At 68.4% G+C, this 47,194-nt stretch carries 46 protein-coding genes and 3 pseudogenes (1 of these 49 only partly in view); 27 read left to right on the forward strand and 22 right to left on the reverse strand.

All coding sequences use genetic code 11. From position 1 onward, the window contains the following. Positions 1–209, reverse strand: the 5' end (the start) of a protein-coding gene (locus PGN37_RS14645) for an enoyl-CoA hydratase (protein WP_335331749.1). Its footprint begins 568 nt before the window's first position; the window shows 209 of its 777 coding nt (coding positions 1–209); it begins with the start codon at positions 207–209; the stop codon falls past the left edge of the window. A gap of 26 nt (positions 210–235) precedes the next feature. Next, positions 236–1,270: an enoyl-CoA hydratase/isomerase family protein gene (locus PGN37_RS14650; RefSeq protein WP_335331750.1), complete on the reverse strand. Its 1,035-nt coding sequence runs from the start codon at positions 1,268–1,270 to the stop codon at positions 236–238. Positions 1,271–1,431: 161 nt separating this feature from the next. Here PGN37_RS14650 and PGN37_RS14655 point away from each other — a divergent pair, with 161 nt between their 5' ends. Beyond that, positions 1,432–2,286 carry a Bax inhibitor-1/YccA family protein gene (locus PGN37_RS14655; RefSeq protein ID WP_335331751.1) on the forward strand — a complete coding sequence of 285 codons (855 nt, stop codon included), beginning with the start codon at positions 1,432–1,434 and terminating at the stop codon, positions 2,284–2,286. Positions 2,287–2,460: 174 nt separating this feature from the next. Continuing rightward, the gene (locus tag PGN37_RS14660) at positions 2,461–3,327 is read left to right on the forward strand and encodes an endonuclease domain-containing protein (protein ID WP_335331752.1); all 867 of its coding nucleotides are present in this window, start codon (positions 2,461–2,463) and stop codon (positions 3,325–3,327) included. Positions 3,328–3,365: 38 nt separating this feature from the next. On the opposite strand, the gene PGN37_RS14665 is transcribed toward PGN37_RS14660, so the two are convergent. Continuing rightward, positions 3,366–4,583: an acetyl-CoA C-acetyltransferase gene (locus PGN37_RS14665; RefSeq protein ID WP_335331753.1), complete on the reverse strand. Its 1,218-nt coding sequence runs from the start codon at positions 4,581–4,583 to the stop codon at positions 3,366–3,368. A 39-nt stretch (positions 4,584–4,622) separates the two neighbouring features. Then, the gene (locus tag PGN37_RS14670) at positions 4,623–5,597 is read right to left on the reverse strand and encodes an SGNH/GDSL hydrolase family protein (RefSeq protein WP_335331754.1); all 975 of its coding nucleotides are present in this window, start codon (positions 5,595–5,597) and stop codon (positions 4,623–4,625) included. A 193-nt stretch (positions 5,598–5,790) separates the two neighbouring features. Between PGN37_RS14670 and PGN37_RS14675 the strand changes: the two genes are divergently transcribed. The 4 genes and pseudogenes from PGN37_RS14675 (at position 5,791) to PGN37_RS14690 (ending at position 10,488) form a co-directional block, all read left to right on the forward strand. After that, complete coding sequence (locus tag PGN37_RS14675; protein ID WP_335331755.1) at positions 5,791–6,861, forward strand: alpha/beta hydrolase; 1,071 nt, start codon at positions 5,791–5,793, stop codon at positions 6,859–6,861. A gap of 29 nt (positions 6,862–6,890) precedes the next feature. Further along, positions 6,891–8,285 carry a cystathionine beta-synthase gene (locus tag PGN37_RS14680; protein WP_335331756.1) on the forward strand — a complete coding sequence of 465 codons (1,395 nt, stop codon included), beginning with the start codon at positions 6,891–6,893 and terminating at the stop codon, positions 8,283–8,285. A 239-nt stretch (positions 8,286–8,524) separates the two neighbouring features. After that, complete coding sequence (locus PGN37_RS14685) at positions 8,525–9,217, forward strand: RDD family protein (RefSeq protein ID WP_335331757.1); 693 nt, start codon at positions 8,525–8,527, stop codon at positions 9,215–9,217. A 97-nt stretch (positions 9,218–9,314) separates the two neighbouring features. Then, a pseudogene (locus tag PGN37_RS14690) lies at positions 9,315–10,488 on the forward strand (cystathionine gamma-synthase). On the opposite strand, the gene PGN37_RS14695 reads toward PGN37_RS14690, so the two are convergent. The 3 genes from PGN37_RS14695 to PGN37_RS14705 form a co-directional block, all read right to left on the reverse strand. Next, positions 10,485–11,156: a GOLPH3/VPS74 family protein gene (locus PGN37_RS14695; RefSeq protein WP_335331758.1), complete on the reverse strand. Its 672-nt coding sequence runs from the start codon at positions 11,154–11,156 to the stop codon at positions 10,485–10,487. The pseudogene PGN37_RS14690 and the gene PGN37_RS14695 overlap by 4 nt on opposite strands. 6 nt (positions 11,157–11,162) lie before the next feature. Beyond that, positions 11,163–11,657, reverse strand: coding sequence for a transcription elongation factor GreA (greA, locus tag PGN37_RS14700; protein WP_335331759.1), 495 nt, complete (start codon positions 11,655–11,657; stop codon positions 11,163–11,165). 260 nt (positions 11,658–11,917) lie between these two features. Next, positions 11,918–12,364, reverse strand: coding sequence for a DUF4307 domain-containing protein (locus PGN37_RS14705; protein ID WP_335331760.1), 447 nt, complete (start codon positions 12,362–12,364; stop codon positions 11,918–11,920). 106 nt (positions 12,365–12,470) lie between these two features. Here PGN37_RS14705 and mca point away from each other — a divergent pair, with 106 nt between their 5' ends. The 4 genes and pseudogenes from mca to PGN37_RS14725 all read left to right on the forward strand — a co-directional run bounded on the left by mca (position 12,471) and on the right by PGN37_RS14725 (position 16,007). Next, entirely contained in the window at positions 12,471–13,343 is an 873-nt protein-coding gene (mca, locus tag PGN37_RS14710) for a mycothiol conjugate amidase Mca (protein ID WP_335331761.1), read from the forward strand. A 4-nt stretch (positions 13,344–13,347) separates the two neighbouring features. Beyond that, on the forward strand, positions 13,348–13,638 hold the full coding sequence (locus PGN37_RS14715; protein ID WP_335331762.1) for a hypothetical protein: 291 nt from the start codon (positions 13,348–13,350) through the stop codon (positions 13,636–13,638). Then, a pseudogene (locus tag PGN37_RS14720) lies at positions 13,616–15,624 on the forward strand (thioredoxin domain-containing protein). The gene PGN37_RS14715 and the pseudogene PGN37_RS14720 overlap by 23 nt, the downstream one beginning before the upstream one ends. A gap of 11 nt (positions 15,625–15,635) precedes the next feature. After that, on the forward strand, positions 15,636–16,007 hold the full coding sequence (locus PGN37_RS14725; RefSeq protein WP_335331763.1) for a nuclear transport factor 2 family protein: 372 nt from the start codon (positions 15,636–15,638) through the stop codon (positions 16,005–16,007). 220 nt (positions 16,008–16,227) lie between these two features. On the opposite strand, the gene trhA is transcribed toward PGN37_RS14725, so the two are convergent. Continuing rightward, the gene (gene trhA, locus PGN37_RS14730) at positions 16,228–16,965 is read right to left on the reverse strand and encodes a PAQR family membrane homeostasis protein TrhA (RefSeq protein ID WP_335331764.1); all 738 of its coding nucleotides are present in this window, start codon (positions 16,963–16,965) and stop codon (positions 16,228–16,230) included. Between the two features lie 55 nt (positions 16,966–17,020). On the opposite strand from trhA, the gene PGN37_RS14735 reads away from it, so the two are divergent. The 4 genes from PGN37_RS14735 to PGN37_RS14750 all read left to right on the forward strand — a co-directional run bounded on the left by PGN37_RS14735 (position 17,021) and on the right by PGN37_RS14750 (position 20,188). Further along, positions 17,021–17,812: a (2Z,6E)-farnesyl diphosphate synthase gene (locus PGN37_RS14735; RefSeq protein ID WP_335331765.1), complete on the forward strand. Its 792-nt coding sequence runs from the start codon at positions 17,021–17,023 to the stop codon at positions 17,810–17,812. 21 nt (positions 17,813–17,833) lie between these two features. Continuing rightward, on the forward strand, positions 17,834–19,183 hold the full coding sequence (locus PGN37_RS14740; protein ID WP_335331797.1) for a hypothetical protein: 1,350 nt from the start codon (positions 17,834–17,836) through the stop codon (positions 19,181–19,183). Between the two features lie 69 nt (positions 19,184–19,252). After that, entirely contained in the window at positions 19,253–19,666 is a 414-nt protein-coding gene (locus PGN37_RS14745) for a hypothetical protein (protein WP_335331766.1), read from the forward strand. An 84-nt stretch (positions 19,667–19,750) separates the two neighbouring features. Next, positions 19,751–20,188 carry a hypothetical protein gene (locus PGN37_RS14750; RefSeq protein WP_335331767.1) on the forward strand — a complete coding sequence of 146 codons (438 nt, stop codon included), beginning with the start codon at positions 19,751–19,753 and terminating at the stop codon, positions 20,186–20,188. Here the strand turns inward: PGN37_RS14750 and coaA are convergent. After that, positions 20,185–21,123, reverse strand: coding sequence for a type I pantothenate kinase (coaA, locus tag PGN37_RS14755; protein WP_335331768.1), 939 nt, complete (start codon positions 21,121–21,123; stop codon positions 20,185–20,187). The genes PGN37_RS14750 and coaA overlap by 4 nt on opposite strands. 30 nt (positions 21,124–21,153) lie before the next feature. Between coaA and PGN37_RS14760 the strand changes: the two genes are divergently transcribed. From PGN37_RS14760 to PGN37_RS14780, 5 genes are all read left to right on the forward strand, one after another. Then, on the forward strand, positions 21,154–22,362 hold the full coding sequence (locus PGN37_RS14760) for a DUF885 domain-containing protein (protein WP_335331769.1): 1,209 nt from the start codon (positions 21,154–21,156) through the stop codon (positions 22,360–22,362). Positions 22,363–22,412: 50 nt separating this feature from the next. Then, entirely contained in the window at positions 22,413–23,876 is a 1,464-nt protein-coding gene (locus PGN37_RS14765; protein WP_335331770.1) for a glycine hydroxymethyltransferase, read from the forward strand. 64 nt (positions 23,877–23,940) lie between these two features. Continuing rightward, positions 23,941–24,768 (forward strand): acyl-ACP desaturase, encoded by an 828-nt coding sequence (locus PGN37_RS14770; RefSeq protein ID WP_335331771.1) that lies wholly within the window; start codon positions 23,941–23,943, stop codon positions 24,766–24,768. A 212-nt stretch (positions 24,769–24,980) separates the two neighbouring features. Further along, positions 24,981–26,294: a PhoH family protein gene (locus PGN37_RS14775; RefSeq protein WP_335331772.1), complete on the forward strand. Its 1,314-nt coding sequence runs from the start codon at positions 24,981–24,983 to the stop codon at positions 26,292–26,294. Positions 26,295–26,355: 61 nt separating this feature from the next. Continuing rightward, a complete protein-coding gene (locus PGN37_RS14780; RefSeq protein ID WP_335331773.1) occupies positions 26,356–27,237 on the forward strand; it encodes a polysaccharide deacetylase family protein in 882 nt (293 codons plus the stop codon). Between the two features lie 23 nt (positions 27,238–27,260). Here PGN37_RS14780 and PGN37_RS14785 read toward each other — a convergent pair whose 3' ends face one another. Both PGN37_RS14785 and glpX read right to left on the reverse strand, forming a co-directional pair. After that, on the reverse strand, positions 27,261–28,667 hold the full coding sequence (locus PGN37_RS14785; RefSeq protein WP_335331774.1) for a class II fumarate hydratase: 1,407 nt from the start codon (positions 28,665–28,667) through the stop codon (positions 27,261–27,263). Positions 28,668–28,712: 45 nt separating this feature from the next. Continuing rightward, positions 28,713–29,741, reverse strand: coding sequence for a class II fructose-bisphosphatase (glpX, locus tag PGN37_RS14790; RefSeq protein WP_335331776.1), 1,029 nt, complete (start codon positions 29,739–29,741; stop codon positions 28,713–28,715). Between the two features lie 55 nt (positions 29,742–29,796). On the opposite strand from glpX, the gene PGN37_RS14795 reads away from it, so the two are divergent. Next, complete coding sequence (locus PGN37_RS14795; protein ID WP_335331777.1) at positions 29,797–30,501, forward strand: DUF4245 domain-containing protein; 705 nt, start codon at positions 29,797–29,799, stop codon at positions 30,499–30,501. A 31-nt stretch (positions 30,502–30,532) separates the two neighbouring features. Beyond that, positions 30,533–31,330, forward strand: coding sequence for a dienelactone hydrolase family protein (locus PGN37_RS14800; protein ID WP_335331778.1), 798 nt, complete (start codon positions 30,533–30,535; stop codon positions 31,328–31,330). Here PGN37_RS14800 and PGN37_RS14805 read toward each other — a convergent pair. Then, positions 31,311–32,450, reverse strand: a complete 1,140-nt coding sequence (locus PGN37_RS14805; RefSeq protein WP_335331779.1) for an AI-2E family transporter — start codon at positions 32,448–32,450, stop codon at positions 31,311–31,313. The genes PGN37_RS14800 and PGN37_RS14805 overlap by 20 nt on opposite strands. A 35-nt stretch (positions 32,451–32,485) precedes the next feature. Further along, entirely contained in the window at positions 32,486–33,247 is a 762-nt protein-coding gene (locus PGN37_RS14810) for an SDR family NAD(P)-dependent oxidoreductase (protein ID WP_335331780.1), read from the reverse strand. Positions 33,248–33,319: 72 nt separating this feature from the next. Between PGN37_RS14810 and PGN37_RS14815 the strand changes: the two genes are divergently transcribed. After that, entirely contained in the window at positions 33,320–33,784 is a 465-nt protein-coding gene (locus PGN37_RS14815) for an SRPBCC family protein (RefSeq protein WP_335331781.1), read from the forward strand. On the opposite strand, the gene PGN37_RS14820 is transcribed toward PGN37_RS14815, so the two are convergent. The 7 genes from PGN37_RS14820 to PGN37_RS14850 all read right to left on the reverse strand — a co-directional run bounded on the left by PGN37_RS14820 (position 33,759) and on the right by PGN37_RS14850 (position 40,374). Then, positions 33,759–34,652: a formylglycine-generating enzyme family protein gene (locus PGN37_RS14820; protein ID WP_335331782.1), complete on the reverse strand. Its 894-nt coding sequence runs from the start codon at positions 34,650–34,652 to the stop codon at positions 33,759–33,761. The genes PGN37_RS14815 and PGN37_RS14820 overlap by 26 nt on opposite strands. Next, positions 34,645–35,541 carry an HAD family hydrolase gene (locus PGN37_RS14825; RefSeq protein WP_335331783.1) on the reverse strand — a complete coding sequence of 299 codons (897 nt, stop codon included), beginning with the start codon at positions 35,539–35,541 and terminating at the stop codon, positions 34,645–34,647. Before PGN37_RS14825 ends, PGN37_RS14820 begins: the two co-directional genes overlap by 8 nt. Next, a complete protein-coding gene (locus tag PGN37_RS14830) occupies positions 35,542–37,083 on the reverse strand; it encodes an arylsulfatase (protein ID WP_335331784.1) in 1,542 nt (513 codons plus the stop codon). 89 nt (positions 37,084–37,172) lie between these two features. Beyond that, positions 37,173–38,297, reverse strand: coding sequence for a 3-beta-hydroxysteroid dehydrogenase (locus PGN37_RS14835; RefSeq protein ID WP_335331798.1), 1,125 nt, complete (start codon positions 38,295–38,297; stop codon positions 37,173–37,175). A 51-nt stretch (positions 38,298–38,348) separates the two neighbouring features. Then, entirely contained in the window at positions 38,349–38,561 is a 213-nt protein-coding gene (locus tag PGN37_RS14840) for an exodeoxyribonuclease VII small subunit (RefSeq protein ID WP_335331785.1), read from the reverse strand. Continuing rightward, positions 38,558–39,799, reverse strand: coding sequence for an exodeoxyribonuclease VII large subunit (xseA, locus tag PGN37_RS14845; RefSeq protein WP_335331786.1), 1,242 nt, complete (start codon positions 39,797–39,799; stop codon positions 38,558–38,560). The genes PGN37_RS14840 and xseA overlap by 4 nt, the downstream gene beginning before the upstream one ends. Beyond that, on the reverse strand, positions 39,796–40,374 hold the full coding sequence (locus PGN37_RS14850; RefSeq protein ID WP_335331787.1) for a lipid droplet-associated protein: 579 nt from the start codon (positions 40,372–40,374) through the stop codon (positions 39,796–39,798). Before PGN37_RS14850 ends, xseA begins: the two co-directional genes overlap by 4 nt. 52 nt (positions 40,375–40,426) lie before the next feature. Between PGN37_RS14850 and PGN37_RS14855 the strand changes: the two genes are divergently transcribed. Together PGN37_RS14855 and PGN37_RS14860 are read left to right on the forward strand one after the other, a co-directional pair. Beyond that, the gene (locus tag PGN37_RS14855) at positions 40,427–41,440 is read left to right on the forward strand and encodes a 4-hydroxy-3-methylbut-2-enyl diphosphate reductase (RefSeq protein ID WP_335331788.1); all 1,014 of its coding nucleotides are present in this window, start codon (positions 40,427–40,429) and stop codon (positions 41,438–41,440) included. An 18-nt stretch (positions 41,441–41,458) separates the two neighbouring features. Continuing rightward, positions 41,459–43,222: a penicillin-binding transpeptidase domain-containing protein gene (locus tag PGN37_RS14860; protein WP_335331789.1), complete on the forward strand. Its 1,764-nt coding sequence runs from the start codon at positions 41,459–41,461 to the stop codon at positions 43,220–43,222. On the opposite strand, the gene PGN37_RS14865 is transcribed toward PGN37_RS14860, so the two are convergent. Further along, positions 43,219–44,241, reverse strand: coding sequence for a DUF6542 domain-containing protein (locus PGN37_RS14865; RefSeq protein ID WP_335331790.1), 1,023 nt, complete (start codon positions 44,239–44,241; stop codon positions 43,219–43,221). The two genes, PGN37_RS14860 and PGN37_RS14865, sit on opposite strands and share 4 nt — an antisense overlap. Positions 44,242–44,334: 93 nt before the next feature. Between PGN37_RS14865 and ychF the strand changes: the two genes are divergently transcribed. The 3 genes and pseudogenes from ychF to PGN37_RS14880 form a co-directional block, all read left to right on the forward strand. Next, positions 44,335–45,408 carry a redox-regulated ATPase YchF gene (ychF, locus tag PGN37_RS14870; protein WP_335331791.1) on the forward strand — a complete coding sequence of 358 codons (1,074 nt, stop codon included), beginning with the start codon at positions 44,335–44,337 and terminating at the stop codon, positions 45,406–45,408. 67 nt (positions 45,409–45,475) lie between these two features. Further along, positions 45,476–46,447, forward strand: a complete 972-nt coding sequence (locus tag PGN37_RS14875; protein ID WP_335331792.1) for a DUF1254 domain-containing protein — start codon at positions 45,476–45,478, stop codon at positions 46,445–46,447. 247 nt (positions 46,448–46,694) lie between these two features. Next, a pseudogene (locus tag PGN37_RS14880) lies at positions 46,695–46,892 on the forward strand (hypothetical protein); the annotation flags it as partial. A gap of 97 nt (positions 46,893–46,989) precedes the next feature. Here PGN37_RS14880 and PGN37_RS14885 read toward each other — a convergent pair. Continuing rightward, positions 46,990–47,194, reverse strand: a 205-nt coding sequence (locus PGN37_RS14885) for a hypothetical protein (protein WP_335331799.1), incomplete at its 5' end; no start/stop codon positions are given.

Genomic DNA, 47,194 nt, shown 5'->3' on the forward strand with positions numbered 1-47,194 from the left:
TCCTTGATGTCCGCGCCGGCGGCGAATGCCTTCTCGTTACCGGTGAGCACGATCGCGCCGATACCAGGATCGGCGTCCAATTCGGCTGCAGCGGAGGTGACGTCGCTCATCACCTGGCTGTTGAGGGCGTTGAGCGCCTTCGGCCGGTTCAGCGTGATGGTGGCGACGCGGCCCTCGCGGGTGACGAGGATGGTCTCGTAGTCGGTCATGATCGCTCCTGGTGCGTGTCGGTGGTCTAGAACGACAGGTCGGGCTCGGCGGGGGCGAAGTAGGCGGCCACGTCGGCCTCGGTGACCGCGTCCAGCGTCGCAGGGGACCACTGGGGGTTGCGGTCCTTGTCGATGACCTGCGCCCGGATGCCCTCGACCAGATCATGGGAGCGCAGCGCCGCGCAGGACACCCGGAACTCTTGGCGCAGAACGTCTTCCAGCGTCGTCAGCGATCGGGCACGCCGCACGGCTTCCAGTGTCACGGACAGCGCGATGGGGGAACGCGAGCTGATCAGCTCGGCGGCCTCCGTGGCGGCGGGGTCCCCCTCGTTTCGCAGGGCATCGAGGATCTCGGCAACAGACTCACCCGCGTAGCAGCGATCGATCCACTCACCATGGGTCGCCACTTCGCTGGGCGGCGGTTCCTGGGCATGGGCGCTGACTGCGTGGTGCACGCCGTCGGTCTCGATCGCCGCGACGAACTGTGCGAGATCGGCGTGAGGCACGTAGTGATCGGCGAAACCCATGGCGATCGCGTCGGCCCCGCGGAACGGCGCTCCTGTCAACGCCGCGTGGACGCCGAGCAGGCCGGGCGCGCCGGCCAGGATGCGGGTGCCGCCGACGTCGGGCACGAAGCCGATGCCCACCTCCGGCATGGCCATCTTGGTGGTGTCGGTGACCACGCGGACGTCGCCGTGCGCGCTGATGCCCACGCCGCCGCCCATCGTAATGCCGTCCATCAGTGCGACATACGGCTTGGGGTAGCGGCCGATGTAGGCATTGAGGAGGTATTCGTCGAACCAGAACCGACGGGCCTCGGCGCCGCCGGCCTTGGCGCTGTGGAAGATCGCGACGATGTCACCGCCGGCGCACAGACCGCGCTCGCCGGCCCCGGACACGACGACCGCGCGGACGTCGTCGTCGTGCTCCCACGCCGTCAGGGCCGCCGAGATCTCGGTGACCATCGGGTGGGTCAGCGAGTTGATCGCCTTGGGCCGGTTGAGGGTCAGGTGCCCGACTCCGTCGCGCACCGTTACTAGGAGATCCTCGCTTCCGTCCACGCCAGCAATCTAGATCGTCGCCCCTGATCGGAGGGCGCCGGGTAAGGTTCCTGTGAGAAGGCTGGGAACAGATTCGATTTCTCGGGAACTGTCCCGACACCTCGATCGTTCAACCGTTGTTCGGCACAGGCCGCAACACGACATCAGGAAAGGAACCGACGGTGCGCGAGAGCAGCAACCCGGTATTCCGCTCATTGCCCAAGGGGCAGCAGCAGGGCGGATACGCGCAGTTCGGTACCGCAGCCGCCGGCTACGGCGCTCAGGCGGTACAGGCCGACCCCTACACGACGCAGTACCCGGATCAGCAGCAGCGCGGTGTCGCGCGTCCGCTGACCATCGACGACGTCGTCACCCGCACCGGCATCACGCTGGCCGTGGTCACGGCGGTCGGTGTCGTGTCGTACTTCCTGGTGGCACAGAACATCGGCCTGATGATGCCGTTCACGCTCGTCGGCGGCCTCGGCGGTTTCGCCCTGGTGATGATCGCGACGTTCGGGCGCAAGCAGGACAACCCGGCCATCGTGCTGTCGTACGCGGCGCTCGAGGGGCTGTTCCTGGGCGCGGCGTCATTCCTGTTCGCGAACCTGGTTTCCAGCGGTGGCCCCGGCATGATCGCCCAGGCGGTCTTCGGCACGGTCGGCGTGTTCGCCGGCATGCTGGTCGTCTACAGGACGGGTGCCATCCGCGTCACCCCGAAGTTCACCCGCATGATGGTCGCCGCACTGTTCGGCGTGATGGCCATCGCACTGCTCAACCTGGTGCTTGCGCTGTTCGGCGTCGGTGGCGGCGAGGGCTTCGGCCTGCGCAGCGGCGGCCCGCTGGCGATCATCTTCTCGCTGGTCTGCATCGGCCTGGCGGCGTTCATGTTCCTGATCGACTTCGACTCGGCCGACCAGATGATTCGCGCTGGTGCGCCGGAGAAGGCGGCGTGGGGCATCGCGCTGGGCCTGACCGTCACCCTGGTGTGGCTGTACCTCGAGATCCTGCGGCTGTTGAGTTACTTCAACAACGATTAGTCATCGTATCGAGAAGGGCGCTCACCGAGAGGGTGGGCGCCCTTTTTCGTGTGGTGTGCTCACAGATCGCGCGCCGGCCGCAGATCGCGATCTGAACGCACACCAGCGCGAGAGTCATCCCCAGGCGGTACCGCGTGTCTGGTGTGGCGGCGTGGTGGCTGGGACTGTCGATCAATGTCGGGACTCGCGTGGCCATTTCTGGGGACGGAAGCACTGGCGGCCGGGCGCGTGAAGAAACATCACCTGCGGAGCCGCTATCGGCCGCTGCTCCCGAACGTCTACGTGCCTACCGGTGTGACGCCCACGCTCGCTCAGCGCACCACCGCTGCGTGGCTGTGGACCGGCCGCCGGGGTGTGGTGGCCGGCGCGGCTGCTGCCGCACTGCACGGTGCTCGCTGGATACCCGATGACGAAGCAGTCGAATTGATGTGGCGAAACGCTCGGCCACCCGGAGGGATAGTCACCCGTCGGGACCGGCTCGGCGACGACGAGGTGGTTCGCGTCGGGGGACTGCCGGTGACCTCGGTGACTCGCACGGCGTTCGATCTCGGTCGGCTGACGCGCGGGGACAACGGCGTCGTCCGGCTGGATGCGCTGGGCAACGCGTCGGCGTTTGATCCGAACGCCGTGCTGGCGCTGGCCGAGACGCACGCAGGATCGCCGGGCATACCCCGTCTTCGCGATGCCTTGGCTCGGCATGACCCGGGCGCCGAGTCGCCGCGCGAGACGTGGGTGCGCCTGCTGCTGATACGCGCGGGATTTCCCCGACCCCGAACTCAGATCCCCGTCCGCGACGACTTCGGCAGGGCGCGCTACTACCTCGACATGGGATGGGAAGACGCCGGTGTCGCCGTCGAGTACGACGGCGACCACCACCGCGAGCGAGCTGTGTTCGCCGACGACATCATTCGGGCGGAGTTCATCGCCGGACGTGGATGGTCACGGGTGCGCGTCGTCGCCGGACAACGAGAAGCCGACATCGTCGACCGTGTCGCGCGGGCACGGGCCGCTGGTGTGCGCTCAGAGCGTTGCGCAGGCTGAGATCGCGATCTGAGTGCACACCAGGGCGCGCCGGGGAACTAGGAGAGGCGCTCCACGACCATCGCCATGCCCTGCCCGCCGCCCACACACATCGTCTCGATGCCGAAGGTCTTGTCGTGCGTGGCGAGGTTGTTCAGCAGCGTGGCGGTGATCCGGGCGCCGGTCATGCCGAACGGATGCCCGAGCGCGATCGCGCCACCGGAGACGTTGAGCTTCTCCTCGTCCATACCGAGCTCGCGCGCCGAGCCCAACACCTGCACCGCGAACGCCTCGTTGATCTCATAGAGGTCGATATCCGAGATCGACATCTTTGCGCTGGCCAGCGCCTTGCGCACGGCCTCGATCGGACCGAGACCCATGATCTCCGGCGACAGGCCCGACACTCCGGTCGACACGATGCGCGCCAGCGGGGTCAGCCCCAGCTCCTTGGCCTTGGTGTCGCTCATGATCACGACCGCGGCCGCACCATCGTTGAGCGGACACGCGTTGCCCGCGGTGATCGTGCCGTTGGGCCGGAACACCGGCTTCAGCTGGCTGACGGCCTCGTAGGTGGTGCCGGCGCGCGGGCCGTCGTCGGTGGTGACGACGGTCCCGTCGGGCAGCGTGACGGGCGTGATCTCGCGCTCGAAGAAGCCGCTCTTGATGGCTTCCTCGGCACGGTTCTGCGACCGCACGCCCCAGTGGTCCTGATCCTCACGGCTGATCCCGGTGAACAGTGCGACGTTCTCCGCCGTCTGACCCATGGCGATGTAGACGTCGGGAAGCAGGCCGTCCTCGCGGGGGTCGTGCCACTCGGTCGCGCCTGCGGCGGCCTGCTCGGTGCGTGACATCGCGTCGGCGTAGCGCTCGTTCTTCGAATCCGGCCAGCCGTCGGAGGTGCCCTTCAGGAAGCGCGACACCGTCTCCACGCCGGCAGAGATGAACGCGTCACCCTCGCCGGCCTTGATCGCGTGGAACGCCATGCGCGTGGTCTGCAGCGACGACGAGCAGTACCGGTTGACCGTGGTGCCGGGCAGGAAGTCGTAGCCCAGCTGCACCGCCACGGTGCGGCCGATGTTGAATCCCGCCTCACCGCCGGGCTGACCGCAGCCCAGCATCAGGTCGTCGATCTCGCGGGGATCCAGCGCCGGCACCTTGTCGAGCACGGCCTTGACCATCTGTGCGGCCAGGTCGTCGGGACGCATGGACACCAGGGAGCCCTTGTTGGCCCGACCGATAGGGGAGCGGGCGGTGGCGACGATGACTGCTTCGGGCATGAGAACTCCTCGGTAGACAGCGAGAACGTGTCTGTGAACCTAGCTCGCAGCCATGACGATCGGCGCGGGCACCCCGGTGGAGCGGCGCCACAGCCGGCCGATGTTGCCGATCCGCGACAGCAGTGAGCCCTCACCCGAGCGGGACTCCAATGCCGCTTCGGTCGGTTCGCTTCCGACGAATTCTCCGAGCGCGGCGCACAGCGCGGGCAGCAGTTGCTGGGCAGCCAGGGAGTAGCCCGCCGCCGACGGATGGAACATGTCCTGTGAGAACAGCTCATCCGGCGCCTTGTAGAAGTGCGGTGCCAGCAGATCGGAGAACGGCACCGGCACGCCGCCTGCGGCCCGCACCTCGCCGGCCTGAGCGCGCGCCAACCGCAGGCCGCGGCTGCGCGCCACCCAGCGAAGGGGCTGCGGAATCGCCTTGATGACACCGAAATCGGGGCAGGTGCCGACGACGACGACCGCGCCGCTGCTCCGAAGCCGCTGCACGGCACGGCCGAGTCGCCGTGCCGACGGCCCGACGCCGTTGGGGGCGGTGATGTCGTTGGCGCCGATCATGATCACCGCCGCATCCGGTGGCGGACCTGCGACGAACATCGCGTCGATCTGACCGGACAACCCCTTGGAGGTCGCGCCGACGATCGCCTTGGTGCTGAGCCGGATGCGCTTGCCCGACTCCTTCGCCAGGCCGCTGGCCAGCAGCACGCCGGGTACCTCGTCGGCGGTCCGACACCCGTAGCCGGTGGCGGTGGAGTCGCCGAAGATCATCAAGTGCAGGTCGAAAGGGACGCCGCGGTACCAGCGTGTCACCGGCCCGCCATCGGGCAGGTAGACGCCGTCGGCGCGGGGCGGGACGTCCCAGGATTTCGGGATGACGCGGCGGGCCTGATCGGCCTGTCCGGTCAGCAGGTTGCGCGCACCGACGTAGGCCGACCCGGTGGAGGCCAGCGTTGCGACGGCCGCCAGCGCGACGGTCGACCGGCGGACGTGAGGAGCACGGCGGCTGAAGCCCACGGCTGCGAGTTTAGGTGGCCGTTGGACGGGCACGCGGTAGGGCAACGGAATCCGCGGTCACAGTGCGGTATCAACTCCGGTATCAATCGCGTTTAAACGATTGTGATAATGGTTACAGATGCCAAGCTAAGTAACGAGCTTGTCTGAGTATCTTGGCTGATCCCGTACTACAACGGCGTAGGGAGTGGTGGCGATGACGGCACCGAGCAAGGTCCCCAGTACTGCACATCTGGGTGTCCGGCCAGGTCGAGGACACAAACCGCGTCGTTTCCCGGTCAGTGACGGGGCGCCCGTCGAGGTCGTCGAGGACGGCCCGAGCATCGCAGGACGCGTCATGGGGCTGGCCGCGATGGCGACCATCAAGCCGTTCCTCTCCGTCGGCAGCTACGCCCCCAAGCTGCCGTGGCCCTGGGGGCTGGTGGACTTCGCGGCCCGCGTCATCCGCCCGGTCCCCGGCACCGTGCGCGCGACGATCGCGCTGCCCCACTGCACGGCACAGCTGGTGCGTGCCGCCGGTGTCCTGCCCGCCGACGGCAAGCGCAGCGTCATCCTCTACATGCACGGTGGCGCGTTCCTGACCTGCGGCGTGCACACCCACGGCCGCCTGGTGACCGCGCTGTCGCGGTACGCCGATGCGCCAGTCCTCGTCGTCAACTACCGGATGATCCCGAAACACTCCGTGGGCACCGCGCTCGACGACTGTTTCGATGCCTACCGCTGGCTGCGGGAGACCGGCTACGAGCCGGACCAGATCGTGCTCGCCGGCGACTCCGCGGGCGGCTACCTGGCACTCTCGCTCGCCGAGCGCCTGCAGTTCGAAGGTTTCGAGGGCTACGGCGCCGAGACTCCCGCGGCCGTCGTCACGATGTCGCCGCTGTTCGAGATCGACAACGAGGGACGCGCAGAGCATCCCAACATCCGCAGCGATGTCATGTTCCCGCCCAAGGCTTTTCATGCCCTGACGGAACTCATCGAGCAGGCTGGATCGAAGCGGGTCGTCAACGGTGAGCCCGAAGAGGTCTACGAACCGCTCGATCACATCGAGCCGGGCCTGCCTCGCACCCTGATCCACGTCTCCGGGTCGGAGGTCTTGCTCAGCGACGCGCGCAAGGCAGCGCGTCTGCTCGCAGCGTCCGGGGTACCGGTGGAGGTGCGCATCTGGCCCGGTCAGATGCACGTGTTCCAGATCTGCGCTCCCGCGGTGCCCGAGGCCAATCGGTCGATCAAGCAGATCGGCGAGTACATCCGAGAGGCCACCTGGTAGTCGCCTGACGGGCCTGAGACGATGGACGCATGCGCATCGCCCGGCACGTCAGTGAACTCATCGGCAACACCCCTCTGGTTCAACTGAACTCGACGGTTCCGCCCGGTTCGGGCACGGTGGCGGCCAAGGTCGAGTACCTCAACCCGGGCGGCAGTTCCAAGGACCGCATCGCGGTCAAGATGATCGACGCCGCCGAGGCCAGCGGCCAGCTCAAGCCGGGCGGCACCATCGTCGAGCCGACGTCGGGAAACACCGGTGTGGGCCTGGCGTTGGTCGCCCAGCAGCGCGGCTACAAGTGCATCTTCGTCTGCCCTGACAAGGTCAGCGAGGACAAGCAGAACGTGCTGCGCGCCTACGGCGCCGAGGTCGTGGTGTGCCCGACCGCCGTCGCGCCCGACGACCCCGACAGCTACTACAGCGTTTCCAACCGGCTGGTGACCGAGATCGACGGGGCATGGAAGCCCGACCAGTACTCCAACCCGATGGGCCCCGAGAGCCACTACGAGACGACCGGGCCGGAGATCTGGGCCGACACCGACGGCAAGATCACCCATTTCGTGGCCGGCGTGGGCACCGGCGGCACCATCACCGGTGCCGGCCGCTACCTCAAGGAGGTCAGCGACGGCCGGGTCAAGGTCGTCGGCGTCGACCCGGAAGGGTCGGTGTACTCGGGCGGGACCGGGCGGCCCTACCTGGTCGAGGGGGTCGGCGAGGATTTCTGGCCCACGGCGTATGACCCCGCGGTGCCCGACGAGATCATCGCCGTGTCCGACGCCGACTCCTTCGAGATGACCCGGCGGCTGGCCCGCGAAGAGGCGCTGCTGGTCGGCGGATCGTGCGGGATGGCCGCCTACGCGGCCATTCAGGTGGCCGAACGCGAAGGTCCCGACGCGCTGGTGGTCGTCCTGCTGCCCGACGGCGGACGCGGCTACCTGTCGAAGATCTTCAACGACGGCTGGATGTCGTCCTACGGGTTCCTCCGCAGCCGGCTCGACGGGTCGGTCTCGGAGTCCACGGTCGGCGACGTGTTGCGCGGCAAGTCCGGGGCGCTGCCGGACCTGGTGCACACCCACCCCGCGGAGACGGTCCGCGACGCGATCGGCATCCTGCGCGAGTACGGCGTGTCCCAGATGCCGGTGGTCGGCGCCGAGCCCCCGGTGATGGCGGGTGAGGTGGCCGGCAGTGTCTCCGAACGCGAGCTGCTCTCCGCGGTGTTCGAGGGGCGCGCGAAGCTCGCCGACGCCGTCAGTCAGCACATGAGCCCGGCGTTGCCGTTGATCGGTGCGGGCGAACTGGTGAGCACGGCGGCCAAGACACTGCGCGAGTGCGATGCGGTGATGGTGGTCGAAGAGGGCAAGCCGGTGGGTGTGCTGACGCGGCACGACCTGCTGGGCTACCTGTCCGACACCAGCTCGCGACGCTGAGCACGCAGCGGGTAAAACCGCTGTTCGCAGCCGTCTCTCAGGTATGGTGATCTCGCTTGCTGCCAGCTAAGAAACAGACTGGAGGCACCATGGGCGCGCAACCGCCGGGGTCTCGGCTGTCCCCGCCGTATGTGGATCGGTTGTCTCGCTGCCGAATTCAGTCTGCACGCCGTGGCTTGGCCGGTTGCTCGCCAGACTTTGTCCAGCACTGAACCATCCGAGCCGAGGAGGAAGATTCGATGACTGACAACCCGGGCGGTTACCCGCCCCCTGGTGGATACCCGCCTCCCGGCGGTCAGCCGACCCCCCAGGGCGGCTACACACCGCCGCCCCCGCCCGGGGGCTATCCGCCTCCGCCGCAAGGCAATTACCCTCCCGGCGGATTCCCGCCCCAGCAGCAGGGTTACCCGCAGGCGGCGCCCGCGCTGCCCAAAGAGGCGTACACGTCGTGGTTGACGCGCGTTGCCGCGTGGTTCATCGACTACATCCCGGTGTTCATCATCGTCGGGCTCGGGCAGGGCATCGCGATCCTGACCGGTGACAACAACTGCGAGAACATCAACGGCGGATACGCCTGCACGTCGAGCTACTCCGTCGTCGGCACGCTGGTGTCGTTCCTGGCGTCGGTGCTCACCCTCGTCTACGTGGTGTGGAACTACGGGTATCGGCAGGGAACGACGGGCTCGAGCATCGGCAAGTCCGTGATGAAGTTCAAGGTCGTCAGCGAAAAGACTTACCAGCCCATCGGTTTCGGGCTGTCCGTGGTTCGCCAGTTGGCCCACATCGTGGACACGATCATCTGCTACATCGGCTATCTTTTCCCGCTGTGGGATGGCAAGCGCCAGACGCTGGCCGACAAGATCATGACCACGGTGTGTCTCCCGCTCACCCCGCAGGGGCAGCACGGGCAGCAGCCGACGCACCACTACTGAGCCGAGCCGATCGGCGTCGGTGCTACAGCGCCGGCGCCGGTCGCCGAGCCAGGTGCCGGGTGGACAGCGTCACGGCTCGCAGCGCTACCGTGGCAGCATGAGCGAGCAGCGCAGCGCATCCGAGCACTTCCGGGCACTGGGACCGGCCACCAAAGCCATCCACGCCGGCTACCGGCCCGACCCCGCCACCGGCGTGGTCAACCCCCCGATCTATGCCAGCTCGACGTTCGCCCAGGACGGTGTCGGAGGGCTGCGCGGCGGCTTCGAGTACGCGCGCACCGGGAATCCCACCCGCGCCGCGCTGGAATCGGCGCTGGCTGCGGTCGAATCCGCGACCTACGGCCGCGCATTCAGCTCCGGCATGGCCGCCACCGATTGCGCGCTCCGCGCCATCCTGCGGCCGGGTGATCACCTCGTCATCCCCGACGACGCCTACGGCGGCACGTTCCGGCTCATCGACAAGGTGTTCGCGCTGTGGGGGATCAGCTACACCGCGGTCGCACTCGGTGATCTGGACAAGGTGCGGGCCGCCGTCACCGACCGCACGAAGCTGATCTGGGTCGAGACGCCGACGAACCCACTGTTGTCGATCGCCGACATCGCCGGCATCGCGTCGCTGGCCGGCGAGCGCGGCGTGAAAGTGTTGGTGGACAACACCTTCGCCTCACCCGCTCTGCAGCAACCGGTGCTGCTCGGCGCCGACATCGTGCTGCACTCGACCACCAAGTACATCGGCGGGCACTCCGATGTCGTCGGCGGCGCACTGGTCACCAATGACGAGGCCCTCGACGACGCATTCGCCTTCCTGCAGAACGGGGCCGGCGCGGTGCCGGGCCCGTTCGACGCGTACCTCACGATGCGCGGGCTCAAGACACTGCCGCTGCGGATGCAGCGGCACAGCGAGAATGCCGCTGCCATCGCCGAATTCCTCGCTGGGCATCCCGCTGTGGAGACCGTTCTCTACCCGGGCCTGGCCGATCATCCCCACCACGACGTGGCCGCCAAGCAGATGAGCGGATTCGGCGGAATGGTGTCGGCGCGCCTCAAGGGTGGCCCGCAGGCCGCGCGCGACTTCTGTGCGCGCACCGACATCTTCATCCTGGCCGAGTCGCTCGGCGGGGTGGAGTCGCTGATCGAGTACCCGGGGGCGATGACGCATGCCTCGACCGCGGGGGTCGCAACTCGAGGTGCCCGACGATCTGGTGCGCCTGTCGGTCGGCATCGAAGACGTCGCCGATCTGCTCGGCGATGTCGAGCAGGCACTCGCTTAGGTCAGCTCCGCCAACGCCTGGCGCACCGCCGACGCGGTGACCGCCAGGTTGATCTCCGCGAGCCCGGTCGCCGACTCGTCCAGCCAACTGCCACTGGCGATTTCGCCGGCCCGGGCGTGCACCCAACGCCACCCGCGGTCGTTGAGACTGAGCAGCGCGCCGAGTCCGTCGGCGGCGTGGAGCACCGTGATGGTCGCCGCGGTGGCCGCACTCGGCGGTCTGCGCTCGAACAGCGCCGCCATCAGCGCGTCGCGGGCAGGCCCGACTCGGCGGCGATCGGTCAGCAACGTGCTCGTGCGTCGTCGCAGCACGCCCGAACGCACGGGCACGCGACGGATCTGGCCGCTCCGCTCCAGATGCTCGGCCAGCAGGCGTTCCGCGGATCGGCCCAGCACCTTGATCGCCTGACCGGGCCGCCGCGGGGCTGCGCGTAGATACTCCAGCGCCGGCGCCGTCACTGGGTCGACGGGGCCGACCGCGTCGAGCGCGATCAGATGCCCCTGCGGTGCCGGTTCGCCGTCGACCGTCGGGCGCACCTGGCAGGCATGTGCGATGTCGAGCAGGGTGGCGGCAGCCAGCACGTGCGCCCGCCGCGGATCGTCCAGGCCGGGTTGGCCGGATGCGTTGTCGATCAGGAGAAGAAACAGCTCTTCAGCGAACTGCGCCACGCCGGGTCAGCCGTGATAGGGCTCCGCGGAGACCAGCGTGACCTTCACGGTGTTGCCGTTGGGCACGGTGTAGGTCCGCGTCTCGCCTTCCTTGGCGTCGAGCAGCGCGCCGCCGAGCGGAGAGTTCGGCGAGTACACCTCGAGCTTGCCGTCGGTGACACCCTCCTGACGGGTACCGATCAGGAACGTCTCGGTGTCGCTCTGGTCGTCGTCGTAGTACACCTTGACCACCGAGCCGGGCAGCGCGACGCCGGACTGCTTGGGCGCCTCGCCGACCTTGGCGGTGTTGAGCAGCTCCTGCAGCTGACGAATCCGGGCTTCCTGCTGGCCCTGCTCTTCGCGAGCGGCGTGGTAGCCGCCGTTCTCCCGCAGGTCGCCCTCTTCACGGCGGTCGTTGATCTCGGCCGCGATGACGGGTCGGTTGGCGATCAGCTGGTCGAGTTCGGCCTTCAGCCGGTCGAACGCTTCTTCGGTCAGCCAGGTGACCTGGGTGTCAGTCATGTCGGCGCGCTCCTGTCGTCGTCGCTTTCAGCGCTGTGTGCGTGAAAAGTTCTCGGGCACGGTGCCGGGGCGGTGCTGAGGCACCCAACGATGTATCAGCGTGTATCAGTGTGTATTGCCACAATCACCGTCGTCGTAGCGGCGCTCAAATGCAGCAATACACGGCCCCAGCAGGAACCGTGTACTCGTCCATGATAGCACCGGGCAGCCACCCGATTTTCACGTTTTCGCAGTCCGCGGTTGGTTGCGGAGCGGTCTGCCTACCCGCCCACCAGGTAGGACGGCACGTCGGTGCCGCACCCGTAGACATCGCCGACCACCGCCGGCCGCGACGTCGTCACCGTCGTCCTGACCTGCACGGTTTCCGCCGACGACGGTGCCACCAGGAGCTCGCGGCGGCCCACTTCGTCACCGTCATAGGACCGGGCCCGCACGATACACACCACCGGCTTGGACGGGTCGTCGCGGGAGATGCTCGCCGTCACCTCCACCGTGCGGTCGTCGACGACGCGGTACCCGCCGAGCTCGCCCTTGACCTCCGGGGAGCCCAGCCGATCGAACGCCACCGCGGCGATCGCCACACCGAGCGCTATCACCGCGACGAACAGTCCGATGATGAGCCGACGGTTGCTGCGACGACTACGCTTCGGTGCGCCGTAGCGCTCCGAGGGTCGGTCCAGGGGCCGGTCGATCATCTCGTTTTGCATGCCCGTCGTTCGGATGGGTGTACTAGGACTGGAACTATAGGACGTGTCGGTTCTGTTGAACTTGACCGTGAGTGTCCATCCACGTGAGCAGCTAAGAGGGAACACGTTGAGCGAACTGCGGTTGATGGCCGTGCACGCGCACCCCGACGACGAGTCCAGCAAGGGCGCGGCGACGATGGCCCGTTACGTCGACGAGGGCGTGCGGGTGATGGTGGTGACGCTGACCGGTGGGGAACGCGGCGACATCCTGAACCCGGCGATGGATCTGCCCGAGGTGCACGGCCGGATACACGAGATCCGCCGCGAGGAGATGGCCAAGGCGGCCGCGATCCTCGGCGTGGAGCATCACTGGCTGGGCTTCATCGACTCGGGCTTGCCCGAGGGCGACCCGCTGCCGCCGCTGCCGGAGGGCTGCTTCGCGCTGGAGCCGCTCGAGGTGCCCACCGAGGCGCTCGTGCGGGTGATCCGCGACTTCAAACCCCACGTCATGACGACCTATGACGAGAACGGCGGCTACCCGCACCCCGACCACATCATGTGCCACAAGGTGTCGGTCGCGGCGTACGAGGCGGCTGCCGACCATCTGCTCTACCCCGACGCCGGCGAACCGTGGGCAACGCACAAGCTCTACTACAACCACGGTTTCCTGCGGCAGCGCATGCAGGTGCTGCAGGACGAGTTCGCCAGGAACGGCCAGGAGGGTCCGTTCGCGAAGTGGCTGGAGAGTTGGGATCCGGAGATCGACCTGGCCGACAAGCGGGTGACGACGCGCATCGAATGCGCGAAGTACTTTCCCCAGCGCGACGAGGCGCTGCTCGCGCACGCCACCCAGATCGACCCGAAGAGCTTCTTCTTCACCACCCCGATGGAGTGGCAGCAGCGGTTGTGGCCGACCGAGGAGTTCGAGCTCGCCCGGTCCCGCGTCCCGGTGTCGCTGCCCGAGACCGACCTGTTCACCGGAATCGACGAACGGAACTGAGCTCATGGTGACCGCGCTGGCCGTCGACATCCTGGCCCAGAACCCGCCCCAGCAGAGCGGACCCGATTTCGGGAAGGCCAGCCCGTTCGGCCTCATCGTGATCGTGGTGCTGCTCATCGCTGTTTTCGGCCTGGTGTGGTCGATGAACCGGCACCTGAAGAAGGTGCCGGCATCGTTCGACACCGACGCAGACGAGACCGGTTCGGACACCGGTGTCTCCGGCGCCGACCCCGACCTGGCCGCGGGCAACCCGGCGGACCCGGCGGGGCGCCGTGAGCCCGACGCCGGGACGTAACAGCCTCGGGGCCGCGCTGAGCCCCTATCTGCGCCAGCACGCCGACAACCCGGTGCACTGGCAGCAATGGGGTGCCGAGGCGCTGGCCGAGGCCGTCGCCCGCGATGTGCCCATCCTGCTGTCGATCGGCTACGCGGCCTGCCACTGGTGCCACGTGATGGCCCACGAGTCGTTCTCTGACGACGAGGTGGCCGACGCCGCCAACGCCGGGTTCGTCTGCATCAAGGTGGACCGGGAGGAACGGCCCGATCTCGACGCGGTCTACATGGCGGCGACAGTGGCGCTGACCGGGCAGGGCGGCTGGCCGATGACGTGCTTCCTGACCCCTGACGGCCGCCCCTTCTTCTGCGGCACGTACTACCCGAAAACAACCTTCCTGCAACTGCTCTCGGCGGTCAGCGAGACGTGGCGGAATCGCCGCGACGAGGTGGAGCAGGCGTCCGACCACATCGCAGGCGAACTGCAGACCGCCGGTCTGCCAGCGGGCGCACCGGTGACCGCGGAGCTGTGCGACGGCGCGGTCGAGGCGGTGCTCGCCGACGAGGACACGGTGCACGGCGGATTCGGTGGTGCCCCGAAGTTCCCGCCGTCGGCGCTGTTGGAGGCACTGCTGCGCCACCACGAACGCACCGGCGCGGAGTCGGCTTTGGCGGCGGTGGCCCGCGCGTGTCGAGCGATGGCGCGCGGTGGCCTCTACGACCAGCTCGCCGGCGGGTTCGCCCGCTACAGCGTGGACGCGGCGTGGGTGGTGCCGCACTTCGAGAAGATGCTCTACGACAACGCGTTGCTGCTGCGGGCCTATGCGCACTGGGGACGGCTGTCCGCTGATCGGCTGGGGCGCAGAGTGACTCGCGAGACCGCGAGGTTCCTGCTCAACGATCTGCGCCGCGACGGCCTGTTCGTCTCGTCGCTGGACGCCGACGCCGCGGGACGCGAAGGATCGACGTACGTGTGGACTCGTGGGCAGCTGCGCGACGCGCTCGGCGACGACTCAGGCTGGGCTGCCGAGCTTTTCGGCGTGACAGACGAGGGTAGCTTCGAGCACGGCGCGTCGGTGTTGCAGCTGCGCGCGGAGCCGACGGATGCGGCGCGTTTCGACACCGTGCGGGCGACCTTGCGCGCGGTGCGCGCCGAACGTCCGCAACCCGAGCGGGACGACAAGGTCGTCACCGCGTGGAACGGCCTCGCGATCACCGCGCTGTGCGAGGCAGGCGTCGCGCTGGCCGAACCCGAACTGGTCGAGGCGGCCGCGTCCTGCGCGGACACCGTTCTGCATCTGCACATGTGCGACGGCCGGCTGCGCCGCACCAGCCTCGGTGGTGTCGTCGGCCCCAGCGCGGCGATCCTCGACGATCACGCGGCTCTGGCGACCGGCCTCCTCACGCTGCACCAGGTCAGCGGTGAGCAGCGTTGGCTCGACGCTGCCATCGAGATCCTCGACCTCGCGCTGGATCACTTCGCCGACCCGGACCGCCCTGGCCGCTTCTACGACGTCGCCGACGATGCCGAGCAGCTGCTGATGCGGCCCGCCGATCCGTTCGACGGGGCCACGCCCTCGGGTGCGTCGTCGATAGCGGAGGCGCTGATGCTGGCGGCGCACCCGCTCCCGCAGACCGGGCGGGCCGCTACGCCGACGCGTTCGACGCCACGCTCGCGGCGGCCGCGACGCTGCTGGCGCGAGCGCCCCGTTCGGCCGGGCACTGGCTCGCGGTCGCCGAGGCAGCCGTGCGTGGCCCGATCCAGATCGCGGTGTCGTGCGCGGACCCGGCGACGTCGGATCTGCTGAGGGCCGCCCGCGCGTTGGCGCCCGGTGGGTCCGTCGTCGTCGGCGGGCCGGTCGACACGTCGGAACTGCTACGAGACCGGCCGCAGATCAGCGGCAGCGACGGCTCCGAGGACGCGGCCTACGTGTGCCGCGGGCGGGTGTGCGATCTGCCGGTTCCTACGGCCGGCGAACTCGCTGCCGCGCTGAGGCCGTCCGTGTAGCGTTGCGGCTCATGAGCTTCGAGCCCGACGCCCTACGCGGTTTCGTCCAGCGCTACCTCGACACGGTCGCCAACGGCAAGGCCGAGGATGTCGCGGCGCTCTACGCCGAGGACGCCACGCTCGAGGACCCGGTGGGCTGCGGCGAAGTGCACATCGGCAGGCAGGCCATCGCCGGGTTCTACAAGGGGATGGAAGGCGATCACGACATCACCACCGAGCTGCTGACGTTCCGCGCGGGCGGGCACGAGGCCGCGTTCACATTCGCGATCACCGTGGGCGGTGCGATGCGGATCGAGCCGATCGAGGTGATGGTGTTCGACGGCGACGGCAAGATCACCTCGATGAAGGCCTACTGGGGCCAGGAGAACATCACCCCGCTCTAGGGGAGTTCGCCATCCCCGGCGAGCGTGCGTGTCTGCACCCGAATCGCCGCAATTTCGGGGAGTTTGCGCACGCTCGCGTGCATCAGCGGCGTGCATCGAGACGTGCATCACGAGCGGTTGCCTGCGCGGCGTGAGTCCGTCACGGCCGGGCGACGAGCGTGCGTGGAGTTCGCGGAAATGCGGGAGTGTCGACTGCAGACACGCACGCTCGCGCCAGGACTTAGCCGGAGAAGACGGCGAACCACATGGCGATGTAGTGGCAGATCGCCGCGACGGCCGTGCAGGCGTGGAAGAACTCGTGATGGCCGAACGTCGTGGGCCACGGGTTCGGCCACTTCAACGCATACAGCACACCGCCGATGCTGTAGAGCGCACCGCCCACGATCAGCAGCACCACCGCGGCCACCCCGGCGCCCTGCATGATCGGCCCGATGAACCACGCCGCCACCCAGCCCAGAAGTATGTAGAGCGGCGTCCCCACCCAGCGCGGCGCCGACGGCCAGAACATCTTCAGCAGTACCCCGGCGAGCGCACCGCTCCACACGATCCAGAGCAGGACCCGACCGCTGTCCTCGGGAAGTGCGAGCACCGCGAACGGCGTGTAGCTGCCGGCGATGAACACGAAGATCATCGAGTGGTCGGCGCGCTTCATCCACGTGCGTGCGGTCGTCGACGTCCAGTTCACCCGGTGGTAGGTCCCGCTGACGGTGAACATCGCGACGATCGTCAACGTGTAGACCAGCGTCGCGATACCGGCCTGGGTCGACTGCACCGACCAGGAGACCGCGACGAGCGTCGCGCCGCAGATGACGGCGATCACCGCGGAGTAGACGTGAATCCACCCCCGCAACCGCGGCTTGCCCAGGAATTGGGCGACGCCTTCTGCGACGGCCTCGGGCAGATCCTCGGGTTCCCCGGGCCTGTCGGCGGTGTACCAGGGCTCCAGAGATGTCGGCATTTCACCTCCGCTGACTGGCGTGGACAATCCATCGGCCACAGTAGTCTGGATCATCGTGGACCTCATTCCGCGGCGGCTCAAGGAACCGGCCTACCGGCTCTACGAGTTGCGGCTGCGACAGGAGCTGTCCCGGCAGAAATCCGAGCTCCCGCGCCATATCGCCGTGCTGTGCGACGGCAACCGGCGGTGGGCCCGTGAGCTCGGCCACGACGACGTCGCGTTCGGTTACCGCGCGGGCGCAGAGCGGATCGCCGAGATGCTGCGCTGGTGCGCCGACGCCGGCATCGAGATGGCCACGGTCTACCTGCTCTCCACCGAGAACCTGCAGCGCGACGCCGACGAACTGGCGGCGCTGATCGACATCATCACCGACGTCGTCGAGGAGATCTGCGCACCCGCCAATCAGTGGAGTGTGCGCACGGTCGGTGACCTCGAGCTGATCGGCCAGGAGCCTGCCCGCCGGCTGCGCGAGGCGGTGCAATCAACCGACGGCAACGGTGGCCATTTCCACGTCAACGTCGCCGTCGGCTACGGCGGCCGGCAGGAGATCGTCGACGCGGTCCGCGCCCTGCTGAGCAAGGAGCTGGCCAACGGCGCCACGGGCGACCGGCTGATCGAAGCCGTCACCGCAGAGGCGATTTCAGAGAACCTCTACACCTCCGGACAACCCGATCCCGATCTGGTGATCCGGACCTCGGGCGAGCAGCGGCTCTCGGGGTTCCTGCTCTGGCAGAGCGCCTACTCGGAGATGTGGTTCACCGAGGCGTACTGGCCGGAGTTCCGGCGGGTCGACTTCCTGCGGGCGCTGCGCGACTACAGCGCCAGGCATCGACGCTACGGGCGTTAGGGCCTCGTGATGGTCGGCGTGATGCTCGGCCTGTCCGCCGCGGTGTTCGCACTGAGCTGGTGGCTGGGTCTCTATCTGCTGGCCCGCGATCCCCGCAAACCCATGTTGGCGCTCGCCGCGGTGGGCCTCACCGGCTTCGCGGCCGTCGTCGCACTCGACGCCGTACGCACAGGCGCGGGGGTCGAGGCGCTCGGCCGGATAGAGATCTACCTCGTCGCGGTGCCGGGGGTGGCCTGGTTCGCGGTGCTGCTGGAGATGTCGCGCCCGCGCGACGCCGCACGCGGGCGGGCCCGCGAGGCCGTGCTCGTCGCCGCGGTCGCCGTCGTCGCCGTGACCGGAGCCGCGATGGCCGGTGACGTCGAGGGCCCGCTGCGGCTCGGTCACTGGGTGCTGTTCGCGGCGGTCTCCGTCCCTGCCGTCGGCGCGCTGCTGGCCGCGATCCTGCGCCGGCACCAGCCGCGGCCCGTCGTCGGGTTCGTCGTCGTCGCCACGCTGTTCTTCGCGCTCGGGAACGCCATCCTGGTCATCCCGCTCGGCCTGGTCCCCAGCTGGCTCGCACTCGCCTCGACAGGCTTCGACGTCGGCCTGCTCGGAGTCGCCGTCGCCCTCGGCGACGCCTTCGACGAGGGGCAGGCGCTACGCAAGGACATGCTGCGCTCCGCACTGGGCACGGCGGCGGTCGCGGTGCTGTTCGGTGGGCAGGTGCTGCTCGGAGTGGCCGTCTCCGGGCCGGGCGTCACGCTGGTCGTGCTGCTGTTCAGCAGCCTCGCGATCGCGATCACCGTCAACGTGCTGGCCGATCCGCTGGCCGGGCTGCTCGACCGGCTCGCGTTCTCCCGGACCCCCGCGCTGAGCGCCGAACGCGCGGCGCTGCGCAGCACCGAGGCCGCGCTGCCGCGGCGTGCCGCAAGCCCTCTCGACGACATGGATGACGAGACGTTCGTGCGCGTCACCCGCCGCGCCCTCGGCCACTACGCCGACCTGTCCAAGCTCGTCGCCAGCCCACTGACGGCGCTGCCGATCGTCGACGAGCGCCTCGTCCGGCGCGGGGCGCCCGATCACCCGCTGGAGCGTGCCAACGAGCTCCGGGCCCTGCTGGCTGAGCGCATCGCCGGCCTGAAACCCCGCGACGGCAACGACTTCGGGACCACCGAGGCGTGGCGGCACTACAACGCGCTGTACTTCCCGTACGTCGTCGGTGTCCGCGCCTACGCGCAGAACGCGACCGCGGCCGGGCTGGACCCGGTGGCGCGCCGCGCGTGGCAGTGGCTGGCCACCGAGGTGCCGCAGCGCTCGCTGCACAACTGGCAGAACGCCGCCGCGCGCGTCATCGCCACCGACCTGAAGAGCAGCCTCGTCGACGTGCGCTGACCTGCGATTGGCAGCGTTTGGCAGCAATCGGTGTCGATCTGGCACCGGCATCGGAGCACCGTCGGTGCCATGACCGCCATCACCCATCGTCCCGTCGGGGCGAGCCGACCCGACGACCAGCTGTTGCGCTTCGCCCTGCGCGCCGACGCCACACTGTGCGGCGGGGTCGGCCTCTTCGTCGCGATGGCCGCCGATCCGCTGGCCCGGCTGACCGGCGTGAGCGCGACGGTCGGGTGGCTCGCCGGCGCCGCGTTGGTCGCCTACGGCGCGCTGCTCTACAGCGCCGCACGGCTGACCAGCATCCGGCACGTGGGCGTGGCGGTCCTGACCGGTAACGCGCTGTTCGTCGCCGCCGTCGTCGCCGTCCTCGTGACCGGTGCGCTGGCGCTGACCGGCGCAGGCACCGCACTCGTGCTGACGTTCACGGCGGCCACCATCGGTCTGTCGTGGCTGCAGTACCTCGGGGTGCGCCACCTGGCGTGACCCCCTCATGGCTGGGACCGGAGTCGCCGTCGGAAGAGGTTACGGCGTCGGCTCCGGTACCGGTCCTTCGGAAAGGAATCCCTCATGACCGCCACCGTTTCGTCCCGCCTCGGCGCTGTGTCCTCCCGCCTCGGCGCGGAAAGTGACTCGCTGCTGCGCTTCGCGATGCGCGCCGACGCCGTGTGCAGCGGCCTCAGCGGAGTCGCGCTGCTGGCCCTCGCTCCGACGGTCGCCCGGGTGTCGGGGACGACGCCCACGATCGAGTACGCGACGGGTGCGTCCTTCGTCCTGTTCGCCGTCGTGGTGCTGGTGTTCGCGGCACGGCCGCGGATCCGCACGGCGGGGGCGGTGCTGGCCGCCGGCAACCTGCTGTTCAGCGTCGCGACTGTCGTCGTGGTGCTGGCCGGGGTGTGGCCGCTGACCACCGCCGGGGTGGCGTTGGTTCTCGGGACGGGTGTCTACACGCTGGTGATGGCCGAACTGCAGTTCCAGGGCGTGCGCCGGATCTCCGCTCGCGGCTAGAGCTTGCGCAGCCGCAGCCGGTTGATCGAGTGATCCGCGTCCTTGCGCAGCACCAGCGTGGCGCGCGGGCGGGTCGGCAGGATGTTGTCGATCAGGTTGGGGCGGTTGATCGAATGCCAGATGTCGCGGGCGGCGAAGACGGCCTGCTCGTCGGTCAGCGTGGAGTAGTGGTGGAAGTGCGAGGCCGGGTCGGCGAACGCCCCGGCCCGCATCGACAGGAACCGCGAGATGTACCACTCCTCGATGTCCTCGATGCGGGCGTCGACGTAGACCGAGAAGTCGAAGAGGTCCGACACCATCAGCGCGGGCCCGGTCTGCAGGACGTTGAGACCCTCCAGGATCAGGATGTCGGGGTGCGCGATGATCTGCTTCTCGCTCGGCACGATGTCGTAGAGCAGATGTGAGTACACAGGGGCGCACGCGGCGTCGACACCCGACTTGACCGCGGTGACGAAGCGCATCAGCGCCCGGCGATCGTAAGACTCGGGAAAACCCTTGCGATGCATCAGGTTTCGGCGCGACAGCTCGGCGTTGGGGTAGAGGAAACCGTCGGTGGTGACCAGATCCACCCGGGGGTGGTGTTCCCAGCGGGCGAGCAGTGCCTGCAGCACGCGCGCCGTGGTCGACTTACCGACAGCGACGCTGCCGGCCACGCCGATGACGAATGGGACAGGCCGGTCTGGATTCTGCTGCGGTTCCCCGAGGAAGTCGGCGGTGGTGTCGAACAGCGCCTGCCGCGCCGCCACCTGCAGGTGGATCAACCGGGCCAGCGGAAGGTAGACCTCTTCGACCTCGAGCAGGTCGATCTTCTCGCCGAGACCCCGCAACCTGACGAGTTCGTCCTCGGTCAGCTTCAGTGGCGTGGACATCCGCAGTCCCCGCCACTGCCGTCGGTCGAACTCCACATAGGGGCTGGGTTCGCTCAGCCGAGCCATGGGCACAGTGTTGCAGTTAGCGTGGTGGCCATGGACGCCGGTACTGGTTCTGAGTCCCTGGTGCGCGACTACCTGATGCTCGGGTTGCGGTTCGACCGCATCGAAGAGGGCTACGTCGACTCGTTCACCGGGGACCCCGCATTGCGCCGCGCGGTGGCCGACGAGCCCGCGCCCGACCCCGCCGACCTCGCGCGTGACGCGCGCCGGTTGCTCGGCGAACTGCCCGCGGGCCTCGACGCCGATCGCGCCGCGTTCGTCGGTGCGCATCTGCGCGCCCTCGAGTGCGCGGCCCGCACGTTCGCGGGCGAGAAGGTGGGGTTCGTCGACGAGGTCGAGGCGTACTTCGATGTGCGCATCGCCAAGGGTGACCCGGAGCGCTATCGCGAGGCGCACGCGAAGCTCGACGATGCGCTCGGAGGCACCGGCCCGCTGGCCGACCGGATCTCCGCCCACCGCGCGGCCGAGGAGATCCCGCCCGCTCGTCTGGAAGAGGCCATCCACGCCTTCTCCAGTGCCCTGCGCGACCGGGTCCGCGCGACGTTCCCGCTGCCGGAGCGCGAGACCATCACCTACGAGGTGGTCACGGACAAGCCGTGGTCGGGATTCAACTACTACCTCGGTGACTACCGGTCCACGGTCGCGGTCAACGCCGACCTCAAGCAGCAGATGGCGAATCTGCCGCGGCTGGTCGCCCACGAGTCCTACCCCGGCCACCACACCGAGCACTGCCGCAAGGAGGCCGGGCTCGTCGAGGGCAAAGGGCAGGCCGAGCAGACGATCTTCCTGGTCAACACGCCGCAGTGCCTGATGGCAGAGGGGCTGGCCGACCTGGCTTTGTACGCTGCCGTCGGGTCGGGCTGGGGGAGTTGGGCCGCCGAGATCTACGCCGACCTGGGCCTGCGGTTCGACGGGGCGCGGGCCGAGACGATCTCGGAGGCGACGGCCGCGCTGGCCGATGTCCGCCAGGACGCCGCGCTGATGCTGCACGACGAGCACCGCGACGTCGACGACGTCGTCGCGTTCCTGAAGCGTTGGCTGCTCGTCGACGACGAGCGCGCCCGCCAGATGCTGCGGTTCCTGTCCTCGCCGCTGTGGCGGGCCTACACCAGCACCTACGTCGAGGGCTATCGGCTGCTGCGCGGTTGGCTCGACGACCGGCCCGACGGCGTCACGCTGACCCAGCGGTTCACCACCCTGCTCGACGAACCGCTGATCCCGTCGTCGCTGCGGGCCGCCTGAGCCGCCGCCGGGTTTTCCGGGCGGGCCCGTCGCCGACTAGGCTCGACGGCATGACTGCCACCTCCGCCAAAGGTCAGGGCATCGAATACGCCGACACCGCGAGCGAGGCCTACCGCGCCGCCCTGCGGGTGATCGAGAGCGTGGAACCGCGCATCGCCGAGGCCACCCGCAAAGAGCTCGACGACCAACGGCATTCGCTCAAGCTGATCGCCAGCGAGAACTACGCCTCGCCGGCCGTGCTGCTGACGATGGGCACCTGGTTCTCCGACAAGTACGCCGAGGGCACCGTCGGGCACCGCTTCTACGCGGCCTGCCAGAACGTCGACACGGTCGAGGCGCTGGCCGCCGAGCACGCCCGCGAGTTGTTCGGGGCGTCCTACGCCTACGCCCAGCCGCACTCGGGCATCGACGCGAACCTGGTCGCCTACTGGGCGATCCTGGCCACCCGGGTCGAGACGCCGGGCCTGGCCGAGCTCGGCTCGAAGCACATCAACGACCTGTCCGAAGCGGACTGGGAGACGCTGCGCGCCAAGCTGGGCAACCAGAAGCTGATGGGCATGTCGCTGGACACCGGCGGGCATCTCACCCACGGGTTCCGGCCCAACATCTCGGGCAAGATGTTCCACCAGCGCCAGTACGGCACCAACCCGGAGACGGGGTTCATCGACTACGACGCCGTCGCCGCGGCGGTGCGCGAGTTCAAGCCGCTGATCCTGGTCGCCGGGTACTCGGCCTACCCGCGCCGCGTGAACTTCGCCAAGATGCGCGAGATCGCTGACGAGGTGGGCGCGACGTTGATGGTCGACATGGCGCACTTCGCCGGTCTGGTGGCGGGCAAGGTGTTCACCGGTGACGAGGATCCCGTGCCGCACGCGCACGTGGTGACGACGACGACGCACAAGTCGCTGCGCGGCCCGCGTGGTGGCCTGGTGCTGGCCACCGAGGAGTACGCGCCGGCGGTCGACAAGGGCTGCCCGATGGTGCTCGGCGGACCGCTCTCGCACGTGATGGCCGCCAAGGCCGTCGCGTTGGCCGAGGCCCGCCAGCCCGAATTCCGCACCTACGCGCAGGCCGTCGCCGACAACGCGCAGTCGCTGGCCGACGGATTCGTCAAGCGCGACGCCTCGTTGGTCACCGGCGGCACCGACAACCACCTGGTGCTGCTCGACGTCACGTCGTTCGGGCTGACGGGCCGGCAGGCCGAATCGGCGCTGCTGGACTCCGGCATCGTCACCAACCGCAACGCGATCCCGGCGGACCCGAACGGCGCCTGGTACACCAGCGGTATCCGCTTCGGCACCCCCGCGCTGACCACGCGCGGTTTTGGCGCCGACGAGTTCGACCGCGTGGCCGAGCTGGTCGTCGAAGTGCTGTCCAACACCTCACCTGCCGCGGGACCGAACGGACCGTCGAAGGCCAAGTACACGCTGGCCGACGGCACCGCAGACCGCGTGCGCGCGGCCGCCGCCGAGCTGCTGGAGGCCAACCCGCTGTACCCGGGTCTGACCCTCTGACACGAGGCCCGCGACACGACCGGGGAATTTTACGATCCCCACAGAATTGGGTTACTGTAACCGCATGGCACAGAAACCTGTCGCTAATGCGCTGACCCTCGAACTCGAGCCCGTCGTCAAGGAGCAGCTGCGGCGTCACCTCGACACCGAGGACGCGTGGTTCGCTCACGACTATGTGCCCTTCGACCAGGGCGAGAACTTCGCGTTCCTCGGCGGCCGCGATTGGGAGCCCTCGGACGTCACGCTGCCCAAGAAGGTCACCGACGCCGTCGAGATCCTGCTGATCACCAAGGACAACCTCGCCGGGTATCACCGCGAGCTGGTCGAGCACTTCATCCTCGAGGACAAGTGGGGGCGCTGGCTCGGCCGGTGGACCGCCGAGGAGCACCTGCACGCCGTCGTGCTGCGCAACTACCTCGTCGTCACCCGTGAGGTCGACCCGTCGGCCAACGAGGACGTGCGCGTCGAGCACGTGATGAAGGGCTACCGCGCCGACAGCTACAGCCAGATCGAGACGCTCGCGTTCATGGCGATGTGGGAGCGAGCCCACGCCGTGTTCTGCCGCAACCTGGCCGCCCAGACCGACGAGCCGGTGCTGCGTGACCTGATCGGCAAGATCGCCGGCGACGAAGAACGCCACGCCGAGTTCTTCACCAACCTGGTGGCGCACTGCGTGAGCGCCCTGCGCGACGAGACCGTCGACGCGATCGCCACGCGGGCTGCGGCGCTCGACGTCGTCGGCGGCGACATCGACGCCTACACCGACAAGGTGGCCACGGTCGCCGAGGCCGGCATCTTCGATCGGGCCGCGCTGCGGCAGGTCGTCGCCGACTCGATCGCGGCGTGGGGGTTGACCGACGAGCCGCGTCTCTCGGAGTTCATCAGCTCGTAACGGGGCCGCCGTTTCGATCCGGCGCGCCTGCCCGGCGCGGATGGTCGCGCGGGAGTAGCGTCGTTTTCGATGGCTAGCGAATTGCTCTGCTGTCCGGGCGGTCCGAATCGTTTCGACGAAAGGACCGGCCCCGGTCCTTTCGGCCGCGCCCGCGTCCACCGAGATGTTCGCGTCGGGGCTCCGCGAACTCGCGCAGCCTCGAGGAGCGCTACGTGATCGATTCTCCCGTCCGGACCTACGTTCTCGACACCTCTGTCCTGTTGTCCGACCCTTGGGCCATCACGAGGTTCGCCGAGCACGAGGTCGTGGTTCCGCTGGTGGTGATCAGCGAACTCGAGGCGAAACGCCATCACCACGAACTGGGCTGGTTCGCCCGCCAGGCTCTGCGCATGTTCGACGATCTGCGGCTGGAACACGGACGGCTCGATCAGCCGATACCCATTGGCACAGAAGGTGGAACGCTCAACGTCGAACTGAACCACAGCGACCAGTCGGTGCTGCCGTCGGGATTCCGCACCGAGAACAACGACACCCGGATCCTGACGGTCGCCGCCAACCTGGCGGCCGAGGGCAAACGAGTTACGTTGGTCAGCAAGGACATTCCGCTGCGGGTCAAGGCCGGCGCGGTGGGCCTGCTCGCCGACGAGTACCACGCCCAGGACGTCGTGACGTCCGGCTGGACCGGGATGGCGGAGCTCGAGGTGGGAGGCGAGGACGTCGACGCGCTGTTCGCCGAGGGCGAGATCGACCTCGAGTCCGCCCGCGACCTGCCGTGCCACACCGGAATTCGGTTGCTGGGCAGCAACTCTCACGCTCTGGGTCGGGTCAACGCCGACAAGCGGGTGCAGCTGGTCCGTGGTGACCGCGAAGTGTTCGGCCTCCGGGGAAGGTCAGCCGAACAACGCGTAGCCCTGGATCTGCTGCTCGACGAGTCCGTCGGCATCGTGTCACTCGGCGGCAAGGCCGGCACCGGCAAGTCCGCGCTGGCCCTGTGTGCCGGTCTGGAAGCGGTGCTCGAGCGGCGCACACAGCGCAAGGTCGTGGTCTTCCGGCCGCTGTACGCCGTCGGCGGTCAGGATCTGGGCTACCTGCCCGGCAGTGAGAGCGACAAGATGGGGCCCTGGGCGCAGGCCGTCTTCGACACGCTCGAAGGGCTGGCGTCCCCGGCGGTGCTCGACGAGGTGCTCTCGCGCGGCATGCTCGAGGTGCTCCCGCTGACCCACATCCGTGGCCGGTCGCTGCACGACTCCTTCGTGATCGTCGACGAGGCGCAGTCGCTGGAGCGCAACGTGCTGCTCACCGTGCTGTCGCGGCTGGGCAGCGGCTCGCGGGTGGTACTCACCCACGACGTCGCGCAGCGGGACAACCTGCGGGTGGGTCGGCATGACGGTGTCGCCGCCGTGATCGAGAAGCTCAAGGGACACCCGCTGTTCGCTCACATCACACTGCTGCGCAGCGAACGGTCGCCGATCGCGGCGCTGGTCACCGAGATGCTCGAGGAAATCAGCCCCGGCGCCCTGCCGTGAGCGTGGTCTGGCACGCCGCACGTTGGGCGGCGTGCCAGATTCGCGCGGTAGGCTGCCCGACGTGCGAAGGCGTCCCGACAGCGTGACCTGGCGTTATGGCCGAACCGTCCTCGGAACGGCCGCCGCGGTGGTCGTCCTCGTGATCGGTGGCCTCACCGGACACGTCCGCCCCGCCAACGCCGACGACGTGGACTGTGCGCAGGTCAAGTGCGTAGCGCTGACCTTCGACGACGGGCCGACCCCCTTCACCGACCGGTTGCTGTCGATCCTGCGCGCCAACAACGTCGATGCCACCTTCTTCCTGATCGGCAACAAGGTGGCGGCCAACCCGGCCGGTGCCAAGCGGATCGCCGACGCCGGCATGGAGATCGGCACCCACACCTGGGAACACCCGAACATGACGACGATCCCGCCGCAGGACATCGCTGCACAGTTCAGCAAGGGCGTCGACGCGATCGTCGCGGCCACCGGAGTGCGACCCACGTTGTCGCGCACCGCCGGCGGGCTGGTCAACGACGCCGTGCTCGCCGAGGCCGGCCGCCAGGGACTGGCCGACATCAACTGGGACGTCATCCCGTTCGACTGGGCCAACGACTCCAACACCGCCGCCACCCGCGCGCTGTTGATGAGTCAGATCCAACCCAATTCGGTGGTGCTGATGCACGACACCTACTCCTCGACCGTCGATCTGGTCGAGCAGTTCCTCCCGGTGCTCAAGGCCAACGGCTACCACATGGTGACGGTGAGCCGGATGCTCGGACCGCGGCAGCCCGGCACGGTGTACGGCAGCCGCGAGAACGGCCCGCCGGTCAACGGTCTCGTCGACCTGCCGCCCGATCAGATCCCGGCGCTGCCGGCGACGCCGTCACCCGCGCCGATGCCGAACTTCCCGATCACCGACATCGCGGACCAGAACTCGGGCGGCCCGAACAACGGCGCGTAGGGGCCCCACCCGGCGGAAAAGCCCTACTGTCCGTCGCGAACCTTCGCCATCTTCAGCACGTCGAGACGCTTGTCGAGCTCCTCTTCGGAGAGCTTGTCGCCGATCAGGCCACGGTCGATGACCGTCTGGCGGATCGTCTTCTTCTCCTTGAGCGCCTGCTTGGCCACCTTGGCGGCCTCCTCGTAACCGATCGCCGAGTTCAGCGGCGTCACGATCGACGGGGACGACTCGGCCAGCTCACGCAGGTGCTCCTCGTGGGCGATCAGACCGTCGATGCACTTCTCGGCGAAGAGCTTCGACACATTCGCCAGCAGCGTGAACGACTCGAGGATGTTGCGCGCCATCATCGGGATGTACACGTTCAGCTCGAACGCGCCGGAGAGACCGCCGACGGTGACGGCGGCGTCGTTGCCGATCACCTGCGCGGCCACCTGCGTGACCGCCTCGGGCAGAACAGGATTCACCTTGCCGGGCATGATCGAGCTGCCGGGCTGCAGATCGGGCAGCTGGATCTCACCGAGCCCGGTCAGCGGTCCCGAACCCATCCAGCGGATGTCGTTGGCGATCTTGGTCAGCGACACGGCGATGGTCTTCAGCGCACCCGACGCCTCGACCAACCCGTCGCGTGCCGCCTGCGCCTCGAAATGGTCCACGGCAGGCCGCAATTCGGCGATGCCGGTCTGGTCGACGAGCACGTCGACGACCTTCTCCCCGAACCCGTCCGGGGCGTTGAGGCCGGTACCGACGGCGGTGCCGCCGATCGCGAGCTCACCGAGGCGGGGCAGCGTCGCCTTGACCCGTTCGATGCCGGCCTGGATCTGACGGGCGTACCCGCCGAACTCCTGGCCCAGCGTGACGGGGACTGCGTCCATCAGGTGCGTACGGCCCGACTTGACCGTGGTCCGCCACTGCCGGGCCTTGCCGTCGAGCGACTCGTGCAGCACTTCCAGCGCCGGAATGAGATGGCGCACAGCGGCTTCGGTCGCCGCGATGTGTGTCGCGGTGGGGAAGGTGTCGTTGGAGCTCTGCGACATGTTGACGTCGTCGTTCGGGTGCACCGTGACGCCGTTCGCCGCCGCAATGCTGGCGATGACCTCGTTGGCGTTCATGTTCGAGCTGGTACCCGAGCCCGTCTGGAACACGTCGATCGGAAACTGGTCGTCGTGCTGGCCGTCGGCGATCTCCGCCGCGGCGGCGATGATCGCGTCGGCCTTCTCCGGCGCCAGCAGCCCCAGGTCCTTGTTGACCTGTGCGCAGGCACCTTTGAGGAGCCCGAGCGCGCGAATCTGGGTGCGCTCCAACGGCCGGAACGAAATCGGGAAGTTCTCCACCGCGCGCTGGGTCTGAGCCCGCCACAGCGCGCTCTTCGGCACCCTGACCTCGCCCATCGTGTCGTGCTCGATGCGGTATTCGACCTCGTTGTCGCTCATTCGCTTCCTGTTCGTGTCTGTCGGGGATGGGTCCGGGGATGGTGGTTACGGCAGGGGATAGGCGGCGGACGTGTCTCCGGTGAAGTCGACCGCCGAGTATTCGTTGAGCTTGGACAGCCGGTGATAGGCCTCGATCATCCGGACCGTGCCCGACTTCGAGCGCATCACGATCGACTGCGTGGTGCAGCCGCCGCCGTAGTACTGCACGCCCTTGAGCAGATCGCCGTCGGTGACGCCGGTCGCGCAGAAGAAGACGTTCTCGCCGGACACCAGGTCCTCGGTGCGCAGGACCCGGTTCAGGTCGTGGCCGCGGTCGAGGGCCTTCTGCCGCTCCTCGTCGTCCTTGGGTGCCAACTTCGCCTGGATGGCGCCGCCCATACAGCGAATCGCCGCCGCGGCGATGATGCCCTCCGGGGTGCCACCGATACCGACCAGCATGTCGGTGCCCGACCCGGGCCGGCACGCGGCGATCGCGCCGGCGACGTCGCCGTCGGAGATCAGCCGGATACGGGCCCCCGCCTCGCGGACGTCGTCCATCAGCTGGTGATGGCGCGGGCGGTCCAGGATGCACACCGTCAGGTCGCGCACGCTGGAGTTCTTGATCTTCGCGACCCGCCTGATGTTCTCGGCGATCGGCGCGTTGATGTCGATGACGTCGGCGGCGTCGGGGCCGACCGCGATCTTGTGCATGTAGAACACAGCCGACGGATCGAACATCGCGCCGCGCTCGGCCACAGCGAGCACGGAGATGGCGTTCGGCATGCCCTTGCTCATCAGCGTGGTGCCGTCGACCGGATCGACCGCGAAGTCGCAGTCGGGCCCGTCGCCGTTGCCGACCTCTTCGCCGTTGTAGAGCATCGGGGCGTTGTCCTTCTCGCCCTCGCCGATGACGACCACGCCACGCATCGACACCGAATTCACCAACTCGCGCATCGCGTCGACCGCGGCACCGTCGCCGCCCTCTTTGTCCCCGCGTCCCACCCAGCGGCCCGCCGCCATCGCGCCGGCCTCGGTGACTCGCACGAGTTCCAGGGCCAGGTTGCGGTCGGGGGCTTCCCGCCTCGATTGCGTCATGGGCCAGATTGTCCCATTAGCGGGCCACCGATCGGGAGCTGGGATACTGGCAGTCATGACCACGCCGCCCGACCCCGGCCAGCCCGCAGGCAGTGAGGGCGCCGAACCCGCTGCGGCCGGGTACGCGGTGCCCATCGCCAAGCCCGCAAAGTCTCGGCTCTTGCAGGACGGGCGCGACATGTTCTGGTCGATCGGTCCGCTGGTGGTGGCCTGCGTCGTGCTGGCGGGCGTGCTCGGCATGTGCTCGTTCGCGCCGACGGGTCCCGGCGCCGGCCCCACCCCCGACTACGACGCCCAGGCCGCCCTGCAGGCCGACGCGGACACGTTGAAGATCCCGATCCGGGTGCCGCAGTTGCCGCGTGACTGGCGGGCCAATTCGGGCAGCCGCAAGGGCATCGAGGGGGGCCGCACCGATCCGCAGACCGGTCAGCCGGTGCGTGCGGTGGCGTCCACCATCGGCTACCTGGCACCGAGCGGCATGTACCTGAGCCTTACGCAGAGCAACGCCGACGAGGACAAGTTGATCGCCTCGTTCAGCCCTGAACTGGTGCCGACGGGCACCGAGGACGTCGACGGCGTCCGGTGGGTCGTCTACCAGGGCGGCGAGCAGGACGGCCGGCCCGCCGAGCCGGTGTGGACCGCGCAGGTCCGCGGTCCGACCGGACCCGCGCAACTCGCGCTGCGCGGCGCCGCAGGTACAGACGAGTACCGTACGCTGGCCGCTGCGACGCAGTCTCAGCAGCCGCTGAGCGTGACCTGACCGACTCACCTGACCCAACTACGGAGACGTCATGACCTTCCCTGTTGCAGACCTGTCGGGATGGGTCGCCGAGCCGTTCACCGCCGCCGGCTACACCCATGACGTCTACCGCAAGGGCGAGGGGCCTGGCGTCGTGCTGATCCCCGAGATGCCCGGCCTGCACCCCGGTGTGCTCGCGCTCGGTAATCACCTGGTGGACAACGGCTTCACGGTGGCCGCGCCGTCGCTGTTCGGTACCCCTGGTGCGCCCGCGCTGCGTCCCGGCGCGATTCCGGTTCTGCTGAAGGGGTGTGTGGCCAAGGAGTTCGCGGCGTTGACGACCAACGCCGACCGGCCGGTCGCGCACTACCTGCGGGCGCTCGCCCGTGATCTCAACGCGAAGACGCCCGGCAAGGGCGTGGGCGTCATCGGGCAGTGCTTCACGGGAGGCTTCGCCTTGGCGGCAGCTGTCGACGACAGCGTCCTCGCCCCGGTGATGAGTCAGCCGTCGGTTCCGCTTGCGTTGACGCTCAAGCACAAACGCGATCCCGGCGTCTCCGAATCCGAGATGGCGACCATAGAGGCGCGCGCCAAGAACGAGGGCCTGTGCGTGATGGGTCTGCGGTTCAGCGAGGACGCGATGTCACCGGGGGAGCGGTTCACCACGTTGAAGAACCGCCTCGGTGATGCGTTCGAATGTATCGAGATCAACTCCAAGAAGGGCAACCCCGACGGCTTCGGCCGGATGGCGCACTCGGTGCTCACCGATCAGGTTCGCGAGGTCGACGGCCAGCCGGCCTACGAGGCACGCAAGCGGGTCGTCGAGTTCCTCACGGCCCGCCTGACCTGAGTGCCCGGGCGGGAAGCAGCCGCTTCCACCATGGTGTGTCTTTCTCGTCGTCGGGCGGATCGCCGCGGGTGCCGGTGACCGAATCCAGCGGCGCGCCCTTGTCCACGGCGAGGTAGACGCTGATCGTCGTCACGATGACGATCATCAGCACCGGTCCCAGCACGATGCCCCAGAAGCCGAACATCTTGAGTCCGGCGAACACCGCCAGCAGCATCAGCGCAGGGTGCAGGTGAGCGCTCTTCGGCACCAGGAACGGGCGCAGCAGGTTGTCGATGCTGGTGGTCACGAGGATGTGGAACACCACGATGAACACGCCGCCGGCCACGTTCCCGAAGACGGCGAGGCCGATGCCGAGCGGGATCGTGACGATGCCGCTGCCCAGCGGGATGAACGACAGCGCGGTCAGGAAGATCAAGAACATGAAGAACCCGTCGTGCAGCCCGGCGACGTAGATCGAGACCGCACCGGCCAGCCCCTGGCACACCGCGATGATGAACTGGCCCTTGACCGTTGCTGACACCATCGCGCCGATCTTGGCCAGGTAGATGTCGGACACCTCACGGCCCAACGGGTTGAGGTCGCGGAAGAGATCGGCTACCTTGCCGCCGTTGGTGAGCAACGCGAGGAACACGTACAGGAAGATCACGAGTCCGGTGACGGTGGCCGCGATGCTGCCCACCGAATCGCGGGCGAAGTCCAGTGCGAACTGCCCTGCGCCCTGCCCGACTTTGGTCGCGGCGTCGCGCACCGACTCCTCTGTCAGCGTGATGTTCACGAACGGGATGCGCGCCAGCACCTCGTTCGCGGAATTGAGCAGTCGCTGCGCCAGCGCGGTGAAATCGGTCTGTTCAGCCCACCGGCCGATGCTCGTCACCATCTCGCTGATCTGCAGGACGGCCAGCGCGATCACCCCCGACAAAGGGATCACCACCGTGGCGACGGCGGCCAGCAGCGTCACGGTCGCGGACAACCCGGTGTTCATCCTCGCCCGTAGCCGCTGGTACAGCGGGCTGAACAGGAAGGCCAGCACCGCGGCCACCGCGATCAGCAGGAAGTAGCTGCGCAGGAAGTACGCGCCGAACCCGAGGGCGGCCACGGTGGCGACGGCCAGCGCGCGCATCTGCCTGACGCTGAAGCCAGCGGGGCCGGTGTGGGTCACTGTTCGATGAGCCGAGTCACGTGCCCGAGGAGGTCCGGATAGCGCTTCAGGTGCGCCCCGCCGTTGATGTCGAGCACTTCGCCGGTGAGCCAGGACGACCGCGGATCACAGAGGTAGACAACGGCATTGGCGATGTCGGCCGGGGTGCCGGCCCGGCCGAGTGCGGTGTTGTCGACGTAGTCGTCGAGGACACCGGGTATCGAGGCCGCCGGCGCGGTCAGCGGCGTGTCGACGAACCCCGGCGCCACCGCGTTGACGCGGATACCGCGGGGGCCCATCTCGAGGGCGGCCACCTGGGTCAGCATCGACAGGCCAGCCTTGGCGGCGCAGTACGCGCTCATGCCTGCCGCGGGCTGGCGGCCGTTGAGCGAGCTGATCTGCACCAGGGAGCCACCTTCGCGCAGGTGCCGGCCGGCGTGCTTGGTCACCAGGAACGCGCCCACCAGGCACACGTCGATCACCGCGCGGAAGTCCTCGGCGGGCATCTCGGTGATCAGTCCGATGTTGCTGAAGCCCGCACAATTCACCGCGATGTCGAGGGTGCCGATGTCGTCGAAAAGGCGTTCCACAGATGGTTCGTCGGCGACATCGACCCACGCCGAGGTGTGCGGCTCACCCAGCGTGGCGGCGCGCTCGGTGGCGGCAGCCTCGTCGCGGTCGGCCACGACGACGCGGCATCCCTCGGCGGATAGCGCCTGCGCGCTCGCCCATCCGATGCCCGAGGCTCCTCCGACGATCACAGCGACGCGCTCGGCCATCGTGACAACGTCACACCTGGGCACCGAAAACGCAATAGCGCCGTCGGATTCCCGGCTGGCAGACTCACGATCGTGACCGAATTGCAGAGATCCGAGTCGATTTCGGTGGCCGTGCCGCCGGATCAGCTCTATGCGCTGGTGTCCGACGTGACGAACATGGGCTCATGGAGTCCGATCTGCAAGGCCTGCTGGTGGGACGATGGCGACGGCCCACGCGTCGGGGCGTGGTTCACCGGCCGCAACGTTCTCCCCGAACGGACGTGGGAGACGCGAAGCCAGGTGGTGGCCGCTGACCCGGGTCGCGAATTCGCGTGGGAGGTCAACAACGGCTGGGTGCGCTGGGGGTACTCCTTCGAGCCCGACGGCGACGGCACCCGGCTCACCGAGCACTGGCAGTTCCTGCCGGCCGGGCTCGAGGGGTTCCGGGAGCGTTTCGGTGATGCCGCCGACGAGGAGGTCGCGAAGCGCAGCGAGGCAGCCCGTACCGGCATCCCGGCGACGCTGGCGGCGATCAAGGAATCGGCGGAGAGCGCCTGACACATCGAAAGCCGAGGTGGCTCGTGCCGGTGTCGACCTGCTGGGGTCTGCGGGCAGCCGGCCGATAGCGCATGCAGTAGCTGTCGGCGCACAGGTACGAGCCGCCCTTGATCACCCGGCGCGCAACCGCGAACTGGGGTTGGCGCGGGTCGTAGGAATCGGCGGCGCAGCACACCTGTCGATCCCGCGTGTCGCCGTACCAGTCGGTCGTCCATTCCCAGACATTGCCGGCCATGTCGTGGAGGCCGTAGCCGTTGGCGGGGAACGAGCCGACCGGTGTGGTCTGGCCGTAGCCGGTGTCAGGCAGATAGGGGAATTCCCCATGCCAGTAGTTGGCCAGCCGTTCGCGCGGCTTTTCCGGTTGGTCACCCCAGGTGTAGAGCGTGTGCGGGAGGCCGCCGCGGGCTGCGACCTCCCATTCTGCCTCGGTCGGCAGATTTAGGCCGGCCCACTGCGCATAGGCGGCGGCGTCGTCGAAGGCGATGTGGACCACCGGGTGTCCCTCGCGCCCCCGCAGCGTCGACCGTGCGCCGCGCGGATGGTCCCAGCACGCGCCCGGTGTCCACCGCCACCATTGGCTGAGGTGGCGTAGATCGACCGGGCCGGTGGTCCTGGTGAACACCATCGACCCCGGCACCAGGTTCTCCGGAGGTGCCCCCGGGAATTCGGTCGGATCGAGCGGTCGTTCGGCGACGGTGACATACCCTGTCGCGGTGACGAACTGGGCGAACTGTGCGTTGGTCACGGAATGCCGCTGCATCCAGAAGCCGTCGACGGTGACGGTGTGTGCGGGTGCCTCTTCGGGGTAGTGGTCGTCGGAACCGACGATGGTGGTCTGGGCCGGAATCCAGACGAGGTCCTCAGTCACCGAACACACGCGCCCAGTCGTTCTTCATGCTGATCGTCGTCCAGCCGAACCGGCCCGCATGGTCGAGCAGCCGTTCGGCGCCTGCGGTGTAGGCGAATTCGCGCGCGTCGTCGTCGTGGCACACCAGCATCGACAGGGTGCGGGTCGGCCCCTCGTCGGTGAACTGGAGCATCTCGATGTCTCCGTTGGAATTTCCCGCGGCGAAGATCGGTCGCCGGCCGGTCCGGCCCCAGATGCGGACCGGCTTCATCGGTCCGTCGTCGAGGAATTCCGGTTGCGCGGTGGTGACCAGACGGCCGTCGGAGTAGATCAGCCCCACCGAACTGCCGATCACCCGTTCGGGCGGGATGCCGTACATGCGTGCGGTCACCGGACGCATGAAGTCGCGCCCACCGCCCGATGCGATGTAGGTGGTGAATCCGTGGGCCTTGAGATACCGCAGCAGTTCGATCATCGGTGCGTAACCGCACGCCGTGTACGGGCGGTTCAGCGTCGGGTGCGCTGCCTCGGTGAAGAATTCCTCCACCCGTGCGGCGTGCTCCTCGACGGTGATCGCGTCGTTGGCCGAAAGGATGCCCGCTGCAAGCACGTTGAGTGCACTGTCATCACCCCGGTAGTGCGCGGTGACTGCGTCGCCGAACCAGGCGAGGTCGCCGGCGGCGGCGGCTCGGTAGGGCTGTTGGTCTGCCAGCGACGGATCGGCTGCGGCTTGTGCGGCAAGTCTGCGAACCAGGAAGTCGAGTTGGATGTAGGCCGGCTTCTCGCACCACAGCGTGCCGTCGTTGTCGAACACCGCGACGCGCTCCTGCGGCCGTACGTCCTCGACGGCCGACGTCACGAAGTCGGTGATCGCCGTCTTGGCGGCCCCGTCGTTCCAGGACTCGAGCATCTAGTCCTTCGCCAAGAACTCTTTGAGCTTCTCGACCGCCTGGTCGATCGTGAAGCTGGCCGGTGCGTGCCGCGGGGGGAATTCGCGGAACGTCTCGAGGAACTTCGTGGCCATGGCGATTGCGTACATGACGAAGAAGTCGTGGCGAATGAACCAGTCGTAGTAGGTGTTCGAGGTGATGTCGGCGTACTCGAACGGATCGGTGCGCAAGTTGAACAGTTTGGGCACCCGCAGGTGGGTGAACGGTTCGGCCCAGAGCTGCATGGTGCCCCGACAGCGCTGTTCGGCGAACACGACCTTCCAGTTCTCGAATCGCAGCGCGACGAGATCTCCGTCGTCGGAGAAGTAGAAGAAGCCGCGCCGCGGGCTGTGTTCGACCTCTCCGGTCAGATAGGGCAGCAGGTTGAAACCATCGATGTGGACCGTGAATTCGCGGTCGCCGATTCGGTGTCCGGTCTTGAGCTTGTCGCTGATGTCCGCGTCACCGGCGGCGGCCAGCAGAGTGGGCAGCCAATCGTGATGCTGGATGATCTCGTTCGACACCGATCCCGCGGCGATTCTTCCGGGCCAGCGGATCATCTCGGGGACACGGAACGCGCCCTCCCAGTTGGTGTCCTTCTCGCTGCGGAACGGGGTGGTGCCGCCGTCGGGCCAGGTGTTGCGGTGCGGCCCGTTGTCGGTGGAGTAGATGACGATCGTGTCGTCGGCGATCCCGAGTTCGTCGAGCGTGTCGAGCACGGTGCCGACATTGCGGTCGTGGTCGATCATCGTGTCGTGGTACGGCGACTGCCACAGCCCGGCCTGTCCGCGGCTCTCCGGCTTGGTGTGGGTGAACAGGTGCATGTGTGTGAAGTTGCACCACACGAAGAACGGATTGCCCGCCGCGTGCTGGCGCCGGATGTAGTCGACGGTGGCTTCGGCGATGTCGTCGTCGATCGTTTCCATGCGCTTCTTGGTGAGCGGACCGGTGTCCTCGATCGTCTGTTTGCCGACCGGTCCGAACTTCGGATCGTCGGGCGCGGTGGAGATCTCGTCGGTCGCGGAGCACTTCAACACTCCGCGCGGCTTGGCCAACTCATTGAGCACAGGGAATTGGTCGGCATGCGGATAGTCGAACTGCTCGGGTTCCTCTTCGGCGTTGAGGTGGTAGAGGTTGCCGAAGAACTCGTCGAACCCGTGCACGGTCGGCAGGTACTTGTTCAGGTCGCCGAAATGGTTCTTGCCGAACTGACCGGTGGCGTACCCGAGGGGTTTGAGCAACTCGGCGATGGTCGGATCCTCGGCGGCCCAACCGATGTCGAATCCGGGAGCGCCCACCTTGCTCATTCCGGTCCGGTAGACGCTTTGCCCACTGATGAACGCCGCCCGGCCCGCGGTGCAGCTTTGCTCACCGTAGGAATCGGTGAATCGCATGCCCTCGTTGGCTATTCGGTCGATGTTCGGGGTGCGATACCCCATCAAGCCGTCGCTGTAGCAACTCAGGTTCGAGATTCCGATGTCATCGCCCCAGATGACCAGGATATTCGGCTTACCGTTCGGCATGGTGCCCCCTTGCAGTCCCGCGCCCTAATAGCAGAGTAGGACGGTGGCCGCATCGAGTCAGCCGTTCGGGCGGGATCGCCGCGGGAGGTTCAGCCCTCGGGGGGTGTCGGTGCGGCGGCGTGCACCAGAGGCTCGCCGGAGGCGGCCTTCATCCGTTCGAACAGTTCGACGTAGTAGGGGAGGCACTGCTCGATCGCCTGCTCGGTGGTGAACAGCGGCCGGTAACCGAGGTCGCGTCCGGCCTTGGCGATCGAGAAGTAGTTGTCGAGGTAAAGCCGTTCCACCGCAAGGGGTTCCAACAGCGGCTTGGGTGCCCCGAAGCGGAAATGCAGGAACTGCCAGAACGTCATCGCCAGCCACACCAGCCGGCCCGGCACACGCAGCCGCGGATACGGCTGCCCGCACGCCTCCACCACCGGGCGGGAGAACTCGAACATGTTGATCGGCTCGCCGTCGTTGATGAAGTAGGCCTGGCCGGGCGCGGTGCCGCCGGGCACCAGGTGCTCGGCGGCCAGGATGAAGCCGTGCACCAGGTTGGCGATGTAGGAGTTGTCCAGCTTGACGTTCTTGCTCCCGACGAGCACCTTGACGTGGCCGGCCAGCACGCTCTCGAAGACGCGCCGGAACATCGTCTGGTCGCCGCGGCCCCAGATGCCGCTCGGCCGGATCGAGCAGGTGAGCAAGCCCTTCTCCCCGTTGGCGGCCAGCACGAACTTCTCGGCCGCCACCTTGGTCTCGGTGTAGAGGTCGTTGAAGCGTTGGGTGTAGGGCAGTGTCTCGTCGCCGCCGGAGATGCGCTGGCCACCCATCACGACGCTGTTGGACGCGGTGTAGACGAACCGCTTGGTGCCGGCCTGCTGCGCGGCACGCACCAGGTTCTGCGTGCCGGTGACGTTGACCGCGAAGCTGCGCTGCCGAAACTCCTCGCTGACCGACCCGCCGCCCGTGAGGTCGATGATCGCCGCGGTGTGGAACACGGTGTCGATGCCCTCGACGGCGCGGGCGACGTCCGCGGTGTCGGTGATGTCTCCCACGACGACCTCGAGCTTCGGGTGCGCGGGCAAGGGAGAGTCCACGCGGTCGAAGCTGCGCACCTGCAGTCCCCGGTCGAGAAGTTCGGTCACGAGGTTGGCCCCCACGAAGCCGGAGCCGCCGGTGACCAGGACCCGGCCCAGTTCAGTCGTCAACGATGCATCGCCCATGCGGGGCAGAATAACTGAAACGTGTTCCAATTTTCCAGCATCGACCGTCAAGCGGTCCTGCGTTCACTCGCCGGCGTCGTCGCTCGCGGCCAGAGCATCGGCCACCCGTTTACGCGCCCCAGCTAAGTGCTCCTCGCAGCATTTTGCCAGCGCCTCACCGCGCTCCCACAGTTTCAGCGACGCATCGAGATCCAAGCCGCCGTGCTCGAGCTGTGCCACGACCTCGATCAGTTCGTCGCGTGCCTCTTCATAGCCGAGCTTGCTAATGGGCTTCATTGGACCTCCTCCACCCCACCTTCACTGATCGCCGTCACGGCACCGTCGGCCACGCGCACACGCAGCCGCGTTCCTGCCGGAGCGTCGGCCACAGACTGCAGCACCTGTGGCACGCCACTGTCCGGAACCGTCTGAACGACGGCGTAGCCGCGTGCCAGCGTGGCCGCCGGACCCAGTGTGCTCAACCGCGCCGACAGGTGACCGATCCGGTCGGATTCCACATCGAGCAGGCGGGCGATGTCGCGGCGGGCCGCCCGGCGGGCGCGGTGGATCTCGTCGGCCCTGGCAGCAATCGCCTCCAGCGGGCGGGCCAGCACCGGCCGGCTGCGCAGCTGCGTCAGCGTGTGCTGTTCGCGGTTGACCCAGTTCCGCAGCGCCCGTGCGCTGCGCCGGCGCAGGTCGGCCACCAACGCCAGCTCTGCCGTCGTATCGGGCACGATGCGCTTGGCCGCATCGGTCGGGGTGGCGGCCCGCAGATCGGCCACCAGGTCGCAGAGCGGGTTGTCGGGTTCGTGACCGATGGCGCTCACCACGGGAGTCGTGCATTTCGCGATCTCGCGACACAGCGTCTCGTCGGAGAACGGCAGCAGGTCCTCGACGCTGCCACCCCCGCGCGCCAGCACGATGACGTCCACCTCGGGGTCCGCGTCGAGCGCTCGGAGTGCGTCCACGATCTGGGGCACCGCGTTGGGCCCTTGCACCACCGTGTTGCGCACCTCGAAACGCACCGCGGGCCAACGTGCCGACGCGACGGCCACGATGTCGTGTTCAGCCGCCGAGGCCCGGCCGGTGATCAACCCGATCGTGCCCGGCAGGAACGGGATCGGCCGTTTCAGGCGGGCGTCGAACAGGCCCTCGGCCTCGAGCAGGCGGCGTAGCCGGTCGATGCGGGCCAGCAGCTCGCCGATGCCGACGGCGCGGATCTCGCTGACCCGCAACGAGAACGTGCCGCGCCCGGTGTAGAAATTCGGCTTGCCGTAGACGATGACCTGGGTGCCGTCGGTCATCTTCACCGGCGCATTGGTGACCAGGTCGCGAGGGCACGTGAGCGACAGCGACATGTCGGCGGCGGGATCGCGCAGCGTGATGAACGCCGTGTTCGAGTTGGGCCGCAGCGTCAACTGGGCGATCTGCCCTTCGACCCAGACGGCGCCGAGCTTGTCGATCCACCCGGCGACGCGGATAGCGACACCGCGGACGGGAAACGGATTCTCCGGCGACTGCCCGGGGCTGGTCACTTCGCCGACGCGCGCGTGATCCTGTTGGCGAGCAGGGTCTGGAACGGGGCGCGTGCCTTCGTCGTCTCCTCGTAGGAGAGCAGCGTCTCCAGATCCGTGATCCGCAGCGAGGTCAGGCGGGCGCGAAGCTGGGCCAGCGTCAGGTTCTGGTAGTCGATCTCGGCGACGATCTCGGGGGCGTCGGATGCCGAGTCCGGGGTGGTGGTGGTCGAGGTGGTGTTCGGGGTCTCCGGTTCCTCGCTGAACAGTGCGAATCGTCCCTCGGTGAGCCGTTCGCCGTCGCGCACCGGCAACGGAACGACGTCGGCCTCGGACTGCTGGGCGCCCGGCTGGTCCTCGTCGAAGGTGGCCCATTCCGGCTGCTCGTCCTTGGGCGGGAACATCGTGTCGAGAGTCTCGTCGCCCTTGATCACCAGGACCGCGACGTCCTGCTGCATCTTCATGACCAGCTGCGCGATCTGACTCGCGATCGTCATGGGGTACATCAGGATCGTCTGCGGGAGCTTGCGGGTTTCCTCGAGCGCGGTCACCGCTGCACCCACCAGCAGACGGACTCCGTACGGTGCAGTTGCCATGGCGACAGCCTACGGCTGGGCAGGGCCGGGGGCCGATCAGTACCCTGGACCCATGCCGCCGACTGTCAACATGGGGATTCCTGGCGCCAGCCGATCTGCGCTGGGCACGGGTCTCGGCGACGACGCCGGCAAGCGAGTGCTGCTGGCCGAGCCGCGCGGGTACTGCGCGGGCGTGGACCGCGCTGTCGAGACCGTGGAGCGCGCCCTGGAGAAGCACGGCGCGCCGGTCTACGTCCGCCACGAGATCGTGCACAACCGCTACGTCGTCGACACCCTGGCCAAGGCCGGTGCGGTGTTCGTCGAGCAGACCGACGAGGTGCCCGAGGGCGCGATCGTGGTGTTCTCCGCCCACGGCGTCGCGCCGACCGTGCACGAAGAGGCCAAGGCCCGGAGCCTGCAGACCATCGACGCCACGTGCCCGCTGGTCACCAAGGTGCACAACGAGGCCAAGCGGTTCGCCCGCGACGACTACGACATCCTGCTCGTCGGCCACGAAGGCCACGAGGAAGTCGTCGGGACCGCCGGAGAGGCGCCCGACCACGTCCAGGTCGTCGACAACCCCGACGCCGTCGACAAGGTCACCGTCCGCGATCCCGACAAGGTGGTCTGGCTGTCCCAGACGACGCTGTCGGTCGACGAGACGATGGAGACCGTGCGGCGGCTGCGGGAGAAGTTCCCGACGCTGCAGGACCCGCCGAGCGACGACATCTGCTACGCCACCCAGAACCGTCAGGTGGCGGTCAAGGCGATGGCGCCCGAGTGCGAGCTGGTGATCGTCGTCGGATCGCGGAACTCGTCGAACTCGGTGCGGCTGGTCGAGGTCGCGTTGGGCGCCGGAGCGTCCGCGGCGCACCTGGTCGACTACGCCGAGGACATCGACCCGCAATGGCTCTCCGGCGTGACGACGGTGGGGGTGACCTCCGGCGCATCGGTGCCCGAGATCCTCGTCCGCGGCGTGCTCGACCGGTTGGCCGAGCTCGGCTTCGGCACCGTGCAGCCGGTGACCACCGCCAACGAGACACTCGTGTTCGCGCTGCCGCGAGAGATCCGGCCCGCACGCGCCTAGCGGGTACCTTCGGCACCCGTGGGTGTGCGCAGGAGTTCCTCGGCTGTCCTGTTCGTCGTCCTGCTGGTGCTGGCGGGGTGCAGCAACGCCGGGGACCGGCTGCGGGACACCGTCACTGCGTTCGCTGACGCGCTCAGCCGCGGTGATGCGGCTGCCGCGGCAGCGCTGACCACCGATCAGGCTGCGGCAACCAGGACGCTGGACGCGCTGTTCGCGAGCCTGGGCAAGGACGTCCACGTCGGCGTCTCCTCGACAGCCGACGACAACGGCGCGGGCACCTTCACCCTCGACACGACGTGGAAGTTCGGGCCGGACAAGCGCATCGAGTGGAATTACAGCGCTGACGGGCGGGCCGCCTCCGCGGGCGACGACTGGAAGATCCAGTGGGACGCCACCACGGTCGCGCCGGGTCTGGACAAGGGTCCGCTGTCGTTCAGCACGCTCGTCCCGCAACCCGCCGCCCGTGTCCTCGACCGCACCGGCGCCGAACTGCTCACTCAGCACGTCGTCACGCTGGTCGACCTTGCGCCCGGTGCGGACGTGAACGCCGTTGCGGCACTGCTGAATCCGATCGCGCCGACGATCACCCCCGAGTCGCTCGCCGGTGAGCTGGCCGGCGGTAAACCCGTGACCGCGATCACGTTGCGCGACGAGGATCTGGCGCCCATCCAGGCACAGTTGACGGCGCTGCCCGACGTCACGCTGCGGCCGCAGACCCGGCTGCTCGCCACGGATCGTGCGCTGACCTCGCCCACGCTGTCCGGGTTGTCGGACCTCTGGCAGCAGCGTATGGACGCGGCGGACGGTTGGGCGGTGACGGCCCAGACCGCGGCTGGTTCACAGCGTGTCGGCGGGCAGGACGCGAAGCCCGTCGGCGACATCGCCGCGACGCTCGACATCGGCATGCAGCGCGCCGCCGAGGACGCGCTGGCGCCGCTGCCGACCCCGGCCGCTCTGGTGGCGATCCAGCCGTCGACGGGCAATCTGCTCGCCGTCGCGCAGAACGCGCCCGCCGATGCCCAGGGGCCGATCGCGCTGACCGGGCTGTATCCGCCCGGGTCCACGTTCAAGACCGTCACGGTGTCGGCCGCGTTGCAGGCCGGCCAGGTCACTGCCGACACCGTCCTGGGTTGCCCCGGCACCGAGAACATCGAGGGCCGCCAGATCCCGAACGACGACGACTTCGACCTCGGCGACGTGCCCCTGCACACCGCGTTCGCGCGGTCCTGCAACACCACGATGGGTCGCCTCGCGGTCAACCTGCCGCCCGACGCGCTGACCAACGCGGCCGCGCAGCTCGGTCTGGGCATCGACTTCACCGCGCCGGGCATGACCACGGTGACGGGCTCGGTGCCGGTCGCCGACACCTCCTCGCTGCGTGTCGAGGAGGGCATCGGGCAGGGCAAGGTCACTGCGTCACCGTTCGGGATGGCGCTGGTGGCCGCGACGCTGGCGCGCGGGTCGGTGCCGATGCCGGCCATCGTCGCCGGTCAGCCCGCCACCGCGGACCGCACCCCGCAGCAGCTGCCCGCCGGCGTCGACGAGCAGGTCAAGGCCATGATGCGGGAGACCATCACCGCGGGCACCGCGACGCAGTTGCAGGACATTCCCGGCATGCTCGGCAAGACGGGCACCGCCGAATACGTCGGACCTGACGGGGTCCAGCGCGCGCACGGGTGGTTCGTCGGCATCCGCGACGACCTGGCGCTCGCGGTGTTCGTCAGCGACGCCGACTCCTCGACGCCGGCGGTCGATGCCGCGGGCCGGTTCCTGCGGGCCTAGATGTCGTAGTTCCAGCGGTCGGCGTCGACGTCACGGGACGGCCGACGGCGCGGCCGGTACTCCTGGTCGTCGGTGTCGTCGCTGCCGCGGTACCGCACCCGGGAGATCGGGTGGTGGGTGCTGCTCTCGCGGGGCTCGTACTCGTCGTAGCGGGGTCGGCGCGCGGGGCGCTCGTATCCGCCGAGGCGCTCGCTGGGTGGGACGCGGGACTCCCGCGCCGATTCCCTCCCCGATTCCCGTTGGCCCGATGGCCGGGGCCTGCGCCTGGGCTCGGACGTGGGCGCATCCTCCGGACGGGGTCGACGGCGCCGCGGCCGGTCGAGATCGACGACGGGCTCGATGATCTCGGTCGGGTCGGGTGGGCGGGCGTGCCGTGACCGCGAGGGGGCGGCACGCCGGGTGGGCCGTTCGGCGCGGGGCTTCGTAGCGTCCCTGCGTGTCTCGGTGCGCTTGGTTGCCGTGTGGCGGCGGCGCCGCTCCTTGGGCTTCTCTTCGGTTGGCTCGGCGGCGTCGGCATGTCCGCCCCGCTCGCCCCGCTCGCCAGTGACGAAGCTCGACAGCTTCGCCGACACCGCGCTGCTGTGGCCGGCCGGGGAGGCGCCGAGGTAGCGGCGCGCGATCCCGAGGACCAGCACGGCCGCAGAGGTGAAGAACATCAGGGGGAACCGCTCGATCAGCGGATACCCACAGTTGATCAGCAGGTCCTTGATGCCCTTGATGTCGCTGCTGTGCATCAGGAAGTAGGCGCCGGGCACCGTGATGAACAGCAGCAGCGGAGGCTGGATGACGGCGGTGAACAACGCGTTCCGTCGGACGGCGAGCACCGCGACGAGGCATCCCATGACGTAGAGCACAGAGAAGACGGACGTCAGCGCACCGCCGCCGGCGTCGACGGCGAAGCCGGCCGTGCAGGCGACGACGGCGATCAGAATGGCGCCCCACCAGGGCACTCCCGCGATACCGGGGTGCGCGGAGCGGAGTTCGGCTGGCACCGCCGAGCGCGCACGCTGTCCTGACACACGTCGACCGTACCGGCTGGGGTGACCGCACGCCGCCAGCGGACACCTGTGTGGCGGTGACGTCTGGCAGACATCTGGCAGACTGTGGACTCCGTGGGCTTGAATCTGGGAATCGTCGGACTGCCGAACGTGGGTAAGTCGACTCTGTTCAACGCGCTGACGCGCAACGACGTACTCGCCGCCAACTACCCGTTCGCGACGATCGAACCGAACGAGGGTGTGGTCGCACTCCCGGATCCGCGTCTGGACAAGCTGGCCGAGTTGTTCGGTTCGGAGAAGACCGTGCCGGCGCCGGTGACGTTCGTCGACATCGCCGGCATCGTCAAAGGTGCCTCCGAGGGTGCGGGCCTGGGAAACAAGTTCCTGGCCAACATCCGGGAGAGCGACGCGATCTGTCAGGTGGTGCGCGTGTTCGCCGACGACGACGTCGTGCACGTCGACGGCCGGGTCGATCCGAAGTCCGACATCGAGATCATCGAGACCGAGTTGATCCTCGCCGACATGCAGACGCTGGAGCGCGCGCTGCCGCGGCTCGAGAAGGAAGCGCGCACCCACAAGGACCGCAAGCCTGTGCACGACGCGGCGCTCGCCGCGCAGGAGGTGCTCAACGGCGGCACGACGCTGTTCGCGGCCGGCGTGGACGTGTCGCCGCTGCGCGAGCTGAACCTGATGACGTCCAAGCCGTTCCTGTATGTGTTCAACGCCGACGAGTCGGTGCTGACCGACGCCGCGCGCGTCGCCGAGCTGCGGGAGCTCGTCGCCCCGGCCGACGCGGTGTTCCTGGACGCCAAGATCGAGGCGGAACTGCAGGAGCTCGACGAGGAGTCCGCAGCTGAGCTGCTGGAATCGATCGGGCAGACCGAACGCGGCCTGGATGCGTTGGCGCGCGCGGGTTTTCACACACTCAAGTTGCAGACCTATCTGACCGCTGGGCCAAAAGAGGCGCGCGCGTGGACGATTCACCAGGGCGATACCGCACCGAAGGCGGCCGGAGTGATCCACTCCGATTTCGAGAAGGGCTTCATCAAGGCCGAGATCGTGTCCTTCGACGATCTGGTGGCCGCCGGGTCGATGGCCGCGGCGAAGGCTGCGGGCAAGGTCCGCATGGAGGGCAAGGACTACGTGATGGCCGACGGCGACGTGGTGGAGTTCCGCTTCAACGTCTAGGGCAACAACCGGAAGCGCTCTCCGGATCGGTGGGTGACCGTGCCGCGGGCTCAGTAGTCTGTCGATCGTGGCGATTCGGGTGAATGTCGACAACTTCGTCCGCGCTGAGAGCCATCGGATGTTCGCGGACAACCAGGCGGTGGCCGGGGGCATCGGCCGGTTCCGGCACAACCGGGCACCGGCCAGCATCGACGAACAGACCGTCATCCGACTGAACCGGGACACGCTCTACAGCTTCGCTGTGGTGGATCTCGCCGACCCCGTCCGCCTGACGCTGCCCGACGGCGGCGGTCGATACCTCTCGGCGATGGTCGTGAACGAAGACCACTACATCAACAGCGTTCTGCACGATTCCGGCGAGCATCTGATCACCAGCGACAGCGCTGGTTCTCGCTATGCCTTAGTCGGGATACGGATCCTGGTCGATCCCAACGACTCTGACGATGTCGCTGCCGTCGCGGCGCTTCAGGACGAGCTGCGACTCGACGGTGGTGGGCACGACGACTTCGTCATGCCCGGCTACGACCTCGAGAGCCTGGACGCCACTCGCGGCGCGCTGTTGCAGCTCGCCCGTGGACTCGACCAGTTCGATCGGTCGTTCGGTACACGGGAGGAGGTCGATCCGATCCACCACCTGATCGCGTGCGCGGCAGGATGGGGCGGCTTGCCGACGTCGGAGGCGACCTACATCGGTGTGGACCCGAGGGTCCCGCCCGGCGACTACGAACTGCGATTCGTCGACGTCCCGGTCGATGCCTTCTGGTCGGTGTCGGTCTATGACGCCGCCGGGTTCTTCCGGGCCAACGAGAAGAATCTCTACAGCGTCAACAGCGTGACCGGCCAGCGCGACAGCGACGGGTCGGTCACCGTTCGTTTCCTCGCTTCGACCGAGGGCGTCTGCCCCCCGAATGCGAGCGTCCCGCCGAATGCGATCGTGTGCCCGGACGGGTGGAACTACCTCATCCGGCTCTACAAGCCGAGGGCGGAGGTCGTGGACGGCCGCTGGTCGCCACCGGCACTGCGGCGCAGCGGCGACTGAGCGCAATCTGAACGACGTCGCGTGCCGTGGCTGGTCTAATGACCACCATGCCGATCTGCGCAGCGCGCGCTCGCCGGGCTGGCTCGTCAGCTCGGCGAACCGACCGGATTCGCGGGTCGGATCGTCGGCCGCCTTCTGAACCGCGGCAATCGGTCGGTGGTCGTCGCTGCCGTCGCCGCCACGCAATGCGGACCTGACGCCGAGGGTCGCCGACATCGGCTTCGGCGGCGGGGTCGGCCTCTCGCTCATGCTGGACCCGCGGTGTCTCGGTGGTGCACGGCGTCGAGATGTCGGAGACGATGCTGTCCGAGGCTCAACACCGGTTCTCCGACGCCATCGCGCGCGGCGTCTGCGCCTGCACTCCGGCCGGATGGAGAGCCTGCCCCTCGGGGAGTCCGCGCTGGACGCGATCATCTCGACCAACACGATCTACTTCGTGCCCGACCTCCTCGCGGCTCTGACCGAGCTGGCCCGAGTGGTGCGGCCTGGTGGGCGGCTGGTCCTTGGCGTCGGTGACCCGAGTCAGATGGCGAAGATGCCGTTCACCCCGGCACGGTTTCCGATTGCGACCCATCGCCGACGTCACGGCCGCCCTCCGGGACGCAGGATTCGCCCAGATCGAGGATCGGCGCGTCGGCGACCGCGACGGTGCGTTCCCATCTTCTGGTGTGCGACCTGCCGGGCTGAGCCCTCGGCGGGCCAGCGATGTCGGTGGCCAGGTCTAGCGTCTGCCGGCATGAGACTTCT

The sequence above is a fragment of the Mycobacterium kyogaense genome, from assembly GCF_036946525.1.
Lineage (GTDB): Bacteria > Actinomycetota > Actinomycetes > Mycobacteriales > Mycobacteriaceae > Mycobacterium > Mycobacterium kyogaense_A.

Coding starts and splice junctions, on each gene's coding strand:
- PGN37_RS14660 (WP_335331752.1), top strand. CDS start 2,461: ATGTCGGGACTCGCGTGGCCATTTCTGGGGACGGAAGCACTGGCGGCC.
- PGN37_RS14665 (WP_335331753.1), bottom strand. CDS start 4,583: ATGCCCGAAGCAGTCATCGTCGCCACCGCCCGCTCCCCTATCGGTCGG.
- PGN37_RS14675 (WP_335331755.1), top strand. CDS start 5,791: ATGACGGCACCGAGCAAGGTCCCCAGTACTGCACATCTGGGTGTCCGG.
- PGN37_RS14680 (WP_335331756.1), top strand. CDS start 6,891: ATGCGCATCGCCCGGCACGTCAGTGAACTCATCGGCAACACCCCTCTG.
- PGN37_RS14685 (WP_335331757.1), top strand. CDS start 8,525: ATGACTGACAACCCGGGCGGTTACCCGCCCCCTGGTGGATACCCGCCT.
- greA (WP_335331759.1), bottom strand. CDS start 11,657: ATGACTGACACCCAGGTCACCTGGCTGACCGAAGAAGCGTTCGACCGG.
- PGN37_RS14705 (WP_335331760.1), bottom strand. CDS start 12,364: ATGCAAAACGAGATGATCGACCGGCCCCTGGACCGACCCTCGGAGCGC.
- PGN37_RS14715 (WP_335331762.1), top strand. CDS start 13,348: ATGGTGACCGCGCTGGCCGTCGACATCCTGGCCCAGAACCCGCCCCAG.
- PGN37_RS14725 (WP_335331763.1), top strand. CDS start 15,636: ATGAGCTTCGAGCCCGACGCCCTACGCGGTTTCGTCCAGCGCTACCTC.
- trhA (WP_335331764.1), bottom strand. CDS start 16,965: ATGCCGACATCTCTGGAGCCCTGGTACACCGCCGACAGGCCCGGGGAA.
- PGN37_RS14740 (WP_335331797.1), top strand. CDS start 17,834: ATGCTCGGCCTGTCCGCCGCGGTGTTCGCACTGAGCTGGTGGCTGGGT.
- PGN37_RS14745 (WP_335331766.1), top strand. CDS start 19,253: ATGACCGCCATCACCCATCGTCCCGTCGGGGCGAGCCGACCCGACGAC.
- PGN37_RS14750 (WP_335331767.1), top strand. CDS start 19,751: ATGACCGCCACCGTTTCGTCCCGCCTCGGCGCTGTGTCCTCCCGCCTC.
- coaA (WP_335331768.1), bottom strand. CDS start 21,123: ATGGCTCGGCTGAGCGAACCCAGCCCCTATGTGGAGTTCGACCGACGG.
- PGN37_RS14760 (WP_335331769.1), top strand. CDS start 21,154: ATGGACGCCGGTACTGGTTCTGAGTCCCTGGTGCGCGACTACCTGATG.
- PGN37_RS14765 (WP_335331770.1), top strand. CDS start 22,413: ATGACTGCCACCTCCGCCAAAGGTCAGGGCATCGAATACGCCGACACC.
- PGN37_RS14770 (WP_335331771.1), top strand. CDS start 23,941: ATGGCACAGAAACCTGTCGCTAATGCGCTGACCCTCGAACTCGAGCCC.
- PGN37_RS14785 (WP_335331774.1), bottom strand. CDS start 28,667: ATGAGCGACAACGAGGTCGAATACCGCATCGAGCACGACACGATGGGC.
- glpX (WP_335331776.1), bottom strand. CDS start 29,741: ATGACGCAATCGAGGCGGGAAGCCCCCGACCGCAACCTGGCCCTGGAA.
- PGN37_RS14795 (WP_335331777.1), top strand. CDS start 29,797: ATGACCACGCCGCCCGACCCCGGCCAGCCCGCAGGCAGTGAGGGCGCC.
- PGN37_RS14800 (WP_335331778.1), top strand. CDS start 30,533: ATGACCTTCCCTGTTGCAGACCTGTCGGGATGGGTCGCCGAGCCGTTC.
- PGN37_RS14805 (WP_335331779.1), bottom strand. CDS start 32,450: ATGCGCGCGCTGGCCGTCGCCACCGTGGCCGCCCTCGGGTTCGGCGCG.
- PGN37_RS14810 (WP_335331780.1), bottom strand. CDS start 33,247: ATGGCCGAGCGCGTCGCTGTGATCGTCGGAGGAGCCTCGGGCATCGGA.
- PGN37_RS14825 (WP_335331783.1), bottom strand. CDS start 35,541: ATGCTCGAGTCCTGGAACGACGGGGCCGCCAAGACGGCGATCACCGAC.
- PGN37_RS14830 (WP_335331784.1), bottom strand. CDS start 37,083: ATGCCGAACGGTAAGCCGAATATCCTGGTCATCTGGGGCGATGACATC.
- PGN37_RS14840 (WP_335331785.1), bottom strand. CDS start 38,561: ATGAAGCCCATTAGCAAGCTCGGCTATGAAGAGGCACGCGACGAACTG.
- PGN37_RS14850 (WP_335331787.1), bottom strand. CDS start 40,374: ATGGCAACTGCACCGTACGGAGTCCGTCTGCTGGTGGGTGCAGCGGTG.
- PGN37_RS14855 (WP_335331788.1), top strand. CDS start 40,427: ATGCCGCCGACTGTCAACATGGGGATTCCTGGCGCCAGCCGATCTGCG.